The sequence below is a fragment of the Fictibacillus enclensis genome (genome assembly GCF_030123385.1).
Classification (GTDB): domain Bacteria; phylum Bacillota; class Bacilli; order Bacillales; family Fictibacillaceae; genus Fictibacillus_C; species Fictibacillus_C enclensis.
The window spans coordinates 2,412,871-2,470,541 of record NZ_CP126109.1 but is presented as its reverse complement, the minus strand read 5'-3'; the positions used below and the strand labels follow the sequence as shown (position 1 = coordinate 2,470,541).

Genomic DNA, 57,671 nt, shown 5'->3' with positions numbered 1-57,671 from the left:
GTGCATCGGAACCGGCGTTCGGTTCAGTAAGGCAATAGGCACCGAGGTATTCACCGGATGCCATTTTCGGAAGATACTTTTCCTTCTGCTCCGGTGTGCCAAAATAAGTAATCGGCAGCGTCGCAATGCACGTGTGATTGGAATGGGCCACACCATAGCCGCTGGAGTGGCCGATCGCCTCCCCTACAATGCCCTTGCTGATTTTATCCAGTCCAAGACCGCCATAGCTTTCCGGTATACTGTGGGCAAGAAGGCCAAGATCCCCAGCTTTTTTCAGTAGAGAGATGATTTTTTTAAAATCTTGCTTTTCAATAGGATCCCGGAAAGGTTCCACTTCTTTTTCAATAAATTGCCGGGCGGTCTTCTCAATCATCCGGTGCTCACCGGAAAAGTCTTCGGGGGTAAAAATGTCTTGCGACTCCATCCCCTTTAACAAAAATTGCGATCCTTTGATTCTCGTACGGGTATCTTCCATCATAGATCCCTCACTTTTCTGATCTCGGATTGAGAGGCATGCTCCTCTTCCAGCAGGGCAGTCCCGTTTTTCATCACCGCCAATACCAATACTGAATTTGCAGTGGCAGCAAGCTGCAGATCGTCAAACAGTCCGTGCCTTTCAAAAAGTTTCCCCACAGAGGAAGAGGACAACAGTTCAGAGGCTTTGTACTGGTTTCCCAAAAACAAATAATAGGCCATTTTGGCGGCATCACTCATATTTAAGCTCTTTTGCGAGAGGTCCAATAAGGAGTGGATAAGGTGTCCGGCTCCGTACACGTCTTCAAGACTGACCTCCCCTGCATTGCCTGAACAAATGATCACAATCGTGCTTTCCTGGTGACAGTCCAGGAGCTGCTGTGCCGTTCTTTTATTATTGAGAAGAGATGAAATATAAACACGTTCCGCTGATTCCGCTTTCTTAAGCGCAATCGTTCCGTTGGTTGTAGAGAGAATCAGAGATTTGCCCAGAACGAGCGGAGAAAGCATGTTCGGGCTTGGATAGTGAAAGTGTTCAATCGGTCGGGCGTCACGTTCTCCAGCTAATATGAAGTTTTCGTGTTTGAGAGATTGAGAGAGAGAAAACGCTTCATTTTCATCCATAGCAGGAATAACTTCCTTTGCGCCTTCGTTCAAGGCTGAAATGATGGTTGTTGTGGCGAGAAGCACATCAAGAACAACCGCCACTTTTCCATTCTCTCTTAACCTCTCTGTATTGATTTCTTCCTTTGTTAACAGCACATGTACCTTCATCTTTTCACCTCTTGTATCGCACGCTTTTTAATTCAACCCTAATTCCGAAACGCCGTATCTGATGCGTGCAGTATCAAGCTTTTTACAAAATGGTGAAAACCGGAGAAGCGGGAATCACGAGTCTGTCCTTTACGATAACGGTAATAAATTTGCTGGCAGATGACGGCCAGCTTGAAATAGGCAAAGGTCAGGTAAAAAGAAATCGAGCTGACATCTCTGCCGCTTAGACTCGCATAATCCTCAATAAACTGATTCCTGGAATAAAAGCCTTTCATGACCGTAACGGATGGTTTTCCAAGCCCTGTTTTTAAAAGCTCTGGGTCATCTGCTTCCATCCAGTAGCTCATAGCAACGCCAAGATCCGCGAGCGGATCGCCAACCGTGCTCATCTCCCAGTCAAACAAACCGGTCATTTCATTCAGGTTTGCGTCAAACATGCTGTTGTTTAGTTTATAATCATAGTGAATCAAACAGGCTTCAGTGTTGTCCGGAATGTGGGAAGCGAGCCACCGTGTAAGGTGATCCACTTCGGGTATATCCTCTGTTTTTGAACGTTCATATCGGGAGATCCACCCGTGTACCTGCCGTTCCATAAAACCCTCCGGCTTGCTGATGTTTATCAGCTCTGTTTTTGTGTAATCAATGCTGTGCAGCCGGACAAGCTGCCTCACCATTTCTTGGGAAATATGTGTACATAAGCTTTTTGTGGCATTCACATCTTCCGGAAAAGCCGAATCCACTACAATTCCGCGCTTTCTTTCCATAAGAAAGAAAGGTTTTCCGATCACTTCCTCTCCTTTTGAAAAAAGAAGGGGCTTCGGCGCAGGAGAAAAAAGTTCATGGATCTCAGACAAAATTCTGTATTCCCGTTCCATGTCATGCGCTTTTGGCGCAACAGGACCGAGGGGCGGCCGCCGCAGAACCGCTTCCCAGCTTCCCATTTTCAGCTGATAGGTTAAATTGGAATGTCCCCCGGAAAATTGCTGTATTTCCAAAGGCTCCTCCGGCAGATCGTGTAACGACCGGTGAAGGAACCGCTCAAGTGTTCCTGTATCGAGCTCTTCTCCACTTCTGACCTCGATGGTATCCTGACTCATGTGTTTCCCTCCTCAATCCGAAAATGAATTAAGATTCCGATTCAACCGTCAGCCTCGCTGCATGACGGGTCAGGGCCGCGCGCAATTCATCGGGAATGATTTCTGTCGTTTGGGTTTTAAAATCGAAGTATACAAGGGTGGCGCTCCCTTTGGCGACCAGTTCCTTCGTCTCTGTTCTCCGGACTTCATGCGTGAGAACAAAGCTCTTATTGCCGACAGAGGAAACACTGGTATCAACGGTGAGCTTATCGTTGAAATATCCTTGTGCCTTAAAATCACACGTGGTGGAGGCGAGAATGAAATTCCATTCTTCCGTGCTGACCCCAAAACCGAGAGATTCAAAGAACTTTACTCTGGCCTCCTCAAGGTAAATAAAATAACTGGTATTATTAACGTGGCCTAAAGCGTCCGTTTCACAAAAGCGTACGGTCAGATCAATGGTATGCATACCGTTCTCTCCTTATTTGTGCTTCTTAACGATGCATAAATGCGGGTTTTCGCTTCTCAAAAAAGGCTTGCACCCCTTCTTTGATGTCTTCTGTCTGAAACACTTCCTGAAAAAGAGAAGCTTCCAGCTCAATGCCTTCAGTTAATGGTTTTTCCAAGCCTTCATCCACGGACCGCTTGATTCTCGATAAGGCCTGCAGTGAATGGCGTGTAATCTTGGCAGCAAGCTTTTTCGACTCATTGAGCCCCTCGCCGGATGGAACAACATGATTGACAAGTCCGATTCCGAGAGCCGTCTCCGACGTAACAGGTTCACCGGTAAACATCATTTCCTTTGCTTTTGCTACGCCTACGAGACGCGGAAGCCGCTGTGTTCCCCCTCCTCCAGGAAACAATCCGAGCGTCACTTCAGGCAGACCGATCTGTGCATGTTCTTCAGCAATTCTCATATCACAGGCAAGTGCCAGTTCACACCCGCCGCCAAACGTCAGGCCGTTCAATACCGCAATCGTTGGCTTAGGAAAGAAATCAATCCGGTTTAGAATCATATGAACATCCATAACATAGCTCTTCATGTCCGGATTACCCATCATCTGTGGAAATTCTTTAATATCTGCTCCTGCAACAAAGGCCTTCTCTCCGGCTCCAGTTACTATTACAGCTACCGTTTCTGGATCTTGTTCCAATTCCATGAACACATCATCCAGTTCCTGAAAAACTGCTTTACTCAAAACATTCAGAGGCGGATTTTGAATGGTGATAACCGCCACCGCATTTTCTTTCACGACATCAAGGAATTTTCCCATTATGATTTCACTCCTTCTTTTTTGTATGTGTACCAGCCTTGTCCTGTTTTTCTGCCCAAATGCCCTTGCTTCACCTTTTCCTCGATGCAGGCAGCCGGCTTGTCTTCCGGGTTACCTGTTTCCTTATAACGCTGCTCGGATACGTAATATCCAACGTCAATCCCCGACAGGTCCATTAATTCAAACGGCCCGATCGGATGGTTAAGCGCCTTTCGGCAAATGATGTCAATGTCCTTAAAATCCGCGATTCCCTGTTCATACAAATTCAGAGCCTCTTTTTGTAAAGCACCCAAAATCCGGTTGGCGATGAAACCGGATATCTCTTTTTTGAGCAATACCGCTGTGCGGTTGATCTTTTTGCAAATATCCATGGCAAGCTGGGCAGTTTCTTCTGACGTTTTCTCGCTCATTACTACTTCCACGCAATCCATCACAAGCGGTGGAAAGAAAAAGTGCATGTTTACAACTTTATCCGGACGGCCGGTTTCCGACGCAACCAGACTGTTGACGATCGTCGAGCTGTTGGAGGCAAAGACGGCATGAGGCGGAGCCAATTCATCCAGCCGGGCAAACACATCCCGTTTGACCTCCAATTTTTCCACTACCGCTTCGATAACAAAATCGGTATTTCTGACGGCATCTTCAAAATTGCTTGTAAATCGCAGCCTTTTGAACGCACTCTCCTTCTCTTCTGCTGACAATCGTCCCTTGGATACCCAGCGGTCCATAATGTCATGCAGTTTGCATTCCGCTGATTTAAGGGCCGATTCATTGATGTCCTGAATCACGGTTTCAAATCCTCCAAGCGCACAGAGCATGGCAATCTGGTGCCCCATCTGGCCGGCTCCCAACACGGTAATTTGCTGCAAATCTTCCACTCTCATTTTTTAGCCCTCCTTGTAATCATGTATTATTGATTGGCAATGCCGTTGAGCATCATTTCAACAAAAATTCCAGCCACTTCTTTTTCAGACAGCTCCCCGTCCGGGTTATACCACTGGTAGCTCCAATTGGCCGCACCAAGTACTCCGAATGTGACGATGGACGGATTCAGATCTCCGCGAAATTCCCCGCGTATGATCCCTTCCTCTATAAGCCTTTCAAGATTAAAGCGGAAGCGGTCCCGCTTAGGCACAATTTGGGAAAGCCGTTCTTCGTTCAGGTTTTTGATTTCCCGAAAAAACACCTTGGCGCTCGCGCCTGCCTGTCTGATACTGCCGATCAAGGTATACACCATTTCAAACAGCTTTTGTTTACTCGTCATTGAAGAATCTTCCAGAATTTTTCCCTGCTGAAACAACAGTTCATCAATATACCCATTGTGAATGTTCATCAGCAGTTCCTCTTTGCTGGAAAAATAATAGTAAAACGTTCCTTTTGTTACGCCAAGCGCATCCACGATATCCTGGATGGACGTTTCACTGAATCCATTTTTCTCAAATAAAGAGATGCTGCATTCAGTAATTTTTTCTTTCATGTTCGTATCCTCACAATCTTTTTTGTTTACAGAAAAAATTAGGCATCTTGCTTTATTCTCTTATTTTTCATCTCCTGTTCTTATTGATTTGCTTGAATTCTTGCTTCATCCCGAAGAGATCTTCGTAAGATTTTGCCCACATTCGTTTTGGGAAGCTCACTTCTGAACTCGATGAGATGAGGCACTTTATAGGCGGACAGGTTTTGTTTGCAATAATGGAAGATCTCTTCTTCTGTCGCGCCTCTTCCATCTTTCAGTACAAGAATCGCCTTCACTTCTTCGCCACGGTATGGATCGGGAACGCCAATCACCACAGCCTCCCTGACCGCAGGATGTTCATAAAGGACTTCTTCAACCTCTCGGGGATACACATTGTAACCGCTCGCAATAATCAAGTCCTTTTTACGGTCCATAATATAAACGTAGCCATCTTCGTCGATTTTGGCGATATCCCCTGTATACAGCCACCCATCCCGCAGGGCATGCTCGGTTTCTTCCGGCATGTTCCAATACCCTTTCATAACTTGCGGGCCTTTGATAATCAGCTCACCGAGTTCACCGGTTTCTACCTCCTTGGTTCCCGAACCCAGATCTACCACCCGATAGTCTGTTGAAGGCAGCCCGATTCCCACACTCCCAGCTTTCCTGTCGGCAAAGAGAGGATTGCAATGCGTTGTTGGTGACGCTTCCGACAACCCGTAGCCTTCCAAAATAGCGGAACCTGTTTTTCTCTCAAACTCCTGAAGCAATTCCACCGGCATGGGGGCACTTCCGCTGTTGCATACTTTAATAGAGTCAATCGAATAGTTTTCGGCCAGGGGATGATTGGTGATGGCCACGTACATGGTCGGCACACCTGGAAAGACAGTAGGCTGCTCATTTTTGATTGTTTCCAGCACTTCCTCCAGATCAAACCTTGGAAGCAGGATGCTCTCGGATGCTGTGTATACGGCCATGTTCATACAGGAAGTCATTCCAAACACATGAAAAAGAGGAATGACCGTTAAATACTTTTCCTTGCCGATTTCCATAGTAAGTTTAAAAAACTCATACGATTGCAGTACATTGGCGACGAGGTTGCGATGGGTCAGCATGGCCCCCTTGGACCTTCCTGTCGTCCCGCCTGTATACTGTAAAACCGCTGTTTCATCTGGAGAAACGGGAATCCTTTGAAATGGGAGATTCCCTTTTTGCAAAAATTGATAGAAAGAGGGAACATCTTGCAGCTTTGGCTGATGATCAAAACTTACAGAAATTACCGTTTTTAGCGAAAACAACTGTTCAACCTTGTTGACCTGGTCAACAAGCGGTTCATAGACAATCATCATCTCCGCACCGCTGTCTTCGATAATATGCAGCAATTCCCGTTCAACAAGCATCGGATTCACCTGTGTGACAATGCCGCCTGCGGCAAGGATTCCGTAATAGGCAATGGTATATTGCGGGCAGTTTGGCAGCATGACGGCCACCCTGTCCCCCTCCTTCAATCCTTCCTTTTGCAGGGCTGAAGCGAAACGGTGCACAAGATTCTGCAGCTCTTTATAGGTAGATTTATGACCAAAAAAGGACAAGGCAATATTGTTGGGATACTTTTCTGCTGTATGTTCAAGAAGCTGTGGAATGGTATACTCGGGAATCTGAATCTCTGGCTGAATGGTTTTGGGATAATGGCTTTTCCAGGTATTTACCTCACTCATTATTCACCCTCCAGAAGATAAAATGGAATTCATTACGTTAACCTACATGGCATGAGCTCCGCCGTCTATAATCAATACATCCCCTGTAATGTAATTGGAAGCGCCGGAAGCAAGAAACAGAGCTGCCCCTTTCAGGTCATCTGCATTACCAAACCGATTAAGCGGTGTTCCTCCCAATATGGCATCCTTACCGTGTTCCATCAGTACCTTTGACATTTTGGTTGGAAAAAAGCCCGGAGCGATAGCATTCACATTGATATTGTGCTGTCCCCATTTCACAGCCAGGTCTTTTGTAAAGGTTATAACTGCTCCCTTGCTTGTGTTGTAGCCAATGGTATCCATGAAGCGGGGATCGGTGCCGCCGAGGCCCGCAACGGAAGAAATATTGATAACTTTGCCGGATTTTTGTTCAATCATCTTTTTACCAGCCTCCTGGCTCATAAGGAAGGTCCCTGTGACATTCACATCGATGACTTTTTTCCAGGCTTCGTATGGCATTTCCGCAACAGGAGCTCCCCAGGTGGCTCCGCTGTTGTTTACTAAAATATCAATGGTTCCGAAGGTGCTGATGGTTTCGCTCACCACGTTTTTTACATCATCCGGATTGGTGATGTCACACGGCAATGCAAGCGTACGTACACCCAGGCCGGCCAGCTGCCCGGCGATTTCCTGGCATGCTTCCACTTTTCTTGAACACAGCACCACGTTTGCTCCTGCTTCGGCCAGGGCTTCGGCAATCTGCTGACCCAGGCCTCTCCCGCCGCCTGTGACAATGGCGGTTTTGCCTGTCAGGTCAAAAAGCTTCATGACATTCATGGTTTCACCTCCTAAAAGACCAATTGTTCTTCATATTTCCTTAGTTCAAGTTTTGCCAGCTGTGCTCGATGGACCTCGTCCGGTCCATCGGCAAGACGAAGGGTCCGGGCGTTGGCCCATTGTGCGGCAAGCGTCACATCATTGGAAACTCCAGCGCCCCCAAAAGCCTGGATCGCACGGTCGATGACACGAAGAGCCATGGATGGAGCAACGACTTTAATCATCGCAATTTCCGCTTTCGCCGCTTTATTGCCCACCGTGTCCATCATATATGCCGCTTTTAGGGTTAAAAGCCGCGCTTGTTCGATTTCAATCCGTGAATTTGCGATCCATTCACGAACCACTCCCTGACCTGCTATCGGCTTGCCAAAAGCTTTGCGGTTTTGAACACGCTTACATAAATCCTCAAGCGCACGTTCTGCCGCACCAATAAGACGCATGCAGTGGTGGATTCTCCCCGGGCCCAGTCTTCCCTGGGCAATCGCAAATCCCTTTCCTTCTCCCAAAAGTATGTTTTCTGACGGAACTCTGACGTTCTCAAAAGTAATTTCAGCGTGTCCGTGAGGCGCATGATCATAGCCAAAAACCGGCAGCAGACGCTCGATTTTTACCCCAGGGGTATCAAGCGGCACCAAAATCATCGATTGCTGTTCATGACGGTTCGCGGATGGATTTGTCTTTCCCATCACGATGGCTATTTTACAGCGTGGATCCCCTGCTCCCGAGGACCACCATTTGCGGCCATTGATCACATACTCATTACCGTCTTTTTCAATGCGCGCCTCAATATTGGTTGCGTCCGATGATGCTACATCAGGCTCGGTCATCGAAAAACAGGAACGGATTTTTCCATCCAACAGCGGTTTGAGCCATTGTTCTTTTTGTTGCTCGGTTCCATAGCGCTCGAGCACCTCCATGTTTCCAGTATCGGGTGCATTGCAGTTGAACACTTCGGGCCCAATTAACGAACGACCCATAATTTCACAAAGCGGAGCATACTCCTGATTGTTCAACCCTGCGCCATATTCACTTTCAGGGAGAAAAAGATTCCAGAGACCTTCTTTTTTTGCTTTCTCTTTCAGCTCTTCCATAATGGGAGGAACATCGCTCCACCGGCTTTCCTGCTGATTAAGTTGTTCCTCATAAAGTTGTTCATTCGGATACACATGCTGCTCCATAAAATCTGTAATTCGTTTACGCAGGCTGTTGACACGATCAGAATACGAAAAATCCATGTGCTTCATCTCCTTTTCACTTACTAACCGGTCGGTATGTAAGATTAATTACAGTATACTCTTTTCCTTTTAAAATTCAATCAATTAACCGATTATTCAAAAAATTACTCATAAAGTCCTTTATTGTTTGTGCACTTTAATTGGAATTCGGGTATAGGACATACTAATACCGGAGGTGAAATCATGAGCCCAACAAAAACTCTCCTCACCTGGGCCTCAGCTCTCTTTTTTCTCTACGCCGCATGGTCAGGTTATATAGATCAGGAGCTCTCCCTTTCAAAAGTGGAAGGCCGCGTCCTGCAAAAGGTCTATACTGAAATTGCGGTTGACCGGGGAATGAACGTTCAAACCCAGCCCCGTTATATGCTCCGCCTCTCTTCAGGGGAAAATCTTCCGGTATCTTACCCGGATTTTCATTCAGTGGAACAGGGAGATCATGTTTTATTTATTAAACAGCACGGAACCGTGAATCTGTACGAGAAAAAAAGCCACTCCTGATGAAGGAATAGCTTTTTGAAATTCTTATGCTTTTTTGGATATACCTTTTGTTAACGCCAAATATAGAACAATTGCCAGCAGTTCGCAGACCGCAATAACAGCCGCCATGGATAATTCAGGATGCGCTGGCGACAGCCCTACAAGGGGCGCGGCAGCTCCGCCTAAAATAAACGGCAATAAACCAAGCAATGCGGACGCACTACCCGCGGCACGCTGCTGATTTTGCATGGCGAGCGAAAAGCTGGCTGTGCTTACAATACCCACACTCGAAACAGATAAAAACAGAGAACAGAGGATGCCAAACAGGCTTTCTGTAACAGAGCTGACAATAAGGAGCAGCAGCCCTCCGGTTAGGGCAAGAAGCAGCCCGCTCCGAAGCATCGCTGTTTCACTGACCTTTCCAGCCAGCTTTCCCGCAATCTGGCTGGCGATAATAATGCCGAGTCCATTGATGGCAAAAAAAAGACTGAACGTTTGCGGCGAAGCTCCGAACACATTCTGGATGACAAACGGGGAACCTGAGATATACGCAAACATGGCTGCCATCACAAACCCTTGTGATGCTGCGTACCCCATAAACCTCCTGTCGCCAAGCAGTTTTTTATACGTATTCAGTGTATGCCTGATTCCTCCTGAACTCTGGTTCTTCTCTTGCAGGGTCTCCCGAAGACCAAACACCGCCCCAAAGAGCATAAGCAGACTCAGTAAACAGAGAACAACAAAAACGCCTCTCCATGAGGTGAATTGGAGCAGCTGTCCACCTGCCACCGGAGCAAGAATAGGTGCCACACCATTGATCAGCATCAGCAAGGAGACAAACTTTGTCATTTCCGGACCTGAATAAAGGTCTCTCACCATGGCTCTGGAGATGACAATCCCTCCTGCCCCTGAAGCTCCCTGTACAAATCGCAAGAAAATAAGCAGGGCGATGTTCGGTGAAAACACGCACAGCAACGAAGACAGCGCATAAAAAGCAAGCGCGATCAATAACGGTTTCTTTCTTCCCCGCCGGTCACTGATCGGGCCGACAAAGAGCTGGCCGACCGCAATGCCAAGCAAGCAGGCGGTAAGACTCAGCTGGGCGGAGGATGAACTTGTATGGAGGTCATGGGTCAAACTGGGTAGAGCAGGCAAATACATATCGATCGACAAAGGACCGATGGCGGTCATCGATCCTAAAATCACAGCAAGCCATATTCTCTTAGAAGCCGGCTCCTGCTGTATAACGGGCTGTGTTTGATTCATTTTTTCCTTCCCTTCAATTAAAAATGGATATTCACAACCATAAACCCTCCAGCTACTGGAGAGTCAATTTAATTTAGGAGGGGAATTTGAATTTCAGCAAAAAAGTCATCTGGATTGCCTGAAATGTATTCATCAACGATCACCCGTTCAATGGCATCTCCTGCAGGCTTTAGATGGTGACAGGACATAAAGGCTGTTAGTTTTTCATAAAACATGGGAGCATCATTGTGGTTGCCCCTGTAGGAAATACAGGCATAGCGTCCCTCTGGCAAAAAAGAAACTTCTTTTTGCTGCAATAGGTTTTCAGCTGGCGATTCAAGAAAAAGAAAGACGGAATTATAATCCGAATACCGTTGTTCCTTTATGCTGGAAATGGGCAGGGTCAGCCCAACTTTTCCGATGACGATGATCTCGGCCAATCCCAGTATTTTTTTGATCCGTCTCAATGAATATTCCAGATCATGCAGGGAGCCGACCTGTTCCCTGATCTGAACAATGGGTCTTTCCTTACAGTATTTCAATTCAGCCTGCCCCAGAGGCTGATTGGTTTTGGTTCTCTCAATTTCAGCAATGCGGTAGTCCAATCGTTTCGTAATGAGTTCCAGTTCTTTGATTTTGGCTGCAGCATCTTCTTTTTGCTGCTGCAGCACTTCAAGAAAGGAATCCAGAATCCGCCTTTCGAGCTGCTCCTTGATCTGTTTTAACGGAACTCCCACCGTTTTCAAATAAATAATTATGTCTAAAAGCTCAAATTGGTCGATGGAGTAATACCTGTATCCTGTTTCACTGTCGATATGTGCGGGTTTAAACAATCCAATTTCATCGTAATAGCGCAGCGTTTTAATGGGAATCGAATGAAGTTTGGACATCTGTCCGATCGTAAACCTGTTATGCATGGATCCACCCGTTTCTTTTCTCAGTTGAACACATCATACCAAAAAACAAAAGACAATGAAAAAGGAACTCCCTAAGCGAGAGTTCCTGATTACCATTAAATATTTACACTTTTCATGCCTTCTGCCGGATAGCGCTCCCCCGCAGCCGCTCCTTTTGGGGCTACCTCATTGATTCGTCTGGTATCCTCTTGAGTGAGTTGAACTTCAAGGGCACCTATATTTTCTTCCAGATACTTGGTTCTCTTTGTTCCCGGAATCGGCACAATGTCTTCTCCCTGCGCCAGCAGCCAGGCAAGTGCGAGCTGTGAAGCCGTACATTCTTTTTCTTTGGCAATTTCCTTTATCTTTTGAACAAGGTCGAGATTTTTTTGGAAATTCTCTCCCTGAAAACGGGGGGAATAGCGTCGGTAATCATCTTCCGCCAAATCATCAAAGGTTTGAATCTGACCTGTCAAAAACCCGCGGCCAAGCGGACTGTAAGGCACAAAACCGATTCCGAGCTCGCGCACGGCGGGAAGATTTTGATCCTCCACATCTCTGCTCCATAATGAATATTCGGTTTGAAGTGCTGTAATGGGATGAACGGCGTGGGCACGCCTGATTGTTTCCGGACCCGCCTCTGAAAGACCAAGAAACCGGACCTTGCCTTCCTGGACGAGCATACCCATCGCACCGACCGTTTCTTCAATCGGCACTCCCGGGTCCACCCGATGCTGATAATAAAGGTCAATATATTCAGTTCCAAGCCGCCTTAAGCTCTTTTCACACGCTTCCTTTACATATTTGGGATGGCCATTAATGCCTAAAAATGAACCATCCACTCCTCTAACGTTTCCGAATTTTGTGGCGAGAATCACATCCTGCCGGCGGTCTCTTATGGCGTTGCCAACCAGCTCTTCGTTTTTCCCCACACCGTACATGTCAGCCGTATCGAGAAAATTAACGCCAAGTTCCAGGGCACGGTGAATGGTGCGCACCGATTCCTGATCGTCTTGACCGCTGTAAAAATCCGACATTCCCATACATCCTAAACCGAGTGCCGATACTTCAAGACCCTGACTGCCAAGCTTTCTTTTTTTCATCAATAGTCATCCTTTCTTGCATACTGGATTTCGATATACAGATACCTTTACCCCATTTCACACCATAAAAAAACGAAGAGACATTGATTAGCGTCTCTTCGCCTGGAAAACTAATTGATCCATTGCGTAACTTCGTTGAAATGTTGCTTTTTCATAACTGTTGGGTTAATCTCCGGGTATCCCAAATAAATGAAGCCCGCCATCTCCCCTTTGGCAGAGAGTTGGAAAAAATCCTTCATTTTTTCATGATAGCAAATGGCTCCCGTTCGCCAAACGGCACCAAGGCCCAATGCATGAGCAGCCAAAAGCATGTTTTGAATGGCCGCACTGACCGCAGCCACTTCTTCCTCGCGAATGATTTTCAGACCTTCATCAGGCTCCACGCCAACCGCAATAATGACCGGTGCGCGAAGTGATTTTTTCTTCGTCTTTTCAAGCTTTTGAATATCTTCTTCAGAAAGCGGCTCTTTCATTGAAAGCTTGGAAACACTGGCAAGATGTTCCCCGAATCGGTTCCTTCCCTCTCCTGTCAGGACAAAGAAACGCCAGGGATTTGTGCGGTGATGATTTGGCGCGTACGTTCCGGCTTCCAGAATTTTTTCGAGATCATCTTTCGGTACGGGTTCATCTTTCACTTTCCCAATACTTCTTCTTGTTTTTATAGCATCAAAAATGTCCATGCAGCTTCACCCTTTTTTACTTGAACTTATGTCTTTTTCCTTTTCATTATAACGCAGGAGCTCTACTCCGTGCTTAGGGTGTGCTTTATCCCTTCTCTTCCATTCTTGTGCAAGCTCATCAATCTCTTTTGCCAAAGCATATTTCCCCCCCCATGTATGTGGCGCGGTCTTTGATTCCGTTTTCTCCTTTTGGTTCATAACCCTAAGTAGACAACTTCATTATACCGTTACTAGGACGAATGCCCCCGCCCATTTTCGGAAATCTTAAATAACGGACAGCGAATGGCTGTTCAACTTTATGCGGAGGTGTTGAAGCATGGCAAGAAACAAACTTTTGGTACCGGGTTCTGAAAATGCTTTAGGGCAGATGAAAGAGGAAATTGCCAATGAGTTTGGAGTAAAGCTTGGTGCAGACACAACTTCGAGGGCGAATGGTTCTGTCGGCGGTGAAATGACGAAACGTCTAGTCGCTATGGGAGAACAACAGCTCAGAAACCAGCCCCGTTAAAGCTGGATTTCAAAAAAAGAGACCCAAATCGGGTCTCTTTTCTTTTACCGGCGGTTCATATTGCGCCCAAAATAGATTTCTTCCATCTCTTCAGTAATCCTTGCAGTGATTGCTGTTTTCTCCTCACCACTCAGCGATTCGCTCTTATAGCCGAACAGGTAATTGTCTAGATCAAAGTTTTTTAATTTGCATTTGGTGTGAAAGATATTTTCCTGATAAATGTTGGAATCGATCATGTCAAATTCTTCTTTATGTTCTTCATCAATGTAATTTTGAATGGAATGAATGTCATGGTCAATAAAAAGCTTTCGTCCTTTAAAATCTCGTGTAAAGCCTCTTACCCGGTAATCAATCGTCATAATATCCGTGTCAAATGAATCAATCAAGTGATTCAGCGCTTTTAGCGGCGAAATCTCCCCGCAGGTGGATACATCTATATCTGCCCTGAACGTACTGATTCCCTCTTCCGGATGGTATTCCGGATACGTATGGACCGTCAGATGGCTTTTATCGAGCTGCATAACGACGGATTCCGGCATGGCCGCCGGTTTTTCCTCAAGGTGATCGGTCGGCACTTCCACTACCGGACCTTCTGATACTAATACAGTAACGCTTGCTCCCTGAGGCACATAGTCCTGCTTGGCAATGTTCAAAACATGGGCCCCAATTCGGTCGGAAACCCCCTGAAGAATGCGGGTCAACCGCTCAGCGCTGTACTCTTCATCAATGTAGGCAATGTACGCTTCTCTTTCCTCTCTTGTTTTCGTATAACAAATATCGTACATATTAAAACTTAATGATTTCGTCAGATTATTGAATCCGTGCAATTGTATTCGCTGGTTTGGCGTTATGTTCATGAATGATGTCCCCTTATTTCCGTTAGTTTTTGATAACAGGTCCTTTAAATAGTTTTAAGATACCCTCCATCATGCATAAAAAAACAGCTTCCTCATCAGCAAGAAAGCCATTTCCTAATTAAAACATGTTTAAATCATACCTTTTGGACAGCGTTTCAAGTATTTTTACCCCGGCGATACTGTTTCCTTTATCATCTAGGGCTGCACCAAAGATTCCAATGCCAAACCGGTTAGGAACAGCTCCCATGATGCCCCCGGAAACGCCGCTTTTTGCAGGTATCCCTACACGGACAGCAAACTCGCCGGATGCATTATACATCCCGCATGTCACCATAAAGGTTTTACATATCCGTGCAACGGAAACAGGAATCAGTTGTTCTCTGGTTAACGGCTCGGCCCCGTCAAGCGCAAACACCAATCCGATCCGTGCCAGGTCCAGGCAATTCATCTCAATCGCGCATTGTTTCGTATACAGGTAAATGAGACGCTCCACATCTTCATTGATAATGCCATGCTGCTTCATAAAATAACACAGTGCACGGTTAAGGTGTGCGGTCTCATGTTCCGAGGCGGCTACATCCTCACAATGTGAAATGGAAGGATTTCCTGCGAGCTTCCTTATAAAATCAAGCAGCCGGTCAAATCTCTCCTGAACGGATTCACCTTTAATCATATGGGTAACGGCAAGCGCCCCGGCATTGATCATGGGATTAAGCGGTTTAGATGGTTTGCTGATTTCAAGTTTTACGATGGAATTGAATGGATCACCCGTTGGTTCGTATCCCACTTTGGAAAACACGTAATCTTCCCCCTGGTCCATAAGTGCCAATGCAAGAGCCAAAACTTTTGAAATGCTTTGAAGTGAAATTTTCATCTTCACATCACCGGCAGATAGGCAGTTTCCGTCAGGATAAGATATCGCAACAGACAACTCGTCCGGATCCGCTTTCCTTAATGCAGGGATATAGTCGGCCACCTTACCAAACTTGGTATAAACTCTTGCTTTCATCATAATCTGCTTCAGTTCTTCACTTGATGTACAGGACATAATTATTTCTCCGTTTCTGTTTCATAGAATTAGTTTTCACTTCATTGCCCTGTTCATACGGAAAACGGAAGAAATTAATAATAAAGAGTGCTTGAACATAAAGTAGTATAAATACAGGGACAGGGATGACGTAACTATGAATAAATTGATAGCGATCGGCTGCGGAAGTACATTAATGGGAATTGGAATCAATGGTTTTATCCTGCCTCAGCATATATTGAATGGGGGTTTTATTGGTCTTGCCCTGCTATTGAAGTACACTGCAGGATTTCAGGTGGGCCTCACGATCATCTGTCTAAGTGCTCCGATCTTTTTGATGGCACTGCACTATAATAAACTCTATTTTTTTAACAGTCTGATGGGGATGCTTCTTTCCTCTCTGCTGATTGAGGGAATGTTCCCCTTGCAATGGCTGTTCCACCTTCCCATTTGGATCAGTGCCTGTATTGGCGGGGCGTTCATCGGAACCGGAGTCGGGTTAATGATGAGATATAATACGTGTGTCGGCGGGCTTGATCTGCTCGCACTCCTGATGTCCAAATGGTTTCGATTCAATCCGGGTCTTCTCATGATTATCCTGGATGCGATCATTATTACAACAGGCATGATTCTCCTGAAGGATCCCTATTTGTTGTTTTCATTTGTCACTATCCTGATCGCAGGAATTGTCACAGCACTTCTCACTTCATATCAATCGGTCAATTTGTTTCTATCATAAAAAACCCCATCACATGCTAAACGATGTGATGGGGTTTTTGAGTTTTGTTACTGGAGTGCTACAGCCAGTTTCATTTTTGTTCCGGATGGATCAGTCAGGTAAAAATCATTCTCTGATTGCGTTGAAACAAATCCTAAAGTTTCAAGGCGGATGACTGCCTCTTTTCTTGCTTCATTCGTTGGATATACAACCGAAAACATCTTGATCCCAACAGCATTGGAAGCAGGGGCAGGAGCACCTTTTCCGTTCCAGATATTCAGGCCGAGATGATGATGGTACTTGCCTGTTGAAATAAATAGCGCTTGGTTGCCGAGCCGCTGGACAACCTCAAAGCCAAGTCCTCTGCAATAAAAAGCTTCGGCCTCTTCCAAGTGTGCAACATGGAGATGGAGATGGCCCATAATGGTTTCCGTTGACAGCCCTTCAAAAACCATATCCTCACTTTCAGCAAGCAACCCTTGTGCATCGAGCGGTTCGGTTGTCATGACTACCTGCCCATTCTCCCACTGCCAGTCTCCTGAGTCCCGGTCGCGGTAAATCTCAATTCCGTTGCCATCCGGGTCAGCCAAATACAACGCTTCACTGACAAGGTGATCAGACGCTCCCTGAAGCGGATAACTAATATTGAGCAAATGCCGCAGGACGTTGGCCAGTTCTTTCCGGGTTGGAACAAGCAATGCAAAATGGTACAAGCCAGCAGTGCGTGGCTGCTTCGGCCGGGCGTTCTGGGGCTGTTCAATCGTTAAAATGGCGCTTGTGCCATCCAGTGTAAGTTCGATCTTATGATCTTTTCGATTGAGAATGGAAAATCCTAAAATATCTTGATAAAACGATAAGGAACGATCCAGATCTTCCACGATTAATTGAACTTGCTGAACAAAGGTTTTCGGTGCAGTATGAAAATTCATGAGATTCTCCTTTAATTTTTTTACATACAAAAAGTAAGTTTGTTACTATATATTATATACTTCTTAACCCAAAAAGCAAGAAAAATTTCCGATTGAAACAACAAAGCGGACATATTCCACTCACTTTGGTACACTGAATGATAATCGTACATATATTATTTTCATTCACGGGAGGTTGTTATGAAAGCACTTATTCATCAAAAGCAAAAAGGACTGGAAGGCCTTCATCTTTCAGAAATGGAAGAACTGACACCCCAAGCTGGAGAAGTAAGAATTAAACTGAAAACCGCAGGATTAAACCATCGTGATTTGTTCGTTCTTCAAAGACATCAACCAGAAGATCCGCCGTTGGTAATTGGTTCCGATGGTGCAGGGATTGTGGACGCCGTCGGTGAAAACGTCACTTCCGTGCAGGTCGGAGATGAAGTGATTATTAATCCTGGAACAGGGTGGAGAAACACGAGTGATGCGCCGCCAAAAGGATTTGAAATTCTTGGCCTTCCGTTTCATGGCACGTTCGCCGAAAAGATTGTCATCCCGGAGGAAAATGCCCTTCCAAAACCCTCTCACCTGTCATGGGAGGAAGCCGGTGTTTTATCATTGGCTGCACTTACTGCCTATCGGGTCTTGTTTACGAGGGCAAAAGTAAAGGAAAATCAAAAAGTTTTGATTCCCGGCATTGGAAGCGGGGTCGCGACCTTTTTACTTCAGTTTGCCAAAGCAGCCGGAGCTGAGGTGTATGTCACCTCCCGCTCAAAAGAAAAAGGAGACGCCGCACTCAAGCTTGGGGCTGTAAAAGCCATTGACAGCAATGAGAATTGGAACGACCAGCTTGAAAATCAGAAGATGGATCTTGTAATCGAAAGCGTAGGAGCTGCCACGTTCAATCAATCGCTCGATCAGCTCAGGACCGGAGGAACCATCGTGGCATTTGGTGCCTCGGCAGGTGATGAAGTGAAGCTGGATCTCCGAAAATTCTTTTACGGCCAGTTCAACTTTTTGGGGTCAACGATGGGCAGCGGTGAAGAATACAGAGAAATGCTGCAATTTATTGAAGAACACAATATTAAACCTATTGTTGACAAGGTGTATGAGCTGTCACAATATAAAGATGCCTTTGACCGGATGGAGAACGCTTCTCAGTTTGGAAAAATCGGTTTTAAGATAGTATGATATAAAAAAACATCCCGGACGAATCCGGGATGTTTTTTTATGGTTCAGATCATGATATAGGTGGAGCCGCAAGCTCACTTATAAGCTGCCCTTGTTCCATCCATTTTGTTTGATTGAAAGTAAAAATACTCGAAGTTCGTTTCAAATGGCATTGATTCATCTTTTCTCATTATTAATTATCCAATCACTAATTTCCGAAATAGACATACCAGATTTTTTTAACCGTTTAATGGTCTCTATTCTTTGAACCGACGCTTCTCTTGGATAGCGTCGTGTTAAATTTTCATCTTGTTGCTCAAACGTAATCAAATTTGCCTCAGTGTAATATTTTAAAGTGCTATATCTTGAATCCGTTATTCGTGCCAGTTCCCCTATAGATACATATTCAGATTGCAGAATATCATCTAATGAACGCCTTCTCCCCACTGCAATCCCTCCAAATTAACCAACAGAAGCTATTATAGTAGTAATGGTACGTGATATACCATCAACCATCGCAAAAATTTCTTTGTTTGTTGTATCTTTTCGGAGACTTGAAATTTTATCTTTAAGCTCCTGTTCTTCGAACTCACTAAAATAGTGCTTCAAGGTGTGATTCCCTATTAATAAACTTGATAAAACAACAGTATCCGTTGTAACGGGCCCCTCTTCTAATAACTCGGCTCGAAGCTGTTCTACCATGTTTTTCTTATCCTCTTCACCACCAACTAATTGTGTGGAATGGCCTAATATTCCGCCGTTAGTTTTGGTAACAACATTGAGGTCAACTAAGGTATCTCCAATTGAGTTAAATAATTCTTTGAAAAGTTTCCGATTAGTTGCCAATTCTCTTGCTAACTTTTTGAGATGAACTGATTTTTCTTGAGAAATCCTATTATAGACTATACGTAAATATTCTTTGTCCTTTGGTAATTCTTGATTTACTGTTACTTGATTATCCAACAATAAAATAACATCTTCCATAATGAGTTCCAGAATACCACTTGCAATTAGAAATGACCGAATGCGCAGACTACCGACAGGAGCCACGCCACCCTTATCATTTAATGATAACAATAAATATCTTTGTGAAATCCCCATATTTTCCATAAAAAACACCCGCTTTGAATTTTTTTTAATACGGTATTAAATGTTCATTGCACTTTTAAATTACTACTTACTACTTACTACTTACTACTTACAATATATTCTCCATCTTGAAAATTGTCAACAAAAGAATACGGTACTTGCTGAACAGAAAGTTAATAACTATAAAAAAATCCTGGATTTCTCCTGGATGTTTTTTTTATAATTCGAGTGTGTTTAAGTTAAAGGTTGAACCGAACATAATACAGTAAGCCATCCCCTATATTGTTCCATACATTTGTTTTGACCCAAATAGATATGTGGGAGGATCATACAATCTGCCCTCCTGTTTTGTAGGGTACTACCATAATATGAAGCCGCATCATTCAAAGATTGAATACATGTCCATGAAAAAACCCCTTTTTGCCTGAAGACAAAAGGGGTTTCATTTCTTATTGATTTTCCTCTACTGGGAACCACCCTGGAGTATTAATAATCGCCTGCCATAATGCGTCAGGGACCACCAATTCATGTTGAGCGTCTTTTTTTAGCTTTGTTTGTATTTCAGAAGCGCGCCCTTCTTCAATTTTTTGGACCCAGTCTGGATCGATGATTAATTCCCTGCCAATTGCAATAAGCGGTACTCCCGTTTTGATGGCCTTTAAGGCATCATCTGCTGAGTAGATGGAGCCGACACCGATTACAGGAACCTTGTTGCCCACTCTTTCCTGGATAATTTCCATTCGAGAACGGGTATCATCCACTCCTCTTCTTGGAACAGACCAAAAGTCCATCAGTGAAACGTGAACATAGTCCAATTGCTTTTTCGCAAGTTCATCCACTAATAACAATGTTTCATCCATTGTAATTCCTGGTGTCTCTGGTTCTTCAGGTGAAAACCTGTATCCGACCAGAAACGGCTCCTTCGCATGCTTCTTCACTGCACTTTTCACTTCGTCGATCACAGCAAGCGGGAACGCCATACGCTCTTTAATTGTTCCTCCCCACCTGTCCGTACGCTGGTTTGAGTGCGGGGAAAAGAACTGCTGTATCAGATAGCCGTTGGCTCCATGAATTTCAATTCCGTCAAACCCAGCTTCAATAGCTCTTCTTGCCGATTCACCAAAGTCCCGGATGATCGACTGGATTTCTTCATCTGTAAGTTCACGGGGGAGCGGTTGCTCACCGGTTGGTGTCTGCTGCTCAGGAGCCACCGCACTCGCACTGACAACATCGCCGTCAGGCACCAATTCAGGAGGACACATACGGCCGCCATGAAAAACTTGGAGAACAGCTTTCGCGCCTTCTTGTTTGATGCTTTCTGCCAGTCTTCGAAGGCTGGGGATCATTTCATCATTGTGGGTGCCAAATTCTCCTGGAAAACCTTTTCCGCTTGGACTGACATAAGCACAGGCGGTAATGACCATTCCAGCTCCCTTAGATCGTCGGATATAATAATTTACTTCACTGTCTGAAACGGTGCCATCCTCGTTGGAAGAAAAATTGGTCATGGGAGCCATGACTACCCGGTTTTTCAATGAGATTCCATTATCAAAAGTAAAATCATCCAATAAGGGCTGATATTGATTTGTCATAAAGACACTCCTTTTTTCTCTGTCTGTCATCCATCATACTTTCAAAAAGTAATTTAAGCACGAAAAGTGCTCACAGACCGTTTTTCTTATCGCAATGGTTATAAACTTCCCTTAATGGACCAGTTGTATGATGCTGTAAGCTGATCATGTATGGGTTTTTCCAATTGTGAAATACTATGGACGTCTGGAAATAATAGCACATCTTGAAAGGAGCACAAACATGAAGCGTTCCCAGATCATTTTCTCATTCTTCGCGATTATTCTCTTTCTTGCAGGCTGCAACAATGTAAATAAGGATGAACTTCGCAGCGATCAGAAAGATCATAAGTCATTATCCGGTCAAAAAACGATTAAAACGAGCAATGGTTATCTCACATCGGAAAACCAACCTTATCGCTCATCCACAGGGCATAAAACAACATCGAAAATAAAAAAAGAAAATATTTCATATAACAACCCTGATACCCAAATGGAAACTAATCCCGACATGAATGGGACCGTTCCACCCGCTGCCCCTCCATCCGGCAATCAGGGATACAGCCAGGAAATGATTCAGCAGGTGGTCGAACTCACAAATCAGGAACGGCGGAAACATGGACTTTCGGATTTAAAATATGATCCTCAATTGACTAATATGGCTCAATCAAAAGCAAATGACATGGACAACAATGATTATTTTTCTCACAACAGCCCGACGCAGGGTTCCCCTTTTGACCAAATGGAAAAGATGAATATTGATTACGATTCGGCTGGAGAAAACATCGCCATTGGCCAGCAGTCTCCTGAACAAGTCGTCAACGACTGGATGAACAGCGAGGGACACCGCAAGAACATTCTAAATCCTGATTACACCCATATTGGGATCGGCTATACCGGCAATGACGATTGCTGGACACAGGAATTCATCGAAAAATAAAAGAAGCCGGAATGACCGGCTTCTTTTATGATTTTTAATGAATGTTAAATGTATCTGTCAGTACAGGTACAATTTGTTTCTTCCGGGATACTACCCCTTTTAATACAGCAGTATTGTCCTCAAGCTTGACATTATAAGCTTTTTCAACAACCTCTGACTTCTTTCCGAGCGCCAGGCCTGTTGAATCATTGGTCAGGATATCCGTCACAACGAACAGGAACAGATCAAGACCTTTTTCCTGAACGACACTGTTGATCGCATCTTCAAGTTCTTGTTTTCTTTCAAACACTTCATCAGTATCGACTGTGTTGACCTGGGCGATTTCAACCTTGCTGTCTCCCATTTGGAATTCTTTCGCATCAAGTGTAATCAGCTGGCTGACTGATTTGTCACTAAGGTCCGCACCCGCTTTCAGCATTTCCAAACCATAGCTTTCAGCATCCACACCGGCAATTTCAGCAAGCTCTTTCGCTGCTGCAATGTCTTGTTCTGTGCACGTCGGAGATTTGAACAGCAAGGAATCAGAAATAATCGCGGAAAGCATTAGTCCTGCGATGTTCTTTTCTACAGCCACTCCATTTTCTTTGTACATTTTATTCAAGATAGTGGCGGTACATCCAACCGGCTCGGCACGATAATACAATGGATCACTTGTTTCAAAATTAGCGATTCTGTGATGGTCGATCACTTCAAGTACTTGTACAGAGGCAATATCGGATGCACTCTGTTGGCGTTCGTTATGGTCTACCAAAATGACCTTTTCCACTTCGTTGGCAACTGTTTCAACAAGGCGTGGGGCTGATGCGCCAAATTGATCGAGTGCATATTGGGTTTCTCCATTGACTTCTCCAAGACGGACCGCTTCTGCATTAACGCCAAGTTTTGTTTTCAGATCAGCATAAACAAGCGCTGAACAAATTGTGTCTGTATCCGGGTTTTTGTGTCCAAAAATCAATACTTTTTCCATACGTAAACTTCTTCTCCTTTGTCCTCTAAAAATGAATGCTCCAGGTAAAACAGTACTAGAACAGATTTCCATCCACTGTTTTACTCAACGATATTATTTTAGCATTTACTAAAGCCTGGGTAAAACAGAACTTGTGCACATATACTTTAGTATAAACCAAATCAAACAAGTCAAAAGGTGTGACTTTTGGCCTCGTTCCTTCTGATCTCCTTAAGTTGCACTAGTCTTTTTGTCGTGTTTTCAAAATAATCTATAACAGATATTGACGTCGCTAAACTGTTATAATACAATGTGTTTAACAGAAAACAGGAGGTAATGCTGAATGTTGACATTGGAATTTTATCGTAACTTGCCTGAAAAACAATGCCGGGAATGCGGGAACAAGATGGATGAACAACATGAATGCTATGTTCAGGAATGCGAACATTGCGCCACACAGCAAAAAGCCTAGTTTTCACCCGATTTAACAAGCAAAACAGCCGACAGTGACTGTCACCTCTTTAACAGAGTGCAACAGTTCACAAACGGCTGTTTTTTTATGCAAGCACCGTACTTCCCATCAGGTATTTATCCACTTCTCTTGCCGCTTCACGGCCTTCCTGAATGGCCCATACGATCAGGCTTTGCCCTCTTCTGGCATCACCTGCGGCAAACACACCTTCCACATTGGTGCGGTAATCGCCATGTTTGGCCTCAATTTTTTGATTGTTTGCATTTACGCCGAATTGTTGGAGCAGCGGCTGTTCAGTACCCTCAAAACCGATTGCGATGAACACTAACTGCGCCGGCCATACCTTTTCAGTTCCCGGCACTTCCTTTAGTACAGCTTTGCCTTCTTCATCTGTCGTGAATACGGTTTGTACGGTATGGAGTTCCTTCAGATTGCCTTCCTCATCTGCAACCAACTTTTTAGTCTGAACTGTATACTGTCTGGGATCCTTGCCAAACTTGGCTTCGGCTTCCTCATAGGCATAATCCATCGTAAAAATGTTAGGAAGCTCCGGCCACATGTTATCCGGTGTTCTTGCTTCCGGAAGCTTTGGATACTTGCCGAATTGGACAATGCTTCTGCAATTTTGGCGGAGAGCAGTAGCCACACAGTCTGCACCTGTATCTCCTCCACCAATAACGATGACATCCTTGTCCTTTGCATCGATCTGCTGATGAACCGGTACATTCTCGTTCAAAAGACTTCGTGTGGAACCTGTGAGATAATCCATCGCATAATGTACGCCTATTGCTTCACGGCCTTCCAATACCAAATCTCTTTGTTTTTGGGCACCAACACAGAGAATAACAGCGTCATATTGATTTTTCAGTTGGTCGGCAGTAATATCTTCGCCTACTTCTGTAGAACAGATAAAATCAATGCCTTCCTGTGTCAGGAGCTGGACGCGCCTTTCCACAACCTCTTTTTCAAGTTTCATGTTCGGAATTCCATAGGTTAATAGTCCGCCAGCACGTTCTGCTCTCTCATATACGGTAACGGAATGCCCGGCTTGATTCAACTGGTCAGCTGCTGCCATTCCGGCTGGACCAGAACCAACGACTGCAATTTTTTTGCCCGTTCTGGTTTCAGGAATCCGGGGGGTAATCCATCCGTTCTCAAAGCCTTTATCGATAATCGCTTGTTCAATATTTTTAATGGTGACTGCCGGTGAAGAAATCTCTACAGTGCAAGACCCTTCGCATGGCGCCGGGCATACACGGCCCGTAAATTCTGGGAAATTATTGGTTTTCATCAGACGTTCCAGTGCATCTTTCCATTTTCCCCGGTAAACGAGGTCATTCCATTCCGGGATCAGGTTATGGATGGGACAACCTGAAGTCATCCCGCCAATATCCATACCAATATGACAAAATGGTGTTGCACAATCCATGCATCTTGCACTCTGTTGATGAAGAGTTTCATCATCCATCCGCTCGGTATGTTCTTTCCAGTCGTTTAAGCGAGTGAGAGGATTACGTTCTTTAGCTTCTTCTCTCGCATATTCCATAAATCCTGTTGTTTTACCCATACGTCCTCTCCCCTTTCCTAATTAAGAATTAGCTGATTTCTCTCTGCTGAAGGACTTTTTTTTAAAGTTGATGATTCAAGAAACGCACTCATTACGGCTTCCTCATGACTCTTTCCGGAGTTTTCCTGTTCTGCAATCCTTTGGATCATTTGTTTGTAATCCTTCGGAATGACTTTTACAAACTGAGAAGCATATTCATCCCAATTGCTCAGGATGATCGCCGCTTTTGAGCTGAGGGTATAATGATAATGGCTTAGAATCATCTGTCTTACCTCTTCTTCCTCCTCATGCGTTGCAAAGGATTCAAACTCCACGCTCTCTTTATTGCATAGTGATAAGAAGGCTTCCTTATCGCTGGCAAGAATATAAGCTACTCCGCCTGACATACCGGCTGCAAAGTTCTTTCCTGTTTCCCCAAGAACAACAACTTTTCCGCCTGTCATATACTCGCAGCCATGGTCCCCGATTCCTTCAGTGACGATGTTGGCTCCGCTGTTTCTTACCGCAAATCGTTCACCGGCAGCTCCATTAATGTACGCTTCTCCGCTTGTTGCACCGTAAAACGCAACATTTCCGGCAATCACGTTTGTGTCAGATAAAAAGTCGGATTCTTTTGGCGCAGTAACAATAATTTTACCGCCTGACAGCCCTTTGCCCACGTAGTCATTGGCATCTCCCGTCAAGTACAAGCTCATCCCTTTAGGAATAAAGGCACCAAACGATTGGCCGGCAGAGCCGTTAAATTGCAGATTGATCGTATCTTCCGGAAGCCCTTCTTCACCATGACGCTTGGAGACCTCACTTCCGCAAATCGTCCCCGTCACACGGTTGGTGTTATTAAGATTGAAAGAAAGATAAACTCTTTCCTGCTCTTCAAGCGCTTGTTCAATCGCCGGAAGTATGGTTGTAATATCAAGCGATTCGTCAATTTTATGATTCTGAGGCGTCTGGAACGTTCTTACTGAACCATCCACGGTATGAATCAAATTGTTCAAGTTTAATTGTTTTGCTTTCCAATGGTGTTTTGCACGTTCCGACATTTCAAGAATGTCACTGCGCCCAACCATTTCATCGATCGTTCTGAATCCAAGCTCAGCCATAATCTCGCGAACTTCCTGAGCAACGAAGCGCATATAGTTGACGACATGATCAGGGTCACCCATAAACTTTTTGCGCAGTTCAGGGTTTTGTGTTGCAACACCAACCGGACATGTATCCAAGTGACAGGCGCGCATCATAACACAGCCCAATACAACAAGCGGTGCAGTCGCAAACCCATATTCTTCTGCACCAAGTAAAGCTGCGAGCACCACATCTTTACCTGTCATCAGCTTTCCGTCAGTTTCCAAAACCACCCGGTCACGCAATCCGTTCAGCATCAGTGTCTGATGGGCTTCGGCAAGGCCAAGTTCCCATGGCAGGCCGGTGTGCTTGATACTTGTTTTAGGTGATGCGCCAGTTCCTCCGTCATATCCGCTGATAACAATGACATCTGCAGAGCCTTTTGCAACACCGGCAGCGATTGTGCCGACGCCCGCCTTGGCCACCAGTTTAACGGAAATTCGCGCGTCCCTGTTTGAGTTCTTCAAATCATGAATCAATTGCGCCAAATCCTCGATCGAGTAAATATCATGGTGAGGAGGCGGTGAAATCAGTCCTACACCAGGAGTAGATCCACGGACATCAGCCACCCAAGGATATACCTTGTTACCCGGAAGCTGGCCGCCTTCTCCAGGTTTTGCTCCTTGAGCCATTTTAATTTGCAGTTCATCAGCGTTCACCAGGTAATGGCTTTTGACACCGAAGCGGCCAGAAGCGATTTGCTTGATCGCACTGCGGCGGAAATCCCCATTCTCATCGGGAATATAACGTGATGCATCTTCTCCGCCTTCCCCACTGTTGCTTTTGCCTCCTAAACGGTTCATGGCAATCGCCAATGCTTCATGAGCTTCACTGCTCAATGACCCAAAGGACATAGCCCCTGTTTTAAAACGTTTTACAATATCTTCCACAGACTCAACTTCTTCAATCGGAACCGCCTGGCCGGTAGGAAACGAAAAGAGGTTGCGTAAGAAATTCAATCGCTCTTCGTTTGCAGCGGAGGAATATTGTTTGAATAAGTCGTAATCATTTCGGCGGCAAGCCCACTGCAGCGTATGAATCGTTTTTGGATTAAAGGCATGGTGCTCACCTGTTTTTCTCCATTGAAACTCGCTCCCTGAATCCAGTGCTTCAGTATCCCGCTTATCGCAGGCTTCACCATGGCGCTGTACCGCTTCCTGCGCGATGGTCGTAAGATTAATTCCATCGATTTGAGAAGCTGTTCCGGTAAAGTAGCGGTCAATCACATCTTCACCAATCCCCACCGCTTCAAAGATTTGCGCTCCGCGATAACTTTGAATGGTTGAAATTCCCATTTTAGACATGACTTTTACTACGCCGTCTGTAACACCTTTAATATATTTTTTTACGACAGAATCGAAGGACATTTCAAGGTGTCCGTCCAGAATCGCCTGCTGGTATGTGGCATACGCCAAGTAAGGATGAATGGCGTCTGCTCCATAACCAATCAGAGCGGCATAATGGTGAACTTCACGTGTTTCTCCCGAATCAACGATCAAACTTACTTTCGTACGCAATCCTGCACGTACCAGATGATGGTGCAGACCGCTTGTTGCCAGCAAAATAGGCATCGGTGTGCGTTTTTCATCCATTTCCCGATCCGAAAGAATGAGAAGAGTATGCCCCTCTTCAATGGCTTTCTCTGCTTCTGTAAATAAAGTATTTAATGCCGATTCCAAATCTTCAGAAAATAAAGTGTGCAACGTGGTGCTTTTGAATTCAGGCAGTAAATTTTGTTTTAACAGGTCCAGTGTACTGCTTGGTAGAATTGGTGTATCAAGCTGGATGCGACGACAATTGAAAGCTTCTTTTTGCAAAAGATTTCCTTCAGCTCCAAGGTAACTGATCGTCGAAGTAACCACCTGTTCCCTAAGAGAATCAATCGGCGGATTGGTTACTTGTGCAAATAATTGCTTAAAATAGTTAAACAATGATTGGGAGCGGTCGGATAATACAGCCAGCGGGGTATCATTCCCCATGGATCCAACTGGATCTTTTCCTTCATTAACAATAGGAAGCAAATACTTTTGAACATCTTCATAGGTGTAACCGAATGCTCTCTGGCGTAAGGACATGTTATCCACTGTTTCCGGCTCTTCCGGTTGACCTTCGTCATCAAGACGGATCAAATTCTCATCGAGCCATTTGCGATAAGGATTCGCCATGGAAAGCTCGGACTTTATTTCCTTATCAGAAACAATTCTGCCCTTTTCTAAGTCGATCAGCAGCATTTTACCAGGGCTGAGGCGGTCTTTGTATAGAACATTTTCAGGCTCTACATCAATCACGCCAACTTCTGAAGAAAAGATGATATAGTCGTCTTTTGTTACATAATAACGTGCAGGGCGCAACCCGTTACGATCAAGAATTGCTCCAATCTGACGACCGTTAGTAAAGGAAATGGCCGTAGGTCCGTCCCAAGGCTCCATTAATGTGCTGTGGTATTCATAAAAGGCCTTCTTTTCCTCTGTCATATGCGGATTATTTTCAGACCAAGGTTCCGGAATAAGCATCATCGCTGCATGGGCAAGCTCCCTGCCCGCCAAAACAAAAAATTCAAGGGCATTGTCCAAAACAGCTGAATCACTGCCTTCTGTATCCAAAATCGGCAGAAGCTTTGCCAAATCTTCTCCAAAGGCTTCTGAAGCAAATTGCTGTTCACGGGCCTTCATCCAATTGATGTTTCCGCGCAAGGTATTGATTTCCCCATTATGGATCAAGTAGCGGTTTGGATGGGCACGCTCCCAGCTTGGAAAGGTATTTGTACTAAAGCGGGAATGGACTAAAGCAAAAGCCGATACAAAAGCATCATTCTGCAGGTCCACATAAAAGGAATCCACTTGTTCAGGCGTTAGCAGCCCTTTGTAAACAATTGTTTCGGATGAAAGGCTTGAGAAATAAAAACGCAGGTCTTTGTCCTTGCCCCAGCTTTCGGCTTGTTTACGGATAAGGTATAATTTACGTTCAAAGGGCAAACCATTTTTCACTTCACCTGAAGCCTGAATAAATACCTGATGAATAGATGGGCAACTCTCTTGCGCCAGTATTCCGATTTTTTCGTCAATTACAGGTACGCTTCTCCATCCTAAAAGGACTTGGCCTTCCTGTTCAATTAAACGATTGATTTTATCTTTAATAATCAACTGTTCTTCCTCGCTCTGCGGCAGGAACAGCATCCCGACTCCATAGCTTCCTTTTTCGGGAAGAGAAAATTCCTTGCAGTTTTCTCGAAAAAACGCGTCTGGCAGTTGAACCATAAGCCCGGCACCGTCGCCGGTAAGTGGATCACTTCCCTGTCCTCCTCGATGGTCCAGCTGGCAAAGCATGCTTAAACCCTTCTTCACAATATCATGGGTAGCTAGTCCTTTAATGTGGGCGTATAAGCCAATACCGCATGCATCATGTTCAAATTCGGGACGGTAGAGGCCCTGTCGTTTTGGTAATTGATGAAATGTCATTGTTCGCTCCCCCGTTTCAGTTGTCTTTTTTATAGTGTAGGTTTTATAATTCATCCAAACAATATATAATTTAGATAAGATTGATCTAATTTTGAGAATAATAAGAAAAAAGTAATGGAGGGTTGACAAATGGAGCTGCGGCAATTGCAGTATTTTATTGAGGTGGCGGAACGTGAGCATGTATCTGAGGCTGCGCAGCATTTGCATGTTGCACAGTCTGCCGTCAGCAGGCAGATTGCCAACCTTGAGGCAGAATTAAATGTAGATTTGTTTGAGAGAGAAGGAAGGAATGTTAAATTAACTCCAGTTGGCAAACTATTTTTAACTCACGCGGCTACCGCGTTAAAGGCCATCGATTATGCAAAAAAACAGATTGATGAATATTTGGATCCGGAACGCGGTACTATTAAAATCGGATTTCCTACCAGTTTAGCAAGCCACTTGCTTCCAACCATTATTTCGGCATTTAAGGAAGAACATCCAAACATCGCGTTTCACCTGAGACAAGGTTCTTATCATTTTTTAATAGATGCTGTAAAAAAGGGAGACATTGACCTGGCTTTTTTAGGTCCTGTTCCAGCCAATCAGTCAGATGTACAAGGGCATATCTTGTTTACGGAAAGAATTTCAGCCCTTTTGCAGGCTAATCATCCTCTTGCTGAAAAAAACAGCCTTATGCTCAGTGATTTAAGAAACGATCCTTTTGTCCTATTTCCGGAAGGGTATGTGCTGCAGGAGGTGGTTGTTAACGCCTGCAGAGAGGCAGGCTTCACTCCGAAAATCTCTTCCGAAGGTGAAGACATGGATGCGATCAAAGGGCTGGTGACCGCCGGAATAGGTGTTACTCTTTTACCCGATAGTTCATTTTATGAAACAACACCCCGCTACACCGTAAAAAAGCCGATTGATTTTCCCCTTGTGCAGCGTACAGTAGGACTGATCACGCCGAAAAGGCGGGAATTGGCGCCGGCTGAAAATGTATTTTATGATTTTGTAATTGACTTCTTTTCAAAGCTTGAGCAGTATCAATAAAAAAAAGCCTTGAAAAAGCATCCAGCACCATGCTTTTTCAAGGCTTTTCATTATGCGGAATCAGGAAGCAGCTCTTTGTTCTTTCTGAAGCAAGGCAACAGCGTACAAAAGCAGATATCTCTCACGGGGAGTCAGCCGAAGCCAATCTTTTACTTTGTACTTCATGTTAGTTCCTCCTTTTTATTTCCCTGGCCTTCCTGTAAATCATCTATAATTTCACCTTTGTTTTTTTAAGCGTATCTTTATATTACCACCTCCTAAATTTAGCAAACATATTGCTCACATTTACTTTTCTCTTTTGTTCTCTTAAAATCAACAAAAAAAGATCTGTTTTTGATTGCCTCTCGTTAAAAAATAGGTAATAAGAACCGTTTTTTTTTCGTTTTTGTCGAATGATGACGGATAAAAAAAGAAAAAAGCCCTCCATTTTTATGGAGAGCTTTCATTCTTCAGAGAATCAGCCCAGGTTTTTCCCTGGATCTCTTCTTTGAACGTCAAATTCTTCGGTTTGACGTTCTTTTGGTTCGGTTTCTTCGCCCATTCCCTTCAAAAAGGACAAAAGAAGTGTAATCGCTCGATTGATTTCCGGGTCTTTCAGTGCCTTTACCAGACTGAAATAACTTGTTTTTTCTTCCGTATCATTCATTTCTGCTACTCTGGCTACACCAGAGTTCACTTTAAGAAGCAGCGGTTCAATTTGTTTTACATTTAATGTTCCCAGTACCCCTGTCAACAGAAGGAGGTTTTTCAGGGTATTCGATGTCTCTGGGGTATCTGCTGTTTTCACCAGTATATTCAGCACCTTGTCTCCCTGGCCAAAGAGTCCGTTTAAAAGAGGAAGAATCCCCTTCTCATGCATGTGATTTAAAACACTCAGCGATTCCAGCAGGGCATCTTTATTATGAATGAGAGCATCCTCGACTTCCCTTAAATCCTTGCTGCGCAGTTCTTCTTCCGTGAATTCCTGCCGATAGACGGTTTTTGTCGCTTTAGCCATCTTATCTCAACTCCTTTTTCACGAGATCTCCCGGGAATACATAATCCTTCCTTGCCCACTTTTTCTGAACATTAACTCCAATTTGCGGCTGAGGATTTCCATTTCGGTGATTGATGCTTGGCAGTGGATCTGTACCTTCGGATTGCAAGATCTCCATTTTGGCCATGGTTTCCTTATAAGCGGGCGTATCCGTATCTTTATCCGCATAGCTGCTCGTCAGCAAGTTGATGGCAGCATCGCCATTATCGTTCATCGGCAGATAGACTTCTTTTCCTTGGACACGGTCGGTTATATGGCATTTCACTTTTACATTTCCGTAAGGGGAAGTCAGACGGACAAGGGTTCCATTTTTCAATCCGCGCTCCGCTGCCAGCTCCGGAGATACTTCAAGGAAAACACTTGGCGTTTTAGACGTTATCCCTTTTGCTTTATACGTCAAGTTTCCTTCATGGAAATGTTCAAGCAAACGGCCATTGTTCACATGGATATCATATTCTTCTCCAAAATGGACGGGCTTTGTCCACTGAAGCGGGAATACAATGGCTTTTCCATCAGGAAACGGAAAATCTTCCATGAATAAATTTGGAGTATCTGTTCCGTCTTCCGCGACCGGCCACTGAAGACTTTTAAAGCCCTCAAGACGTTCGTATGTCACTCCTGCAAATAATGGAGTTAACTGAGCAGCCTCCTCCATGATATCGCTTGGGTGTTTATAGTCCCAGTTGGCACCAACAGCATTGGCGACTTCTTGTATGATCTGCCAATCCGGTTTAGATTCCCCAAGCGGTTCGAGCACCTGATAAAGACGCTGTATTCGGCGTTCAGTATTCGTAAAGGTTCCCTCTTTTTCAAGACTTGGGCTTGCCGGAAGAACAACATCAGCAAATTGAGCCGTTCTGGAAAGGAAGATATCCTGAACCACGAAAAAGTCAAGTTTTTCAAATCCCGCATGAACATGATTGATATTGGAATCTACAATCCCCATATCCTCACCTTTTAAATACATGGCCTTAAGCGTACCGGAATGCATGCCTTCCACCATTTCATGATTGTTTAAGCCAGGTTTCTTCGGAAGTTTTACTCCCCATCCATGTTCAAAATTTTGGCGGACACGTTCTTCTTCAATGTGCTGGTATCCAGGCAGCCTGTTCGGCATACTGCCAAAATCACTTGCTCCCTGTACATTATTATGTCCGCGTAACGGATAAGTCCCAGCCCCTGGCTTTCCGTAATTTCCGGTGATTAGCATCAGGTTGGAAATGGCTGTGCTTGTATCGCTTCCTGCACTGTGCTGTGTAACACCCATAGCCCACAGGACACATACGGTTTTCGCTTCATGTATCATTTCAGCGATGCGAATCAGCTCTTCTTTTGAGATGCCAGTTTCCTGTTCAGCAAATTCCAAGGTAAAAGGAGCGAGGCTTTCCACATAATTGCCATAGCCATTCACCCGGTTCTGAATGAAATCATCGTCAGCCCAGCCTTGGTCAATGATATATTTAGCGACAGCCGACAGCCAGACAAGATCGGATCCCGGAGCAGGACGAACGAAAAGATCCGCACGTTCGGCCATTTCATGCTTTCGCAAATCAGCCACAATCAGCTTTTGTCCTTTAAGTTTATGTGCACGCTTAATTCTTGTCGCCAAGACAGGATGCGACTCTGATGTATTCGTGCCCACACCGATGACCAGGTCTGAGTTTTGAATATCCTTGATGCCACCTGAATCTCCCCCATGACCGACCGTTCGGAAAAGACCAAGGGTAGCCGGCGTCTGGCAGTACCTTGAGCAATTGTCAATATTGTTTGTCCCAATAATTCCCCTGCCGAGCTTTTGCATTAAATATGCTTCCTCGTTGGTACATTTGGACGAACTGATAAACCCGAAGGCATCCGGGCCATAGTTGTTTTTAATTTCACCAAATTTGTGTGAAATCAGTGAAAGGGCTTCATCCCATTCCGCTTCTCTGAAAGCATCCCCCTCACGAATAAGAGGCTTTGTTAATCGTTCTTCACTGTTCACAAATTCCCAGCCGAATTTCCCTTTTACACACGTGGAAATGCCATTCGCAGGGGCTTCTGCATGAGGTTCCACTTTAAGAATCTCACGTCCTTTTGTCCAGATTTCAAAGCTGCACCCCACCCCGCAGTAGGTGCAAACGGTTTTTGTTTTATTAATCCGTTCATCCCGCATGGCTGATTCCATGTCTGAAATGGCCAAGATAGAACCATACCCTGTTTCAACGGCTTTTGTAATTTCAATCATTGGACGAAGCGTATCCCTGTCAATTCCGGTCATATAGCCGGCTTCACCTTCCATCCCTTTTTCCATCATGGCATTGCATGGACAAACCGTTGAACAATGGCCGCAGGAAACGCAGGAAGATTCGTTTATCGGAACATCATTATCCCAAATCACACGGGGGCGATCACGCTCCCAGTCAATCGACAGTGTTTCGGTCACCTGTACATCCTGGCATGCTTCCACACAACGCCCGCAAAGGATGCACTGATCCGGATCATAGCGATAATACGGATGAGACCGATCTGCTTCATATGGTTTTTTGGGCTCAAATGGAATACTTTGATGATTGACTTTCATTTCTTTAACCGTATTGTGCACTTCACAATTTCCATTATTATAGTCACAGACGGTGCAATATAGTTCGTGGTTATGTAATATCCGGTCCATTCCAATCACTTGCGCTTTTCTTACCTCTTCAGAAGCCGTCTCAATGACGTCTCCGTTTTTCAAGCCGGTGGAGCAAGACCGGACAAGCTCACCATTTACGCTCACAATGCAGGTGTCACATGTTTCAATAGCTCCAAGACTTGGATGATAGCATACATGGGGAATTTCAAGATCACTGGCTGTCAAATGCTGAAGTACGGATGATTTATCTGATGCTTCTGTTTCTACACCATTCACTGTTACTCTGATTGACATATAGCTCACCGCTTTTCAATAGTTTTAATCATCTCCCAAACCCATTCCCTATCATTTCATCTTTAAACGTAGAAATTGGGAATAAAAAAGCAGGCAGCCCACGAAGGGCATGCCTGCTTTTCATCTGTGTCAGTTTGGAAACCGGTCGTTTTGTGAATCTAATGCTGCCAGACCTTTTTCGAAATCGACTGCAGTGGATATGTTTTTCATCGATATTCCCATTTCATTTAAAGTAATGGCAACAGATGGCTGTACGCCAGTCAATACGACCTTCGCTCCCATCAAATCTGACATTCTCACCATATCTCCAATAATCTTGGCGATAAAGGAATCTACCAGGTCAACAAGCGATAAATCAATCACTACCCCAGTAGCATTTGTAGTCTGAATTTTATTAAGCAAATCTTCCTGCAGGCGTAGAGCTGATTGATCATCCAACTCCTCTTGTATGGAAATCAGCAATGAATGATTGACTTTTAAAATAGGAATACTCATCAGAAAAACCTCCCTGCGAATTCGATTGAATGTTTTCTTTATTTAATGAAGCATCATATTATCTTTTTGTGGCGGGTTATATTCCAAATCAATTTGTATAAACTCATCCAAGTTTCTTAAAAAATAGGCTTTATCATATATATCTTTATTTTTCAAATAGAAAGCATGGCTCGGCTTTAATCCTATGACATAGCAAATTACTCCGACCAGGTTCAAACTGTGAATAAGCTCTCTTAGAGAAGTTATTCCATCGGTTGTCAGCTTGTTCAAATTGCTGAAGTCAAAGAACACCATGTTGAAATCACCGTCATGAGCTGCGTTTGTCAACGATAAATGATTTTCTTGAATAAGCTGTGGAGATAGTTCACCGGAAAGCGGTACTAAGCCCGCATGTTCAGATAACCGGATAAAATTGGCCGACAACTCCAAAATGCGTTTTAAAGATTGTTCAAGCTCCTCTTTTTGTTCCAGCAGCTCGAAGTCAGTTTCAGCCAGCCTTTTGCATTGCTGCTCCACTTTTTTTTCCAATGCTTTCAGTTTGCCGCTCTGCTCAATGCAAACGAGGTGGCCGACACCATCATCCCATTGAATGGAGCAGCTGAATAAGGAGTAAGGCGAATTTACCGTTTGAAGGACTAGTTCTATTTCCTGTGTTAATTTTTCGGAAACGAGAAGAAAAATCGCTTTCTCCCTGCTCTCCAAATCCACCAGATCCAAGAAGTTTTCTTTTGAAGTGAAGGTTTCACGCGACTTATCGGAACGGGCCAAAATATTCAATTGCTCGTCAATCTCAAAATAAGGAATCGGCAAATGTTTAATGTTTGAGCCAAGTACGTTGTTCATCATGCACCTCCTAGTCCTTCAATTGGTAATAAAAAAGCGAGGAATCGAATGTGTTCCCCGCTGCAAGTCTGTATAACATTTTGATAATGATCTTATATATATATTGTATCATAAATGGTAATTATCTTCAACCATTCCTGAATTACGTAACTCGCTATAAAACATATAATTCATACCTGAGCAATATGGTTTATTTTTAATCGATTGTAGTATAAAATAATTAATCGTATAAATTAAATATCAGGAGTTGATTTGATGGGGATGACAGCAAATGCTCTTCCGAAAAAAACGGAGGCTGTCTCAAATAAAAAGAATAGCGGTTTAGGCTCCCCGCAGCGGAAAATTGTTATTGCAGCTTTGGCTGCTGCGGTAATCCTTAGTATATTTGCAGTCAGGATTGGCGGAATGGAGCAGGGTCTACTGCTATGGCTAGGGCTTCTGCTTGGATTTACACTCTTTCATGCAAGGTTTGGTTTTACATCAGCTTTCAGACGGTTTATGGCTGTTGGCAATGGTGAGGCTATTCGGGCCCACATGCTTATGCTCGCAGTAGCCAGTACCTTATTTGCTATCATATTTTCATTAAACACCACTTTGTTCGGCGCACAGCCCGCTGGCAATGTGTCACCCGTTGGCACTAGCTTGATTGTTGGAGCTTTCCTTTTTGGTATCGGCATGCAGCTTGGCGGAGGCTGTGCTTCTGGAACATTATACGCAGTGGGCGGCGGACGATCTGAGATGTTTCTAACATTGATTGCGTTTATCGCAGGCTCTGTTTTAGGTGCATGGCATTTTGGATTCTGGATGAACGACACGCCATCCTTCCAGGCGTTTTCACTTATTAAAGACAGCGGTCTTGGCCTCTTCGGCGGATGGGCGCTGCAAATGGTCATCCTTGGTGCCATCACCGTGTTAACCGTTATTGTTGAAAAAAGGAGACGTTCTCCCAAAATGGCAGCACTTCCTACGGCATCCGGCTGGAAACGAATCATTTTAGGTTCATGGCCGCTCATGGCCGCAGCTGTAGTACTTGCTGTATTGAATGCAGCAACTCTTTATGTAAAAGGATCACCATGGGGAATTACTTCAGGATTTACCTTATGGGGTTCCAAAGCAGCAATGGCCCTTGGGATCGACGTGACCAAATGGAGTTATTGGGCCGGAGAAAAAGCGGCTCCTCTTCATCAGTCCGTTTTTACAGACGCCACTTCAGTCATGAACTTCGGTGTGATTGTTGGAGCCCTTTTGGCTTCCACACTGGGCGGACTCTTTGTTTTGAGGAAAATTCCGATGAAGCGTGCAATGGCGGCCATTATTGGCGGTTTATTGATGGGTTATGGCGCACGTTTGGCATTCGGTTGTAATATTGGAGCTTATTTCAGCGGGATTGCCTCGTTCAGCCTTCACGGGTATGTATGGGGGATCATGGCGATGCTCGGTACCTACACAGCTCTTTATTTAAGACCATTGTTTGGAATGTCTGTTCCCAAATCGACTGACCATTTTTGTTAAAATACATTTTAGAACGCTTTTTCTTCAAAAAAGCGTTCTTTTTTTATGTTTTTTTCAAAAAAAAAGAGAGCCTTACGCTCTCCACTCGATGAATCCGGTCTTTGTTGCTGTGTTCACTTCAATTTCAAAATCGTGCTTTTCATAAAAATGGATAAGACGGTCCACATGATCCCAGTCCCTTGGAGCAATATCTCCTCGAATAACAGGAATGTTATGATCCGCTGCCAGCTCTTTCAGATACTGAATACATATGGATCCATATCCCTTGTTTGAAGGGCCTCTTATATCACCAATAAAAATACTCTCGTCATTGGTATAAACGGCATCAATTGAAAAATCCCAAATCCCCTGAAAAGAAGTGGAGCAGTCATTCAGCATGATCTTGCACTGGTGTTTGTTCTCATCCTTGTATACAATGGTCAAATTCTCTTCCTTTGTTTGTTCCACACCAACGACATCCCATTTTTTGGCAATTTCCTTCATATCATTCTGCATGCGCAGCACCTGAAATTCCAATCTGTCCCGTCCGGTTTCCTGTTCTGTTCGTTCCATTACGGATTGCATCCTGACCCTCCCTTCTGTTCAAACATTTTTTATAAACACATTATCTTTCACACAGTTTGCCATTGTACTAGCTTTGCTGGCTTTTTTCAACCCTTACGGCATAAAAAAAGCCCTGATTATGGATCAGGACTTTTCAATCTTATATTTTTTAATCGCGCGTTCCAACCGGTTCAGGCCTTCTTTTAAAGTGGCCAAAGGACAGGCAATGTTAATACGTTCAAATCCTTCGCCTTCTTTGCCAAAAATATACCCTTCATCAAAAGCAATCTTTGCTTCATCCTGCATGAAGGCCTCCAGCTTTTTGTGGTCCATGTTCAATTCTGTACAGTCCAGCCATACAAGATAGGTGCCCTCGGGTTCAATGACTTTGATCTCCGGAAGTTTTTCAGAAATAAACCGTTTAAGATAAGAAAGGTTTTCATCTAAATAATCCATCAGATCTTCCAGCCATTCTTCTCCATGCTGATAGGCAGCTTCAGCTGCAATGATACCCATGGATCCCGGTGAGAAAAAGCCGATTTTCGCAAGATAGGTGTTAAACCGGTTCCGAAGGCGTTCATTTGGAATGACAATGGTGGAAAATTGCAAGCCCGCCAGATTGAACGTCTTACTCGGTGCGATGCCGGTAATGGTCCGGTTTTGTATATCCTCTGAAAGAGATGATATCAAGGTATGCTTATACCGTTTATAAATCAAATCAAAATGGATATCATCAGAAAAAAGCAGGACATCATAAGCAATGCAGAGTTCTGCAAGCTTTTGCAATTCAGCTCTTTTCCATACCCGGCCTACTGGATTGTGAGGGTTGCATAATAGCATCAATTTAATTTCATTGTTCTTAAACTGATCCTCCAAATCAACGAAATCCATTTCATAGCTATCGCCTGTATACCGAAGGGAGTTCTTATACAGCTTCCGTCCATTTTTTCTTACCATATCCCCGAATGGATAATAGACGGGAGATTGGATCAGCACTCCGTCCCCTGTTTCGGTATATGTATTGATGGCTGCTGATATTGCAGGTACGACTCCTGGTGTAAACACAATCCAATCACTTTCGATTTCCCAGTTGTGGCGGGTTTTCAGCCAATATTTTACCGCGTCTATCGTTTCATCCGTTGCTTTGGAATATCCGAATACCCCGTGCTCCAGCCTTGATTTCATGGCATCAATAACCTTTTGAGGTGCTTTGAAATCCATATCTGCCACCCACATCGGTAACAGATCTTCTTTGCCAAAAATCTCTTTCGTATGGTCCCATTTCACGGAATGGGTGTTTAACCGTTCGATCTGTGTATCAAAATCGTTCATTTTTCCCTCCTGCGTAACTCTTTCTGAATCCAGATAGCCGCTTGAACCCCATCGCCCATCGCAATCGTGACCTGTTCAGAATGGGCAGCAACATCTCCCGCCGCCCAAACGTTTTTTATATTTGTTTCTTTTGTTCTCGCATTTACTATAATATGCTTATTCTCCAGTTGTACACCAAGTTGCTCAGCCAGTTCGCTATGCACCCGGTTGCCTCCGAAGGCGACAAACGCACGATCACCCTTAATGGTTGTTCCATCATCTAAAACAACGCCTTCAAACACAGCTTCATCTTTTACGAGAACCTCAGTAATGGCTTTTTGTACATGATCAATACCCAGCTTGGTAAGTTCTTGTTCCCTGGAAGGCTCAAGCCTTTTTTGTTCATGATTGATATAAATAATCGAAGAGGACCAATAATGAAGGGTTGTAGCCATATTGGCACCTGCTTCACCGGACCCGAGAACAATGACTTTTTTATTCTGTACTTCATACCCGTCACAATCAGGACAGATAAACATCGTGGCACCAAGGCAGGTTTTTATGTTTTTAATATCTGGGAGCCGGTCCGTTACGCCGGTAGCCATCAACAGGGTTTTTCCTATAAGCTTTTCCTTGGCATCGGTGGTTATGATAAACCCGTCGTTCTGATTTTCCGCTTTTATGGCTTTTTGGTTTAAAAACTGCACGCCGACACGTTCGGCCTGAATTCTACCCTTTTGCCTGAGATCTTCACCACCGACACCATCAGGCCATCCCAAAATATTCCGGTAATTTCTGCAGAGGTTGGATCTTCCCTCATTGGCATCGAGAATAACCGTTTTGCGGTTATACCTGCCAAGCTGGATGCCTGCCTGAAGGCCGGCTATTCCTCCACCTACAATAATGCAATCAAATTCACGTTCCATTTCGTCTCCCCCGTTTCATGCTGTTTTTCATTCCTTAATTTTTCACTTTCATTCATGGTGGTAAACCCCTTTGCTCCATTAGGAGAGAAAATGAAACGAGAAGGAAATTATTGATGAATGTCCTCCGCTAACCGGAAACCACTGAACTGCCACCTTTTTTCCGGCTGAAAAAAGTTACGGTATGTTGCCCTGATGTGTGAAGCAGGTGTGGCACAAGAACCGCCGCGAAGCACCATTTGATTACACATGAATTTGGCGTTATATTCTCCAAGAGTTCCTTCATAGGGTTTGTTTCCGGGATAGGATACATACGGGCTCTTCGTCCATTCCCAAACATCACCAAAAGCCTGTAAGAACGGCGTCTCATTTGTATGTTGTGCAGCCTGCGGATGAAATCTTCCAGAATCGGCCAAGTTTCCTTGGATGGTTTGCGAAGAACAGGCGTTTTCCCATTCTTCTTCCGTTGGAAGGCGTTTTCCCGACCATCTTGCAAAAGCATCAGCTTCATAAAAACTGACATGGCAAACTGGATCATTAGGATTTAATCGCTGTTCTCCGGCTAGTGTATAGGTACACCATTCTCCTTCCCGCTCAAACCAATAAAGCGGGGCTTCCCATTGATTTTTTTGAACGGTACTCCACCCGTCACTCAACCAGTACTGGGGCTTTTTGTATCCTCCATCTTCGATGAAGGCACAAAATTCATTGTTGGTTACAGGTCTTGTGGCGAGCCGGTAGGAATCCAGCCATACTTTATGAACCGGTTTTTCATTGTCAAAGCAAAACCACTTGCCATGGTTTCCGATCTCGACAAGACCGCCCTCCATCTCAATGAAGGTAACAGGCTCTGTTGAAGATTCATATTCATTACTTTCGTTTCTTTGATAGGCGGGGAGAAAAGGGTTTCTCGATAAATTGTATTTAATATCTGTGAGCAAGAGTTCCTGATGCTGCTGCTCATGGTTCAATCCAATTTCAAGCAGGCTTCCGATTTCTTCGCCCATCTCGTCCATACTGTCTGACATGAGCAATTTTTTTATGTATTTGTCCACATGCTTCCGGTAAGCAAATACTTCCTCAACAGAAGGACGGGTAATCAGCCCCCGCTCAATTCTGGGATGAAATGGTCCCGCCGTTTCATAATAGGAGTTGAACAGATAGTCAAAATGATCATCAAATCCGTTATAGTCTGTCAGGAACTCCTTCAATAAAAATCTTTCGAAAAACCATGTGGTATGCGCGAGATGCCATTTAGGAGGGCTTGCATCCTCCATGGATTGAATAATGAAATCCTCCATGTTCAGAGGCTGTACCAAGCTTTCGGTAAAGGAGCGGACTGCCGAGTACTTGTTTGCCAGTTTTTCTTGATCAATCTTTTGAATGCTCATTATATTCCTCCAAAAAGGTTATGGGTTTATAGAGTGTTTACCCCTATTTCCATTCATTATTTCATCTTTTTTCATTCCATTGATCATATGTATTCCTTCCGCTCTCATGTTCATTTTCCTTCCTGGAATGATAATAAAAAGCCAGTCATTATGACTAGCCTTTACTCGAAAATTACCCCTCTATAATAAATTTTTGAAGTTAAAGCATTCTTATACAAATTTATCGCTCGCATTTAATTTAGGGTCACTTCTGGAACTTCGGCAACACGTATAAAAAACCAATCACAGCGCCCCCTCAATCCTCGAATCGTTTCCGTTCCCCGTAATGAGCTAGTCATAATGTAAAATCCTTTTAGCTGAATTGTATCTCCTTCTCAATTAGTTTTTCGCAGGAGTTGAAGTTGCGACATAAAGGCTTTTGCTCAAAAATTTTTTGAAAAATTTTCAAGGCAGATAGGTATTAGTCCAAACTACATAAAAACAGGCGAATAGGATAGAATGCTGGAAGGGTTGTAGTCCTTCCGTTATTAATTTTTTAAAGGAGGGTATTTTATGCCCAAAAAACCACCAAGAAAAAAAAGTTCTAGTTCAAGTTCCTCTCACCGTTCTTCTAGACAATCCTCCAAACATTCATCAAAACGGTCCAGTTCTTCATCAAGTTCAAGTTCCTCTACACTTAAAAATTTTAATAGACAATCCTCTAAACAGTTATGCTCATCTAAACGTACCAGTTCTTCCACTTTAAAAAATAGTGGTAAGCACGAAAGTGTTGAATTATATAGTGGCCAGCTATATGACAGAAAATCAAAAACCTATCACGAGTCATCCTCATGTCATTGTGGGTGCAAACAAAGAAAGAAGAAATCTAGGCGACATAAAAAACGTTGTTGCTGCGATCCTTGGGGTTGGATTTTTTAAATTTAGAGACAACCATTAGTTACGGCTTTTAACCGCCGCCAGTAGATCAAATTTAATAATACAAAAAAAGTCGATTCCTCACTATGCTGAAAATCGACTTTTAGCTTTTTTATAATTTATAAATAGCTGATAATAATTAATATAATCAAATGCGGTACGTGAAATTAATTTTAACTCAATTTATCATGTGAGGGTAAACGTATCTCTTCTCCTTCAAATATTGTAAAAATTGCTTTTTCGTACCCTCTGATTTCTTGGCTTCTTTTACTAACGCCATCCACTCTGGTTCAAGAGGCTCTCCAATATTCTTTTCTCAGTTGTACTCCGATTTAATTTTCAATTCGTCACTCCTTTTCATAACTAAGGAATATTAGGTTATTTAAATAAATTAGTATTTACGTTGGTTATCGTTCTTATCTTTTTGCACGATCTTCGGTTTAAACGGATCAAAAAAAAGGATTATTAAAGTTGAACGGGGACAAAATAGTCATTTTTCCTGTAGGCGAGCGCTTCCATCACCGCCAAAAGCTCTCCGTCGCTTTCCACCCGGATGTTGTACCAGGCCGTGCGGTTATTTTTCTTTTCCTCCGCAGCTGTTGCTTTTATGATCGCCCCTGCTTTTCCGGCTGCCATATAATTCATGGTGGTCGATAAACCGACCGATGTTTTGCCATGAGAATTACAGGCTGCCGCAAATACAAAATCCGCTAGTGCAAACAAAACAGCACCATGCGCGGTGCCATGCGAATTGAGCATATGATCTTTCACCTCAATCTCAGCTACTGCTGTACCCTCCCCCAGCTCAGTCAGCCTGATTCCCAAAAAGCGTGCATAAGGCTCATTTTCAAATAGCTCAAAGATTTCTTTTTTATACTTTTCATGTAAGTTTTGCTCTGGCAGATTGGATTTCATTTCTTTTCTCCTCTTTCGTTTTTTGATTATTAGGAATGATGGATAAATTTATCATATCATAAAAAAACAGTCACCTCTTGTAGGAGATGACTGACTTTTTTTAGCCCTTTACCGATCCTGCCAGCAAGCCCTTTACAAAAAATTTGCCTAAAAAGATATAGACGAGCAAAGTTGGAAGAGCGGCAAGCAAGGCTCCCGCCATTTGGACATTCCATTGCACAATCTGGCTGCCGGACAAGTTTTGGAGCGCAACCATGATCGGCTGCTGGGAAGAGGTTGTGATGGTTACGGCAAACAAAAACTCGTTCCATATGTTGGTGAACTGCCAGATTCCAACCACCACAAATCCAGTAATGGATAAAGGGATGATAATATGCTGATAGATTTTGAAAATGCCTGCTCCATCAATTTTCGCAGACTCGATCATTTCTTCCGGAATACTGGCGTAAAAGTTTCTGAACATCAGTGTCGTAATCGGGATACCATACACCACATGAACAAAAATGAGACCCGGTATAGTGTTGTAAAGCCCGGCTTCCCTTAAAAATTGGATAAGCGGAATCAAAATACTCTGATAGGGGATAAACATACCGAACAGCAACGCCGTAAAGATCCAGTCCGATCCTCTGAATTTCCATTTGGAAAGAACGTAGCCATTTAAAGAGCCCAGCAACGCGGAAAGCAACGTGGCGGGAATCACCAGATAAATGCTGTTCATAAAATTCGGTGCAAGTTTTTCAAACGCCAGCTGATAGCTGCTGAAATCAAGGCTGTGCGGCAGCTGCCACATTTCGCTCAACGAGATTTGGTCCAGCGGCTTCAAGCTCGTGATCAGCATGACATACACCGGCATGAGATAAAACAGGCTGAGCACAATCAGAAGCAAATACAATATGGTCCTTGAGACGGTCCTGATGGCCATCAGGATTCCCCCTTTCTGCTCGAAATCAAATATGGGACGATAAAAATAGCAACCGACAGCAGCATAATGATGGAGATGGCTGCGCCGTTGGCATAATAGTTGCCGCGGAAGGTGGTCTCAAACATGTAAACGCCAGGAACATCGGTCACAAAGTTTGCCCCCGGACCTGTCATCGCATAAATCAGATCAAAAATTTTAAGTGATATATGGGCCATAATGATAACAACGCTGACGGTAATCGGGGCAACCATTGGAAAAATAATTTTACGGTAAATTTGAAATTCGGTCGCACCATCCATACGCGCAGCTTCTCTTATTTCTTCCGGAATGGCCCTTAAGCCCGCGAGGTACATGGCAACTGAAAAGCCTGTCATCTGCCAGGCGGCTGCAATGACTACAGCGATAACAGCGATCGGGATACCAAACTGTATTTTGCTCCATTGAATACCGGGAATAACGGTAACTGATGTGTACCAGAGAGAATCAAGGCCGAATTTTTTCAGAAACAGATTCACACCTGTTGCCGGGTTTAACAGCCATTGCCATATGACACCTGTTACGATAAACGATAATGCCATTGGGAAAAAGAAAATGTTTCGAAACAGGCTTTCCCCCCGTATTTTCTGATCGAGGAACACCGCAAGCAACAGCCCCATGAACAAAACAGCGAGAATAAAAAACAAAGTAAAAAAGAGGGTGTTCCGCAAATCCGCCTGGAAGCGGAAATCTTTAAACAAAAACAAATAGTTTTTCAGGCCGGCAAACGATAGATCCGGCACAAGCGAATTCCAGTTGGAGAGGGATACATAACCTGACCAGGCAATAAACCCGTACACAAATACCGCAACAGCGATGATTGAAGGCAGAATAAAAGCAAATGAGAGCCATTGATCGACATTCCATTTTTTCCGTTTCTTCGCTGAAACGGCCAATGAAGAGCCGGATTGAAATGAAGGCAAAACTTTAGGTTCCATTAAAACCGTTCCTTCCTATGTTTGATTGCTGATATGAGAAAAGAGGAAGATTGTTTCTCCTCCTCTTTTTTAGCATCTTACTTTTTCAGTTCGCTGCTTGCCTGATTCAAGGAATCGATCAGCTGATCCACGTTTTTCTGAGTAACAAAAATGTTCACTGCCTGGTTCGCTTTGGTTACAAATCCTTCCGGTGCAGCGGAACCATGTGCGAGGCTTGGAGCCAGCTTAGCTTCTTTAAATTCTTTCATTGTTTGTTTTCCGTATTCATCATACTTGGATTCATCGGCGTCCGTACGTGCCGGAATGGATCCTTTTAACGGGTTAAAGGCATCCTGACCTTCAACAGAGCCGAGCAAAGACAAGAATTGTTTCACGTCTTTTGCGTTTTTCACTCCTTTAGGAAGTCCGAATGTATCGGTGATAATCATAAACTGTCCTTCTGAACCAGGAGTTGCCACCCATCCAAAATCTTCATTTACTTTCAGTTTCAGATCGTTGACAAAATAACCCTTTGCCCAGTCTCCCATGATATTCATCGCCGCGTCTCCCTTGGCGACCAGTTGAGAAGCATCCTGCCAGTTTCTTGAGCTGTGATCATCATTCACATAAGAGAGCATCTTTTTAAAGGTTTCAGCCGCTTTTTTTACTTTAGGATCATCAAATTTTAAATCTCCTGTCCATAGCTTCTGGTAATCTTCATTTCCCAGCGTGCCCAGAAGTATGTTTTCAAAGATCATGGTTGCTGTCCAAGGCTCTTTGTCTCCCAGTGCAAGCGGAGTGATTCCCTTTGCTTTCAACTTGTCGGCCACTTTAAAAAATTCATCAAAGGTTTTTGGCGCCTGAAGATTATTATCAGCAAAAACCTTTTTGTTGTACCAAAGCACATTGCCGCGGTGAATATCCACGGGAACCGAATAGATTTTGCCATCCTTTGAAACCATGTCGATCAGCTGTTTTGGAAACTTATCTTTCCAACCTTCTTTATCATACAGATCATCCAGCGGTTCCATTTTGCCAGCTGCTACCCAGCCGTCGTTCAGCTCTGCTCCCCCATGTACCTGAAATGTGGCAGGCGGATCATTCCCCTGCATTCTGCTCGCCAGAACCGCTTTTGCATTCGTTCCGGCTCCTCCTGCGACTGCCGCATTTTCAACCGGAATGTCGGGGTTTTTTTCTTTAAACAATTTAATAAGTGCCTTCAGCCCGTCCTCTTCACCTGCTCCGGTCCACCAGCTAAAAATCTCTAGTTTACCAGAACTTTTTTTATTGTCCGGCTCGCTTGAGCTGGATTGGCTGCAAGCTGAAAGAATCAGTGTAAACGCGAGCACGATCAATATCCAAGCCTTCTTTTTCAAATGAACTCCCCCTTTGGTTTGTTAACGCTTACAAATTAAGTATATAAACCAAAACCATTCATGTGGGAGACTAATTTCTGCACTTTTTTATCTTTATCTTCACTTTTTTAAGGTGCGGCCCATCCTCTCCTGTGCTGGTTGAGTGCTTTTTCCCTGACATACTGCTTTGGAGAGAGCAAAAACTGCTTTTTGAACACACGGCTAAAATAATTGGGATCCTTATAGCCCACCATGAAGCAAATCTCTTTCAGGCTATACTTGTTCTTGTTCAGCAGCGTGACCGCCTTATTCAGCCGGACTTCTGTTAAAAACTCGATGAATGTAACATTGGTTTCCTCTTTAAAGAGTTTGGTAAAATAGGTCGGGCTGAGGCCAACCATTTCTGCAACCTGCTCCAGTGAAAGGGGTTCGTGCGAATGCTCATCGATGTATTTTTTGGCGAGCGACACCGGATCCTTTGCTCTTTGGGCATCCTGTATCATCTGGCAGAGTCCGTGAATGAGTTCATCCCATGCCTGTCTGGTTTGTGGAAATTGCAGATTGGCTGATTCAACGCCTTCATGAATAAGCTGTTCTTTCAGCTCAATGTAAAGGTCCGCTGTTCTTCCCTGATTCATGAGCATGCCGAGCATGGCAGAAGCTTCGAAAGGTTGATTGTTAAAAATGGCCGCTATGAGGTTGTCAAATGGGATTTCACGCGTCGGACCGTTGTCTGAGAACAAGGCATAGCGGGTACTTCCCTGCATTTTCAGTTGCATAACCGTATACAGGGCTTCTTCATAGGACCGTCTTATCTTATTCATCTGAGTATAAGGAGTCCCGATTCCTATTCTCCATTTTTCGAAACTGGAGGACATCAGCTTTTTGGCAAGAAGAAGAGCATCATCCGATGGCTCTTGTTTTCCGCTGATAAAAAGGACAACCATCTGACTTCCATGGGGAACAGCGATGAAGGGAGAGGGTGAAAGTTCATTAAGTAACTCTTTAATGGATTCTGCCGAAAGATCTCCCTCTCCTTCCATCACCGTGATATAGGCATTTACCATTCGAGGATACAGACGTTGAAGTGTATTAATGGGTTCATCCTGCAGCTCGTGCTGCAGAATTTTCAACAGAATATTCTCCAATACGACGGCTGTGGATTCACTAAACAGACTCTCCCGCTCCTGTTCCTCCACTATGGATTGGAAAACCCTGTCAATCGCCGCTGATGTTTCATCCTGGGTACTTGGCTTTAAAAGATATTCTCTTACTCCCAGTTTCATCGCTTCCTTGGCATAATTAAAAGATTCATAAGCGGTGACCATAATGAACTGTGTGTGGGGAAGCTTTTTGCGAATTTTCTGGATCGCTTCTATTCCGTTCATACCCGGCATTTTAATATCCACCGTCATGAGTTGCGGTTTGTGCTTTTCTGCCAGCTCCACCGCCATTTTGCCATTGGCCGCTTCTGCTGCAATTTCCAGATCAGGAAAACGGCTTTCGATGATTTTCCTTAGAGCCTTCCTTTCAATTGGTTCATCATCCACAATTATTGCCTTCAAGTGAAGCACACTCCTCCATTGGAAAGATTAGTTTAACACTTGTGCCTTTACCCTTTTTGGAAGAGATGGTTACGAGATTTTCAGATTGATAAAAAAGCTCCATCCTTCTCATCACGTTCTGCAGGCCAATACCTGTTGAATGGCCTACATGCTGGTTGTTTTTTTCCTGATGATTAGTAATCAGGGTAACGAGTTCTTCAGGCATGCCTGCTCCATTATCATGGATCTCGGCAATGGTTCTGCCATTCTCTGAAAGAATGTTCAGTGAGATGTTACCGCCTTCTTCCATCCCCTCCACACCATGAATAAACGCATTTTCCACGATTGGCTGAAGAATCAGCCTGGGCACCAGAATCCTCATACACTCTTCCTCGACGTTTACAGAAAAAGTGATGCGGTCGGAAAAGCGGGTTTTTTGAATGTAAAAGTACTCTGTCACGACTTTTATTTCTTCACGCAATCGAACCGATTGGTTAATATTGCCCAGACTGTACCGAAGAAGTGTGGAGACAGCATGAATAAGCTTGGATGTCTCCTCCGCATTCTCAAAATAGGCCGTCCTTGAGATGGTATTCAGTGTATTGAAGAGAAAATGCGGATTGATTTGATTTTGCAAATGTTTGAGCTCCAATTCTTTCAATAAGGAATCAAGCTCTGACTTTTCTTCTATTTCTGCGATATACTGGCGGATGTTTTTTCTCATTAAATTAAACGTCTCCCCCAGAAGTTTAAGTTCATCGTTTGAATCAATATGTATCACATGCCCATCCAGCTTTCCGGCAGACACTTCAGATGCCGCTTTTGATAAAATTTGAACCGGCTTGTTGATTCCTCTAGAAAACCATAATGCGAAAAAAACAGCCAGTAATACGGTAGTATTGAATAAAAATAAGGCAAACCATTTGAAAGAGCCATTTCTTCGTTCCAAATCATTATAGAATGATTGATAGTCTGTTAGTTTAAGATTGATCAAAGACATAGTCGTATCTTGAAGATAGGTAGAAGTGTTACGTGCTTCCTTAATATGCAGGGAATACTGATCGATATCATCCCGGATCGCAAAACCGATCGACATCTCGCACTCCTGGATTAAGGTTTCAGTCATATGGATATAGGATTTCACCTGAATATCCCCAAATCCTTTCTGGTTTTGAAGCTGTTTTGTTTTTTCGTTTAATGTCACCCTGAGCTGCTGAAATTCATTCAGCACACGCTGATTCCTGCCGAGCACAAACTGGTTTGCTTTTTCATAAAGCTGGTTGGATGTTTGAGAGATTTGATTAAGCAGCAGAAACTGTTTAAAGCTGGAATCATATTCCTGGAGAAAGGAACGGCTGCTGAAAAAAATAGAGATGGAAACCACATTAAAAAGCAGAACAAAGACAAAAAAGTAGAGGAGAAGCTTGCTTCGTATCGTTTTCATGGATGGCTCCCCTTCAATTTTGTCATAATATCAGTTTTAGTATATTGAAGAGAACCCGGGTATGCTCCTTTTTTGATAGAAAACAGTGTTTCAACGGCACGCTCTCCCATGACAAACGGGTACTGCGCGACGGTTGCATCAATCTTTTGCTTGTTTAGAAGGGTTAATGTCTCAGGGAGGGTGTCAAAAGCGATAATAAACGGCCTTTTCTTTTGCTGATACAAAGAGGCCACCTGGCTGATGCCCAGTCCGTCAAGAGCGCTTGTTCCATAAAACGCTGTGATGTCCCGATGGTTTTTTAGCAGTTCATACGTGGCCTGTATGGCACCGCTTTTTGTAATGTTGGATTCTCCTATTCCTGCAATTTGAATACGGGAGACGTTTGAGACGGCATCTTTAAACCCTTTAACTCGAAGCTGCTGGTTGGAGGCATCGAACCTTCCTGTGACGATTCCTACTTTTTGTAGTCCAGAGGTTTGTTTGATCATTGTCTCTCCAGCCAGTTTTCCTGCAAGGTAATTATCCGAGCCAACATAAGCCATACGGACACTTTCTGGTGCATCGGTATCCACGGTAATGAGCGGAATCCCTTTTTGGACCGATTTGTTGACAAGATAGTTGAAGGTGTCGCTGGACACCCCTTGAGTCATTATGCCATCCACTTTACTTGCGATCGCTTTGTCAATAAACGTAAGCTGCTCCTCATTATTCGCCTGTTTTGGCCCCCAATAGTCCAGATGAATGTTATGTTTTCTTGATGCAGCTTCCGCCCCCTTTTCTACGAGTCTCCAATACTCATTGTCCACTTCTTCGGAAATTAAAACAAAATGATAGGAATAATGGGAAGGCTGCTGTGCGTTTGAAGTAACCTGGAATGTTTCCCTTCCAAAATAAAGCATTAAGCCGGCATTTAGCATAAAAAGGGCGAAAAAACCGGTAACTCCCACTTTTTTTAACACAATTCATACCCCTTGTAAGCGTTTTTATCCTTATCTTAATGGATTAAACTCAGGTTGAATAGCCTGTATTTACCTTATTCTTCAAAAAGAGCGGCTTTTCCGTTTAAAGATGGAGGAAAATAACAGATAAAGAAGGCGCAAGCCTAGGTAGGACGCAGAAATAAGAAAGCCGGCCCTTTTAAAAAAGAGCCAGCTTTTAAACGAGTTGGAATTATTCCTGATCGGATACATAGACGCGGTGATCCTGGAAGAAGGCACCAAGATCCTTGCCGCTTTCTCTTTCCATAATACGTATAAAATCTTTGGTTGTGGTTACGCCAAACTTCTTTTCTTTAAAATAAGCTTTCATAGCTGAATAGAACACTTTGTCACCCAATTTCACACGCAGATCATTTAAGGTGCGAGAACCGTAACCATAAATCATCTGATAGTAGGCATCGACTCCCTCATCACCGTATGCAGTAAATGCGGAAACAGGCGAAGAAAGGTGGAGCTCCTTGTTGGCTACAGGAGGAGTCGTCAATTGGTTCAGCTCATTATCATGCAATGCTGCAGCGAAGGTTGCAAAGGACTCGTCCAGCCACGGCTCATCATATTCATTGTCCCCGATGATACCGTAGAACCACTGATGGCCGATTTCATGCGCAGTAACGGATCTCACCCATTCCTGTGAGCGGGTACCCGCAATGCTGATCATGACCAGCTGTGGATATTCCATTCCCCCGAACCATCCTTCCATACCGACAATATCAAGCTCCGGCCAAGGATAGGTTCCAAAATGGTCACTAAAGAGGTCAATGCTTTTCAGACCGGATGCAAGCATCGAATCAGCATAGCCAGCTTGTTCTGCCGTATAGTAAACATTGATCTTAACGTTGTTGACCATTCCTTTTTTTACTTTATACGTAGGATCCATCTCCAGTGCAAAATCCCTTACATTATGGGCTTTGTACCTGTGAATGGCCAGATTTCCTGCTATTTGAGGTTTGCCAATTTCTTCCCCTGTTGCCGCGATCACCTGTTTTTTATCCGTAGTCAAGGTTACATCGTAATCGCCGGTTAAGGAATAGAACGATTCACCCGCATTAAAATAAGGATCGACATTCCATCCTTCTTTGTCATAGACGGCAAGAATCGGAAACCAGTTGCCAAGAGAAACGGTATTTTTAAACCAACCGAAACGGTCCTGCTGTTGTGGAACAGATACGGTAAAATTCATGCTGACAGAGGCCGTAGCACCCTTTTTAATTTTAACCGCAGGAATATGCAATGCTGTTCCGTCTACATTGTAAACAGCCCGTTTACCGTTAACCTTCACATTGCTCACATCCGTGCCGCCGCCGTTTTCAGCAAAATCTTCGGCGTTGCCCCAAACATTAAAATAAAGTTCTTTCAGATTTTTCTTCAGGTTGTTTTTAAACTTAACTGTTAACTTTCCTGAGATCTGATGCTTTTTACTATCGTAAAAAACATTCATTTTATAGCTCGGTTTGGAAGGTCCCATCACCTCCTGGCCGCTTCCCTTTTTAACCATTCCTTTAAAGGGCACTTTAGGCACACTAAACGCTTTACTGGCCGAATGGTAGGCCCCTGGAATGTGTGAAGGTGAAGAATGCTGCCCTTCCGCAGCTGCGGCTGCCGATCCTGTAAATAAACCGGCGGCAAGCAATGCTGCAGTTGTTGCTTTTACGGCTTTGTTTGCATTTTTTTTCATTAAATAGCCTCCTTGAAAAGAACATTGAATTACCTTTACCTATTTCTGGTTATTTTGTTTGACTCCTTGCGTCAAAAGAAGGAAATATCCGACAAATGAAGATAAAAAAGAGGAGAATTTACACAGGACTTTGGACCAGAAGAGTAGAAACATGGTTACATTTGTACTTTCACCTCAGAAGAAAAAGGGATCAGGAGGCTCATGACGAAAGTAGTAGTGAAGCCATTATGATTTCGAGGGGGAGATGGAAATAAAAATCAAGTCGAACTATGTACCAAAAACCAAAGTAACTTATGTTACGGCAGATACATCTATAGCAGACAGCCGAAAAAAGCTGATTGAATCGGGGTACAGGTGCATTCCCGTTCTTGATGAAAATCACCAGACATTCAAGGGCTTAATCTACAAAGAAGCCACATCCGATTATATGATTGAAGGAACCGGACAGCTCTCTGATCCTGTGAGTCAGCTGCTAAAAGATGAAAGTGCCTTTGTGTATGAAGATACTCCGTTCTTTAAAGTTCTTTTTACCATAAGACGCCTCCCTTTCCTTGCCGTTCTTGACCAAAACGGTCATTTTCAGGGAATTGTCACCCACTCAAAAGTGATGGATATTCTTGAAGACTCTTATGGGATAAAAAAAGGCGGATATTCGCTGACCATTTCTACAACCGAAGGCAAAGGCTCACTAAAAAAATTATTTTCCTCCATCGGAGAAGAATACAACATTGAAGGTGTATTTACACAGGATGCGGGAAAACAGTTCGTGCGCAGAATCATCATCACCCTCAACCGGACCGTTATGGAAGAGCAAGTGAATCAACTCGTCCACAAACTCGAACATAGCGGATTTAAAGTAGCGGAAGTGGAAGATTTGCGGGAGTATGAATCAGCATTTTAAATAAAAAAAGAAGACGCATGGACAACCATGCGTCTTCTTTCCCTATTTTCTGTTATTCAGCGTGACACCAATGGCGGCACCGTTTCGGCTGGAGTCGGCCACTCCTTTAAAATAGCCCTCTTTGCTGTCGATAAAGATACTTTGGACGTTGCCGATTTCATCGCCGGGCTGGCCAAAAGCATGTCCTTTTTCATTCAGTTCTGAAATAACATCGGCGGGAATTCCTTTTTCGTACTGATAGTTGTTCACATTATTCGTATATATTCTTGGTTCTTCCACAGCCGCTTTTAATTCCATCTTATATTCAAGAGAGTGAAGAATGGTCTGTAATACCGAAGTGATAATGGTTGGACCGCCTGGTGAACCAACAGTTAAATAGGGTTTATTATTTTTGAAGATGATTGTCGGCGTCATGCTGCTGAGCGGCCGTTTATTGGGCTGGACCTCATTCGCCCCACCAGGAACCGCATCAAAATCCGTGAGCTCGTTATTGAGCATAAAGCCATAACCCGGAACCATGATCCCGGTTCCAAACACTTGCTCAATGGTCGTTGTGTAGGAAACCACATTTCCCCATCGGTCGGCTACTGTAAAATGGGTGGTCTGGCCGGTTTTTTTGTTGTCATTTTGGGGTACAACCTTATAATTTGGCGTGCCATTTTCATATTTCCAAGGATCTCCGGCCTTTACCGTCTTATTCATATGGTCGAGTCCAATGAGAGACTGGCGCTCTTTAATATAATCCGGATGCAAAAGCCCCTTGACTGGCACCTTCACAAATTCCGGGTCACCAGCATAAGCTGCCCGGTCTGCATAAGAAAGATGCATGGCTTCGGCAAGGAGGTGATACTTTTGCCACGATTTCACGTCGTACTGTGATAAATGGTAGCTATCAAGCATCTTCAGCATCTGCAAGAGGAAAACCCCTCCTGAACTCGGCGGCGGCATGCTGGCGACCCGGTATCCTTTATAATTTCCCCATACCGGCTGATCAACAGTCACATGATAGTTTCTGAGATCGGATGGTTTGATCGTACCTCCTCTTTTTTGCACTGTCCGCGCAAGTGCACGTCCGGCTTCACCCTTGTATAACACATCAGGTCCGCCCTTGCGAATCAGGCGGAAGGTCCTGGCCAAATCCTTTTGAACGAGCTTATCCCCTTCTTTCAAGGGTTTTCCATGCGGCAGAAAAACATCTTTAGCCGCTGACATGGAAAGCTTTTCTTTGCTTTCCTCAATTGATCTTGCAAGAACTGAATCAATCCTGAAACCATGCTGAGCCAGGCCAATGGCCGGATTGATAAGCAGGCTCATTGGCTTGGTTCCCCATTTATCCAGCGCTTTTTGAAGGCCGGCCAACGTTCCTGGAACTCCGACTGCTGTTCCTTGAGTAACCCTTTCTTCAAAGGGAATTGGTTTTCCATCCTCACCAAGAAACATATCGGGTTCAGCTCCCGCAGGGGCACGTTCCCGGCTGTCAACAATAGAAGTTTTTTTGGTGCTGGCATCATATACCATCATAAAACCCCCTCCTCCGATCCCCGACATCATGGGCTCCGTGACATTGAGCGCAAACTGTATGGCGACCGCTGCGTCAACCGCATTGCCACCACTTTTGAGCACGTCCGCTCCAATTTTGGAAGCGAGAGGGGTGGCGCTGGCTACCATTCCGTCCTGCCCGTAGGCAACTTGTGAATACGAATGGGTTTTCTTGGGCTTCGGTGACGCCTTTGCCAGTCCTTCACCAGGCTGGAATACAATAAAAAAACTGAGAACCATGATCAAAAAAACTGAGAATTTTTGCTTCATGCGTAACCTCCTCATATTTTGAATTTTTAGATAATTCCGGTTTATGTTTACCCTATGATTTAGTTTGCAAACGTTCAATTATATTTGGGCATACTGGTAGACACCGAAAGATAGGAAAGGATGGTTATTCATGAACAGAATTCTCCCCGTGATCGGGATTACAGTTTCTTCGTACATGTACAAGGGAAACAACAGTTCTATTTTGAACCTGGCCTACAGCAAAGCCATTGTTAAAGCTGGAGGGTTACCTTTTCTTATACCGTCTGTTAATCGTGAAGCGGCCTGCGAAAGTCTGGCTCTTTGTGACGGTCTCCTGCTTCCAGGCGGCGATGATATTGATCCATCCTTTTTTGGTGAAGAACCAGTAACCAACCTTGGAAAAGTAAACCCGCAGCAAGATGATTATGAAATCGGAGTGCTAAGCAAAGCCCTAGAGCAGAACAAGCCTGTTTTAGGCATATGCAGGGGAATGAGTATTTTAAATGTCGCACTCGGCGGCACCATGATTCAGCATCTGGGCTCCGAACTGAAAAATCCCATCAAACATCATCAGGAGGCCGCACGCAGTGTGCCCACTCATTCGATTGCTGTTGTGGAAAATTCCCTGCTGCATGACATGACAGGGAGGAAGACGAATTTACGGGTCAACAGTTTTCACCATCAGGCAGTTAAATTGACACCTTCAGCTCTCCGCCCTGTTGCCTTTGCTCCCGATGGCGCGATTGAATCGATAGAATCCGTGGATCCAAAACAATTTATCCTCGGCGTTCAATGGCATCCCGAGGAATTGAATGATACCCCGTCACAGGCAACCTTGCTTGAGGGGTTCATAAGAGCCTGCCGTGCCAACAAAAAAAGGCTTCAGTAAACAACTACTGGAAGCCTTTTATTATTCATTATTCGTCATTCAATTTTGTCAGCGGATCGGTAGCCGGTCCCTCAACGACTTCTCCTTCATAGGAAAACCTTGAACCATGGCATGGACAATCCCACGTCCGTTCCGCGTTATTCCAGGCCACTTCACATCCAAGATGGGTACAGGTCGTATCCAAAACGTAAAGCTGGCCGCGTTCATCCTTATAGGCGCCTGCTCTTTTCCCATTATAGGTAACAGGAGCGCCCTCATCCGGTCCAAGGTCGGCAGGCGTCCGGTCAGGCATCTCCAATTTTCCTTCTATTAAGTGTTTGGCGACATCGGCATTTTCCACAACTAATGTTTTTAAGCTTGGGTCAGCTTTAAACCTTGAAGGAGTAAAGACATCACGGTACGGATTTTCCCGTTCCAGAATCAAATCTCTCACCAGCATGCCCGCGGAAATTCCGTTGGTCATCCCCCATTTTCTATACCCAGTGGCAACTAATATGTTGCTGTGCACAGAGGTGATGGGTCCGATGTACGGGATTTTATCCAAGGTTACAAGGTCCTGTGCAGACCAGCGATACGGTATGTCTGTAGCTGCCAACACCTCTTCGCTAAATTTGCGGAGCGCTTCATAGTGTTTTTCTGTATTTTCATCCTGCCCGGTTTTATGGCTTTCACCACCAACAATGAGCAACTTTTCCCCGTTATTTTCGGTGTATCGGATTGACCGGGTCGGACTGTCTGCGCTTAAATACATGCCGCCGGGATAGTCCATCGTTGTTTTCACTCCTATGGCATAGGAGCGTTCAGGATGCATCCTCGCAAAGTAGAATCCTGCTCCGTCATAAAATGGGAAGTGGGAAGCGACAACTGCATGACGGCAACGCACTTTATGCCCTTCCCTTGTGACGACAACCGGCTGCGGTCCGGTTTGGATGTCAGAAGCAGTTGTCCCTTCGAATATTCTCCCCCCGCTTTTTACAAATTCATCGGCCAGGGCCGCCAAATATTTAACAGGATGAAACTGGCCCTGCTTTTTCATGGAGACGGCACCTAGAACGGGAATATCCAAAGGAATGGCTTCCAGATATTCACTATCGATGCCAAGCTTCTGGTAGGCATCGTACTCTTTTTTTACCTGCTCCAGGTACTGCTCGGATTCTGCATATATAATCGCATCCTGCTCGGAAAAATCGCACTCAATGCTATGTTCCTTAATGGTTGCCTTCACAAAATTCAGCGCTTCATTATTTGCTTCATAATATTGCCTTGTCACTTCCTCTCCAAAGTGCTGAATCAATTCATCATAGATGACACCATGCTGGCACGTAACTTTTGCTGTTGTATGTCCAGTCGTACCATTTAACAGCTGTCCTCCTTCTAGCAAGATAACATTTTGACCTTCTTTGCTTAAAAGATAGGCGGTTGTAACTCCTGTAATCCCGCCTCCAATGACAACGACATCCGCTTCATCGTCAGCATTCAAAGGTTCATATCCTTTCACTGTGCAGGAATCTCTCCAGTAGGATTCGGAAAATTGCGGCAGTTTGCTGTTTGTCATTTTGTTCATTCCCTCCTGTCATTTCCTATATTTCCCTGTTTTTCTGTTTTCATGTCATCATTCACCTTATTTTTACTCTTATACCCAATTATCAGGAAAATAAAAAAACCGGAGAACTTAATTCGCTTAAGTTCCCCGGTTTTCCAATTAGATTCGTTTTGCTCCCAAGTAACGCGCCTTCCAATAACTGTTGTCCATGGAAACAATCGATACGCCACTTGAAGAAGTTGCAGAAATAAATTGGTT

General features: G+C 44.1%; 54 protein-coding genes (2 of these 54 only partly in view). 10 read left to right on the top strand and 44 right to left on the bottom strand.

Annotated elements, in window-relative coordinates; translation table 11 throughout:
• The 10 genes from QNH15_RS13035 to QNH15_RS12990 form a co-directional block, all read right to left on the bottom strand.
• Positions 1-475 carry the start of an acyl-CoA dehydrogenase family protein gene (locus QNH15_RS13035; protein ID WP_283895555.1) on the bottom strand. It extends 1,292 nt beyond the left edge of the window, so the window shows 475 of its 1,767 coding nt (coding positions 1-475); its start codon is at positions 473-475; its stop codon lies beyond the left edge, outside the window.
• Positions 475-1,248, bottom strand: coding sequence for a 2-phosphosulfolactate phosphatase (locus tag QNH15_RS13030; protein ID WP_283895219.1), 774 nt, complete (start codon positions 1,246-1,248; stop codon positions 475-477). Before QNH15_RS13030 ends, QNH15_RS13035 begins: the two co-directional genes overlap by 1 nt.
• Positions 1,249-1,286: 38 nt before the next feature.
• Entirely contained in the window at positions 1,287-2,345 is a 1,059-nt protein-coding gene (locus QNH15_RS13025) for a phosphotransferase family protein (RefSeq protein ID WP_283895217.1), read from the bottom strand.
• Positions 2,346-2,373: 28 nt separating this feature from the next.
• Positions 2,374-2,793 (bottom strand): acyl-CoA thioesterase, encoded by a 420-nt coding sequence (locus QNH15_RS13020; RefSeq protein ID WP_283895215.1) that lies wholly within the window; start codon positions 2,791-2,793, stop codon positions 2,374-2,376.
• A 25-nt stretch (positions 2,794-2,818) separates the two neighbouring features.
• A complete protein-coding gene (locus QNH15_RS13015; protein ID WP_283895213.1) occupies positions 2,819-3,598 on the bottom strand; it encodes an enoyl-CoA hydratase in 780 nt (259 codons plus the stop codon).
• Positions 3,598-4,482, bottom strand: a complete 885-nt coding sequence (locus QNH15_RS13010) for a 3-hydroxyacyl-CoA dehydrogenase family protein (protein WP_283895211.1) — start codon at positions 4,480-4,482, stop codon at positions 3,598-3,600. Before QNH15_RS13010 ends, QNH15_RS13015 begins: the two co-directional genes overlap by 1 nt.
• Positions 4,483-4,508: 26 nt before the next feature.
• Complete coding sequence (locus tag QNH15_RS13005) at positions 4,509-5,075, bottom strand: TetR/AcrR family transcriptional regulator (protein WP_283895209.1); 567 nt, start codon at positions 5,073-5,075, stop codon at positions 4,509-4,511.
• An 80-nt stretch (positions 5,076-5,155) separates the two neighbouring features.
• Positions 5,156-6,772 (bottom strand): long-chain-fatty-acid--CoA ligase, encoded by a 1,617-nt coding sequence (locus tag QNH15_RS13000; protein WP_283895208.1) that lies wholly within the window; start codon positions 6,770-6,772, stop codon positions 5,156-5,158.
• 42 nt (positions 6,773-6,814) lie between these two features.
• Positions 6,815-7,588, bottom strand: coding sequence for an SDR family oxidoreductase (locus QNH15_RS12995; RefSeq protein WP_283895207.1), 774 nt, complete (start codon positions 7,586-7,588; stop codon positions 6,815-6,817).
• Positions 7,589-7,599: 11 nt separating this feature from the next.
• Entirely contained in the window at positions 7,600-8,823 is a 1,224-nt protein-coding gene (locus tag QNH15_RS12990; RefSeq protein WP_283895206.1) for an acyl-CoA dehydrogenase family protein, read from the bottom strand.
• A gap of 183 nt (positions 8,824-9,006) precedes the next feature.
• On the opposite strand from QNH15_RS12990, the gene QNH15_RS12985 reads away from it, so the two are divergent.
• Positions 9,007-9,321, top strand: a complete 315-nt coding sequence (locus QNH15_RS12985) for a hypothetical protein (RefSeq protein WP_283895205.1) — start codon at positions 9,007-9,009, stop codon at positions 9,319-9,321.
• 24 nt (positions 9,322-9,345) lie between these two features.
• Here the strand turns inward: QNH15_RS12985 and QNH15_RS12980 are convergent, their stop codons facing one another.
• The 5 genes from QNH15_RS12980 to QNH15_RS12960 form a co-directional block, all read right to left on the bottom strand.
• Positions 9,346-10,566 (bottom strand): multidrug effflux MFS transporter, encoded by a 1,221-nt coding sequence (locus QNH15_RS12980; protein ID WP_283895203.1) that lies wholly within the window; start codon positions 10,564-10,566, stop codon positions 9,346-9,348.
• A 68-nt stretch (positions 10,567-10,634) separates the two neighbouring features.
• Entirely contained in the window at positions 10,635-11,462 is an 828-nt protein-coding gene (locus QNH15_RS12975) for a MerR family transcriptional regulator (RefSeq protein WP_283895201.1), read from the bottom strand.
• Between the two features lie 95 nt (positions 11,463-11,557).
• Positions 11,558-12,544 (bottom strand): aldo/keto reductase, encoded by a 987-nt coding sequence (locus QNH15_RS12970; RefSeq protein WP_283895199.1) that lies wholly within the window; start codon positions 12,542-12,544, stop codon positions 11,558-11,560.
• 110 nt (positions 12,545-12,654) lie between these two features.
• Positions 12,655-13,224 (bottom strand): nitroreductase family protein, encoded by a 570-nt coding sequence (locus QNH15_RS12965; RefSeq protein ID WP_283895197.1) that lies wholly within the window; start codon positions 13,222-13,224, stop codon positions 12,655-12,657.
• Between the two features lie 6 nt (positions 13,225-13,230).
• Positions 13,231-13,359: a hypothetical protein gene (locus QNH15_RS12960; RefSeq protein WP_283895195.1), complete on the bottom strand. Its 129-nt coding sequence runs from the start codon at positions 13,357-13,359 to the stop codon at positions 13,231-13,233.
• A 181-nt stretch (positions 13,360-13,540) separates the two neighbouring features.
• Here QNH15_RS12960 and QNH15_RS12955 point away from each other — a divergent pair, with 181 nt between their 5' ends.
• Positions 13,541-13,732, top strand: coding sequence for an alpha/beta-type small acid-soluble spore protein (locus QNH15_RS12955; RefSeq protein WP_061970103.1), 192 nt, complete (start codon positions 13,541-13,543; stop codon positions 13,730-13,732).
• A 44-nt stretch (positions 13,733-13,776) separates the two neighbouring features.
• Here QNH15_RS12955 and speD read toward each other — a convergent pair whose 3' ends face one another.
• Both speD and glsA read right to left on the bottom strand, forming a co-directional pair.
• Positions 13,777-14,589 (bottom strand): adenosylmethionine decarboxylase, encoded by an 813-nt coding sequence (speD, locus tag QNH15_RS12950; RefSeq protein ID WP_283895192.1) that lies wholly within the window; start codon positions 14,587-14,589, stop codon positions 13,777-13,779.
• A 118-nt stretch (positions 14,590-14,707) separates the two neighbouring features.
• A complete protein-coding gene (gene glsA / locus QNH15_RS12945) occupies positions 14,708-15,637 on the bottom strand; it encodes a glutaminase A (protein ID WP_283895191.1) in 930 nt (309 codons plus the stop codon).
• A 136-nt stretch (positions 15,638-15,773) separates the two neighbouring features.
• On the opposite strand from glsA, the gene QNH15_RS12940 reads away from it, so the two are divergent.
• Entirely contained in the window at positions 15,774-16,355 is a 582-nt protein-coding gene (locus QNH15_RS12940; RefSeq protein ID WP_283895190.1) for a YitT family protein, read from the top strand.
• A gap of 47 nt (positions 16,356-16,402) precedes the next feature.
• Here the strand turns inward: QNH15_RS12940 and QNH15_RS12935 are convergent, their stop codons facing one another.
• Positions 16,403-17,263 (bottom strand): VOC family protein, encoded by an 861-nt coding sequence (locus QNH15_RS12935; RefSeq protein WP_283895189.1) that lies wholly within the window; start codon positions 17,261-17,263, stop codon positions 16,403-16,405.
• 180 nt (positions 17,264-17,443) lie between these two features.
• Here QNH15_RS12935 and QNH15_RS12930 point away from each other — a divergent pair, with 180 nt between their 5' ends.
• Positions 17,444-18,436 (top strand): zinc-binding dehydrogenase, encoded by a 993-nt coding sequence (locus tag QNH15_RS12930; protein ID WP_283895188.1) that lies wholly within the window; start codon positions 17,444-17,446, stop codon positions 18,434-18,436.
• A gap of 156 nt (positions 18,437-18,592) precedes the next feature.
• Here QNH15_RS12930 and QNH15_RS12925 read toward each other — a convergent pair whose 3' ends face one another.
• The 3 genes from QNH15_RS12925 to QNH15_RS12915 form a co-directional block, all read right to left on the bottom strand.
• The gene (locus QNH15_RS12925) at positions 18,593-18,862 is read right to left on the bottom strand and encodes a helix-turn-helix domain-containing protein (RefSeq protein WP_283895186.1); all 270 of its coding nucleotides are present in this window, start codon (positions 18,860-18,862) and stop codon (positions 18,593-18,595) included.
• Between the two features lie 15 nt (positions 18,863-18,877).
• Positions 18,878-19,525: a GPP34 family phosphoprotein gene (locus tag QNH15_RS12920; protein WP_283895184.1), complete on the bottom strand. Its 648-nt coding sequence runs from the start codon at positions 19,523-19,525 to the stop codon at positions 18,878-18,880.
• A 428-nt stretch (positions 19,526-19,953) separates the two neighbouring features.
• Entirely contained in the window at positions 19,954-21,096 is a 1,143-nt protein-coding gene (locus tag QNH15_RS12915) for an NADH-dependent flavin oxidoreductase (RefSeq protein WP_283895182.1), read from the bottom strand.
• Between the two features lie 220 nt (positions 21,097-21,316).
• Between QNH15_RS12915 and QNH15_RS12910 the strand changes: the two genes are divergently transcribed.
• Positions 21,317-22,012 carry a CAP domain-containing protein gene (locus QNH15_RS12910; RefSeq protein ID WP_283895180.1) on the top strand — a complete coding sequence of 232 codons (696 nt, stop codon included), beginning with the start codon at positions 21,317-21,319 and terminating at the stop codon, positions 22,010-22,012.
• A 34-nt stretch (positions 22,013-22,046) separates the two neighbouring features.
• Here QNH15_RS12910 and QNH15_RS12905 read toward each other — a convergent pair whose 3' ends face one another.
• The gene (locus QNH15_RS12905) at positions 22,047-22,979 is read right to left on the bottom strand and encodes a manganese-dependent inorganic pyrophosphatase (RefSeq protein WP_283895178.1); all 933 of its coding nucleotides are present in this window, start codon (positions 22,977-22,979) and stop codon (positions 22,047-22,049) included.
• Between the two features lie 322 nt (positions 22,980-23,301).
• Here QNH15_RS12905 and yhfH point away from each other — a divergent pair, with 322 nt between their 5' ends.
• The gene (gene yhfH / locus QNH15_RS12900) at positions 23,302-23,430 is read left to right on the top strand and encodes a protein YhfH (protein WP_074440483.1); all 129 of its coding nucleotides are present in this window, start codon (positions 23,302-23,304) and stop codon (positions 23,428-23,430) included.
• An 85-nt stretch (positions 23,431-23,515) separates the two neighbouring features.
• On the opposite strand, the gene QNH15_RS12895 is transcribed toward yhfH, so the two are convergent.
• Positions 23,516-24,997 (bottom strand): glutamate synthase subunit beta, encoded by a 1,482-nt coding sequence (locus QNH15_RS12895; protein ID WP_061970084.1) that lies wholly within the window; start codon positions 24,995-24,997, stop codon positions 23,516-23,518.
• Between the two features lie 17 nt (positions 24,998-25,014).
• Positions 25,015-29,577, bottom strand: a complete 4,563-nt coding sequence (gene gltB, locus QNH15_RS12890; protein ID WP_283895175.1) for a glutamate synthase large subunit — start codon at positions 29,575-29,577, stop codon at positions 25,015-25,017.
• A gap of 129 nt (positions 29,578-29,706) precedes the next feature.
• Here gltB and gltC point away from each other — a divergent pair, with 129 nt between their 5' ends.
• Positions 29,707-30,609 (top strand): glutamate biosynthesis transcriptional regulator GltC, encoded by a 903-nt coding sequence (gene gltC / locus QNH15_RS12885; protein ID WP_283895173.1) that lies wholly within the window; start codon positions 29,707-29,709, stop codon positions 30,607-30,609.
• 457 nt (positions 30,610-31,066) lie between these two features.
• On the opposite strand, the gene QNH15_RS12880 is transcribed toward gltC, so the two are convergent.
• The 4 genes from QNH15_RS12880 to QNH15_RS12865 all read right to left on the bottom strand — a co-directional run bounded on the left by QNH15_RS12880 (position 31,067) and on the right by QNH15_RS12865 (position 35,894).
• Positions 31,067-31,606: a helical membrane plugin domain-containing protein gene (locus QNH15_RS12880; RefSeq protein WP_283895171.1), complete on the bottom strand. Its 540-nt coding sequence runs from the start codon at positions 31,604-31,606 to the stop codon at positions 31,067-31,069.
• Between the two features lies 1 nt (position 31,607).
• A complete protein-coding gene (gene fdhF / locus QNH15_RS12875) occupies positions 31,608-34,553 on the bottom strand; it encodes a formate dehydrogenase subunit alpha (RefSeq protein ID WP_283895169.1) in 2,946 nt (981 codons plus the stop codon).
• Positions 34,554-34,682: 129 nt separating this feature from the next.
• Positions 34,683-35,048 (bottom strand): STAS domain-containing protein, encoded by a 366-nt coding sequence (locus QNH15_RS12870; RefSeq protein ID WP_283895167.1) that lies wholly within the window; start codon positions 35,046-35,048, stop codon positions 34,683-34,685.
• Between the two features lie 42 nt (positions 35,049-35,090).
• On the bottom strand, positions 35,091-35,894 hold the full coding sequence (locus tag QNH15_RS12865; RefSeq protein WP_283895164.1) for an STAS domain-containing protein: 804 nt from the start codon (positions 35,892-35,894) through the stop codon (positions 35,091-35,093).
• A 252-nt stretch (positions 35,895-36,146) separates the two neighbouring features.
• Between QNH15_RS12865 and QNH15_RS12860 the strand changes: the two genes are divergently transcribed.
• Complete coding sequence (locus tag QNH15_RS12860; protein ID WP_430667149.1) at positions 36,147-37,403, top strand: YeeE/YedE family protein; 1,257 nt, start codon at positions 36,147-36,149, stop codon at positions 37,401-37,403.
• Positions 37,404-37,475: 72 nt separating this feature from the next.
• Here the strand turns inward: QNH15_RS12860 and QNH15_RS12855 are convergent, their stop codons facing one another.
• The 13 genes from QNH15_RS12855 to QNH15_RS12800 form a co-directional block, all read right to left on the bottom strand.
• Entirely contained in the window at positions 37,476-37,967 is a 492-nt protein-coding gene (locus tag QNH15_RS12855; protein ID WP_061970068.1) for an N-acetyltransferase, read from the bottom strand.
• Between the two features lie 123 nt (positions 37,968-38,090).
• Positions 38,091-39,278, bottom strand: coding sequence for a MalY/PatB family protein (locus QNH15_RS12850; RefSeq protein WP_283895162.1), 1,188 nt, complete (start codon positions 39,276-39,278; stop codon positions 38,091-38,093).
• Positions 39,275-40,183 carry an NAD(P)/FAD-dependent oxidoreductase gene (locus QNH15_RS12845; RefSeq protein WP_283895160.1) on the bottom strand — a complete coding sequence of 303 codons (909 nt, stop codon included), beginning with the start codon at positions 40,181-40,183 and terminating at the stop codon, positions 39,275-39,277. Before QNH15_RS12845 ends, QNH15_RS12850 begins: the two co-directional genes overlap by 4 nt.
• Before the next feature lie 107 nt (positions 40,184-40,290).
• Positions 40,291-41,571 carry an ergothioneine biosynthesis protein EgtB gene (gene egtB, locus QNH15_RS12840; protein WP_283895159.1) on the bottom strand — a complete coding sequence of 427 codons (1,281 nt, stop codon included), beginning with the start codon at positions 41,569-41,571 and terminating at the stop codon, positions 40,291-40,293.
• A 1,093-nt stretch (positions 41,572-42,664) separates the two neighbouring features.
• Positions 42,665-42,793, bottom strand: a complete 129-nt coding sequence (locus QNH15_RS26200) for an anti-repressor SinI family protein (protein WP_430667164.1) — start codon at positions 42,791-42,793, stop codon at positions 42,665-42,667.
• Positions 42,794-42,951: 158 nt separating this feature from the next.
• Positions 42,952-43,401 carry a PaaI family thioesterase gene (locus QNH15_RS12835; RefSeq protein WP_283895157.1) on the bottom strand — a complete coding sequence of 150 codons (450 nt, stop codon included), beginning with the start codon at positions 43,399-43,401 and terminating at the stop codon, positions 42,952-42,954.
• A 100-nt stretch (positions 43,402-43,501) separates the two neighbouring features.
• Complete coding sequence (locus QNH15_RS12830) at positions 43,502-44,323, bottom strand: carbohydrate ABC transporter permease (protein WP_129475632.1); 822 nt, start codon at positions 44,321-44,323, stop codon at positions 43,502-43,504.
• Positions 44,323-45,297, bottom strand: a complete 975-nt coding sequence (locus QNH15_RS12825; protein ID WP_061970054.1) for a carbohydrate ABC transporter permease — start codon at positions 45,295-45,297, stop codon at positions 44,323-44,325. The genes QNH15_RS12830 and QNH15_RS12825 overlap by 1 nt, the downstream gene beginning before the upstream one ends.
• A 77-nt stretch (positions 45,298-45,374) precedes the next feature.
• Positions 45,375-46,652, bottom strand: coding sequence for an ABC transporter substrate-binding protein (locus QNH15_RS12820; RefSeq protein WP_283895153.1), 1,278 nt, complete (start codon positions 46,650-46,652; stop codon positions 45,375-45,377).
• Positions 46,653-46,759: 107 nt separating this feature from the next.
• Entirely contained in the window at positions 46,760-48,196 is a 1,437-nt protein-coding gene (locus QNH15_RS12815) for a response regulator (RefSeq protein ID WP_283895151.1), read from the bottom strand.
• Positions 48,174-49,619 (bottom strand): sensor histidine kinase, encoded by a 1,446-nt coding sequence (locus QNH15_RS12810; protein WP_283895149.1) that lies wholly within the window; start codon positions 49,617-49,619, stop codon positions 48,174-48,176. Before QNH15_RS12810 ends, QNH15_RS12815 begins: the two co-directional genes overlap by 23 nt.
• Positions 49,616-50,578, bottom strand: coding sequence for a sugar-binding protein (locus tag QNH15_RS12805; protein WP_283895147.1), 963 nt, complete (start codon positions 50,576-50,578; stop codon positions 49,616-49,618). The genes QNH15_RS12810 and QNH15_RS12805 overlap by 4 nt, the downstream gene beginning before the upstream one ends.
• A 211-nt stretch (positions 50,579-50,789) precedes the next feature.
• Entirely contained in the window at positions 50,790-52,292 is a 1,503-nt protein-coding gene (locus tag QNH15_RS12800; RefSeq protein WP_283895145.1) for a M1 family metallopeptidase, read from the bottom strand.
• Positions 52,293-52,536: 244 nt separating this feature from the next.
• Between QNH15_RS12800 and cbpA the strand changes: the two genes are divergently transcribed.
• The gene (cbpA, locus tag QNH15_RS12795) at positions 52,537-53,193 is read left to right on the top strand and encodes a cyclic di-AMP binding protein CbpA (protein ID WP_283895143.1); all 657 of its coding nucleotides are present in this window, start codon (positions 52,537-52,539) and stop codon (positions 53,191-53,193) included.
• Between the two features lie 42 nt (positions 53,194-53,235).
• On the opposite strand, the gene ggt is transcribed toward cbpA, so the two are convergent.
• Positions 53,236-55,002 carry a gamma-glutamyltransferase gene (gene ggt / locus QNH15_RS12790; RefSeq protein ID WP_283895141.1) on the bottom strand — a complete coding sequence of 589 codons (1,767 nt, stop codon included), beginning with the start codon at positions 55,000-55,002 and terminating at the stop codon, positions 53,236-53,238.
• Between the two features lie 130 nt (positions 55,003-55,132).
• Here ggt and QNH15_RS12785 point away from each other — a divergent pair, with 130 nt between their 5' ends.
• The gene (locus tag QNH15_RS12785) at positions 55,133-55,870 is read left to right on the top strand and encodes a gamma-glutamyl-gamma-aminobutyrate hydrolase family protein (protein WP_283895139.1); all 738 of its coding nucleotides are present in this window, start codon (positions 55,133-55,135) and stop codon (positions 55,868-55,870) included.
• Between the two features lie 28 nt (positions 55,871-55,898).
• Here the strand turns inward: QNH15_RS12785 and QNH15_RS12780 are convergent, their stop codons facing one another.
• Together QNH15_RS12780 and QNH15_RS12775 are read right to left on the bottom strand one after the other, a co-directional pair.
• On the bottom strand, positions 55,899-57,425 hold the full coding sequence (locus QNH15_RS12780) for an FAD-dependent oxidoreductase (RefSeq protein WP_283895553.1): 1,527 nt from the start codon (positions 57,423-57,425) through the stop codon (positions 55,899-55,901).
• A gap of 147 nt (positions 57,426-57,572) precedes the next feature.
• Positions 57,573-57,671, bottom strand: partial view of a C40 family peptidase gene (locus QNH15_RS12775; protein WP_283895137.1) — the 3' portion only. It continues 555 nt past the right edge of the window; the window shows 99 of its 654 coding nt (coding positions 556-654); the start codon falls outside the window, past its right edge; it ends in the stop codon at positions 57,573-57,575.

Coding starts and splice junctions, on each gene's coding strand:
- QNH15_RS13030 (WP_283895219.1), bottom strand. CDS start 1,248: ATGAAGGTACATGTGCTGTTAACAAAGGAAGAAATCAATACAGAGAGG.
- QNH15_RS13025 (WP_283895217.1), bottom strand. CDS start 2,345: ATGAGTCAGGATACCATCGAGGTCAGAAGTGGAGAAGAGCTCGATACA.
- QNH15_RS13020 (WP_283895215.1), bottom strand. CDS start 2,793: ATGCATACCATTGATCTGACCGTACGCTTTTGTGAAACGGACGCTTTA.
- QNH15_RS13015 (WP_283895213.1), bottom strand. CDS start 3,598: ATGGGAAAATTCCTTGATGTCGTGAAAGAAAATGCGGTGGCGGTTATC.
- QNH15_RS13010 (WP_283895211.1), bottom strand. CDS start 4,482: ATGAGAGTGGAAGATTTGCAGCAAATTACCGTGTTGGGAGCCGGCCAG.
- QNH15_RS13005 (WP_283895209.1), bottom strand. CDS start 5,075: ATGAAAGAAAAAATTACTGAATGCAGCATCTCTTTATTTGAGAAAAAT.
- QNH15_RS13000 (WP_283895208.1), bottom strand. CDS start 6,772: ATGAGTGAGGTAAATACCTGGAAAAGCCATTATCCCAAAACCATTCAG.
- QNH15_RS12995 (WP_283895207.1), bottom strand. CDS start 7,588: ATGAATGTCATGAAGCTTTTTGACCTGACAGGCAAAACCGCCATTGTC.
- QNH15_RS12990 (WP_283895206.1), bottom strand. CDS start 8,823: ATGGATTTTTCGTATTCTGATCGTGTCAACAGCCTGCGTAAACGAATT.
- QNH15_RS12985 (WP_283895205.1), top strand. CDS start 9,007: ATGAGCCCAACAAAAACTCTCCTCACCTGGGCCTCAGCTCTCTTTTTT.
- QNH15_RS12980 (WP_283895203.1), bottom strand. CDS start 10,566: ATGAATCAAACACAGCCCGTTATACAGCAGGAGCCGGCTTCTAAGAGA.
- QNH15_RS12975 (WP_283895201.1), bottom strand. CDS start 11,462: ATGCATAACAGGTTTACGATCGGACAGATGTCCAAACTTCATTCGATT.
- QNH15_RS12970 (WP_283895199.1), bottom strand. CDS start 12,544: ATGAAAAAAAGAAAGCTTGGCAGTCAGGGTCTTGAAGTATCGGCACTC.
- QNH15_RS12965 (WP_283895197.1), bottom strand. CDS start 13,224: ATGGACATTTTTGATGCTATAAAAACAAGAAGAAGTATTGGGAAAGTG.
- QNH15_RS12955 (WP_061970103.1), top strand. CDS start 13,541: ATGGCAAGAAACAAACTTTTGGTACCGGGTTCTGAAAATGCTTTAGGG.
- speD (WP_283895192.1), bottom strand. CDS start 14,589: ATGAACATAACGCCAAACCAGCGAATACAATTGCACGGATTCAATAAT.
- glsA (WP_283895191.1), bottom strand. CDS start 15,637: ATGTCCTGTACATCAAGTGAAGAACTGAAGCAGATTATGATGAAAGCA.
- QNH15_RS12940 (WP_283895190.1), top strand. CDS start 15,774: ATGAATAAATTGATAGCGATCGGCTGCGGAAGTACATTAATGGGAATT.
- QNH15_RS12935 (WP_283895189.1), bottom strand. CDS start 17,263: ATGAATTTTCATACTGCACCGAAAACCTTTGTTCAGCAAGTTCAATTA.
- QNH15_RS12930 (WP_283895188.1), top strand. CDS start 17,444: ATGAAAGCACTTATTCATCAAAAGCAAAAAGGACTGGAAGGCCTTCAT.
- QNH15_RS12920 (WP_283895184.1), bottom strand. CDS start 19,525: ATGGAAAATATGGGGATTTCACAAAGATATTTATTGTTATCATTAAAT.
- QNH15_RS12915 (WP_283895182.1), bottom strand. CDS start 21,096: ATGACAAATCAATATCAGCCCTTATTGGATGATTTTACTTTTGATAAT.
- QNH15_RS12910 (WP_283895180.1), top strand. CDS start 21,317: ATGAAGCGTTCCCAGATCATTTTCTCATTCTTCGCGATTATTCTCTTT.
- QNH15_RS12905 (WP_283895178.1), bottom strand. CDS start 22,979: ATGGAAAAAGTATTGATTTTTGGACACAAAAACCCGGATACAGACACA.
- yhfH (WP_074440483.1), top strand. CDS start 23,302: ATGTTGACATTGGAATTTTATCGTAACTTGCCTGAAAAACAATGCCGG.
- QNH15_RS12895 (WP_061970084.1), bottom strand. CDS start 24,997: ATGGGTAAAACAACAGGATTTATGGAATATGCGAGAGAAGAAGCTAAA.
- gltB (WP_283895175.1), bottom strand. CDS start 29,577: ATGACATTTCATCAATTACCAAAACGACAGGGCCTCTACCGTCCCGAA.
- gltC (WP_283895173.1), top strand. CDS start 29,707: ATGGAGCTGCGGCAATTGCAGTATTTTATTGAGGTGGCGGAACGTGAG.
- QNH15_RS12880 (WP_283895171.1), bottom strand. CDS start 31,606: ATGGCTAAAGCGACAAAAACCGTCTATCGGCAGGAATTCACGGAAGAA.
- fdhF (WP_283895169.1), bottom strand. CDS start 34,553: ATGTCAATCAGAGTAACAGTGAATGGTGTAGAAACAGAAGCATCAGAT.
- QNH15_RS12870 (WP_283895167.1), bottom strand. CDS start 35,048: ATGAGTATTCCTATTTTAAAAGTCAATCATTCATTGCTGATTTCCATA.
- QNH15_RS12865 (WP_283895164.1), bottom strand. CDS start 35,894: ATGATGAACAACGTACTTGGCTCAAACATTAAACATTTGCCGATTCCT.
- QNH15_RS12860 (WP_430667149.1), top strand. CDS start 36,147: ATGGGGATGACAGCAAATGCTCTTCCGAAAAAAACGGAGGCTGTCTCA.
- QNH15_RS12855 (WP_061970068.1), bottom strand. CDS start 37,967: ATGCAATCCGTAATGGAACGAACAGAACAGGAAACCGGACGGGACAGA.
- QNH15_RS12850 (WP_283895162.1), bottom strand. CDS start 39,278: ATGAACGATTTTGATACACAGATCGAACGGTTAAACACCCATTCCGTG.
- QNH15_RS12845 (WP_283895160.1), bottom strand. CDS start 40,183: ATGGAACGTGAATTTGATTGCATTATTGTAGGTGGAGGAATAGCCGGC.
- egtB (WP_283895159.1), bottom strand. CDS start 41,571: ATGAGCATTCAAAAGATTGATCAAGAAAAACTGGCAAACAAGTACTCG.
- QNH15_RS12835 (WP_283895157.1), bottom strand. CDS start 43,401: ATGAAATCCAATCTGCCAGAGCAAAACTTACATGAAAAGTATAAAAAA.
- QNH15_RS12830 (WP_129475632.1), bottom strand. CDS start 44,323: ATGGCCATCAGGACCGTCTCAAGGACCATATTGTATTTGCTTCTGATT.
- QNH15_RS12825 (WP_061970054.1), bottom strand. CDS start 45,297: ATGGAACCTAAAGTTTTGCCTTCATTTCAATCCGGCTCTTCATTGGCC.
- QNH15_RS12810 (WP_283895149.1), bottom strand. CDS start 49,619: ATGAAAACGATACGAAGCAAGCTTCTCCTCTACTTTTTTGTCTTTGTT.
- QNH15_RS12800 (WP_283895145.1), bottom strand. CDS start 52,292: ATGAAAAAAAATGCAAACAAAGCCGTAAAAGCAACAACTGCAGCATTG.
- cbpA (WP_283895143.1), top strand. CDS start 52,537: ATGGAAATAAAAATCAAGTCGAACTATGTACCAAAAACCAAAGTAACT.
- ggt (WP_283895141.1), bottom strand. CDS start 55,002: ATGAAGCAAAAATTCTCAGTTTTTTTGATCATGGTTCTCAGTTTTTTT.
- QNH15_RS12785 (WP_283895139.1), top strand. CDS start 55,133: ATGAACAGAATTCTCCCCGTGATCGGGATTACAGTTTCTTCGTACATG.
- QNH15_RS12780 (WP_283895553.1), bottom strand. CDS start 57,425: ATGACAAACAGCAAACTGCCGCAATTTTCCGAATCCTACTGGAGAGAT.